Annotated in this window: 52 protein-coding genes, 1 pseudogene and 1 riboswitch (1 of these 54 running past the window's edge); of the genes and pseudogenes, 24 read left to right on the top strand and 29 right to left on the bottom strand. The window is 37.6% G+C overall.

Going from position 1 to position 57,671, the window contains the following annotated elements:
• The 11 genes from gcvP to REI64_RS15465 all read right to left on the bottom strand — a co-directional run.
• On the bottom strand, positions 1-435 hold the beginning of the coding sequence (gcvP, locus tag REI64_RS15515; protein WP_308851054.1) for an aminomethyl-transferring glycine dehydrogenase. The gene continues 2,445 nt to the left of window position 1, outside the view; 435 of the gene's 2,880 nt are visible here — the first part of the coding sequence; its start codon is at positions 433-435; its stop codon lies beyond the left edge, outside the window.
• Positions 436-2,450: 2,015 nt separating this feature from the next.
• Positions 2,451-3,008, bottom strand: a complete 558-nt coding sequence (locus REI64_RS15510; RefSeq protein WP_308851053.1) for a hypothetical protein — start codon at positions 3,006-3,008, stop codon at positions 2,451-2,453.
• A gap of 134 nt (positions 3,009-3,142) precedes the next feature.
• Positions 3,143-4,048, bottom strand: a complete 906-nt coding sequence (locus tag REI64_RS15505; protein WP_308851052.1) for a DMT family transporter — start codon at positions 4,046-4,048, stop codon at positions 3,143-3,145.
• 32 nt (positions 4,049-4,080) lie between these two features.
• The gene (locus REI64_RS15500; RefSeq protein WP_308851051.1) at positions 4,081-4,797 is read right to left on the bottom strand and encodes a pyridoxine 5'-phosphate synthase; all 717 of its coding nucleotides are present in this window, start codon (positions 4,795-4,797) and stop codon (positions 4,081-4,083) included.
• 291 nt (positions 4,798-5,088) lie between these two features.
• On the bottom strand, positions 5,089-5,442 hold the full coding sequence (locus REI64_RS15495; RefSeq protein WP_308851050.1) for a DUF6370 family protein: 354 nt from the start codon (positions 5,440-5,442) through the stop codon (positions 5,089-5,091).
• A gap of 391 nt (positions 5,443-5,833) precedes the next feature.
• A complete protein-coding gene (locus REI64_RS15490; protein WP_308851049.1) occupies positions 5,834-8,962 on the bottom strand; it encodes a CusA/CzcA family heavy metal efflux RND transporter in 3,129 nt (1,042 codons plus the stop codon).
• A gap of 131 nt (positions 8,963-9,093) precedes the next feature.
• Entirely contained in the window at positions 9,094-10,188 is a 1,095-nt protein-coding gene (locus tag REI64_RS15485) for an efflux RND transporter periplasmic adaptor subunit (RefSeq protein WP_308851048.1), read from the bottom strand.
• A 3-nt stretch (positions 10,189-10,191) separates the two neighbouring features.
• Positions 10,192-11,451, bottom strand: a complete 1,260-nt coding sequence (locus REI64_RS15480) for a TolC family protein (protein ID WP_308851047.1) — start codon at positions 11,449-11,451, stop codon at positions 10,192-10,194.
• 249 nt (positions 11,452-11,700) lie between these two features.
• Positions 11,701-12,015, bottom strand: coding sequence for an HPF/RaiA family ribosome-associated protein (locus tag REI64_RS15475; RefSeq protein ID WP_308851046.1), 315 nt, complete (start codon positions 12,013-12,015; stop codon positions 11,701-11,703).
• Positions 12,016-12,258: 243 nt separating this feature from the next.
• Positions 12,259-13,623: an ATP-binding protein gene (locus REI64_RS15470; RefSeq protein WP_308851045.1), complete on the bottom strand. Its 1,365-nt coding sequence runs from the start codon at positions 13,621-13,623 to the stop codon at positions 12,259-12,261.
• 5 nt (positions 13,624-13,628) lie between these two features.
• On the bottom strand, positions 13,629-14,306 hold the full coding sequence (locus REI64_RS15465) for a response regulator transcription factor (RefSeq protein WP_308851044.1): 678 nt from the start codon (positions 14,304-14,306) through the stop codon (positions 13,629-13,631).
• A gap of 103 nt (positions 14,307-14,409) precedes the next feature.
• Between REI64_RS15465 and REI64_RS15460 the strand changes: the two genes are divergently transcribed.
• Both REI64_RS15460 and REI64_RS15455 read left to right on the top strand, forming a co-directional pair.
• Positions 14,410-14,712: a metalloregulator ArsR/SmtB family transcription factor gene (locus REI64_RS15460; protein WP_308851043.1), complete on the top strand. Its 303-nt coding sequence runs from the start codon at positions 14,410-14,412 to the stop codon at positions 14,710-14,712.
• A 10-nt stretch (positions 14,713-14,722) separates the two neighbouring features.
• Entirely contained in the window at positions 14,723-15,775 is a 1,053-nt protein-coding gene (locus REI64_RS15455; RefSeq protein WP_308851042.1) for an LLM class flavin-dependent oxidoreductase, read from the top strand.
• Between the two features lie 61 nt (positions 15,776-15,836).
• Here the strand turns inward: REI64_RS15455 and REI64_RS15450 are convergent, their stop codons facing one another.
• Positions 15,837-16,634, bottom strand: a complete 798-nt coding sequence (locus REI64_RS15450) for a DUF3667 domain-containing protein (protein WP_308851041.1) — start codon at positions 16,632-16,634, stop codon at positions 15,837-15,839.
• Between the two features lie 83 nt (positions 16,635-16,717).
• A complete protein-coding gene (locus tag REI64_RS15445; protein WP_308851040.1) occupies positions 16,718-16,897 on the bottom strand; it encodes a hypothetical protein in 180 nt (59 codons plus the stop codon).
• A 178-nt stretch (positions 16,898-17,075) separates the two neighbouring features.
• Here REI64_RS15445 and REI64_RS15440 point away from each other — a divergent pair, with 178 nt between their 5' ends.
• The gene (locus REI64_RS15440) at positions 17,076-17,705 is read left to right on the top strand and encodes a peptidoglycan recognition family protein (RefSeq protein ID WP_308851039.1); all 630 of its coding nucleotides are present in this window, start codon (positions 17,076-17,078) and stop codon (positions 17,703-17,705) included.
• Between the two features lie 85 nt (positions 17,706-17,790).
• Here REI64_RS15440 and REI64_RS15435 read toward each other — a convergent pair whose 3' ends face one another.
• The gene (locus REI64_RS15435) at positions 17,791-18,873 is read right to left on the bottom strand and encodes a helix-turn-helix domain-containing protein (protein WP_308851038.1); all 1,083 of its coding nucleotides are present in this window, start codon (positions 18,871-18,873) and stop codon (positions 17,791-17,793) included.
• 108 nt (positions 18,874-18,981) lie between these two features.
• Between REI64_RS15435 and REI64_RS15430 the strand changes: the two genes are divergently transcribed.
• The 5 genes from REI64_RS15430 to REI64_RS15410 all read left to right on the top strand — a co-directional run bounded on the left by REI64_RS15430 (position 18,982) and on the right by REI64_RS15410 (position 27,050).
• On the top strand, positions 18,982-20,028 hold the full coding sequence (locus tag REI64_RS15430) for a hypothetical protein (protein ID WP_308851037.1): 1,047 nt from the start codon (positions 18,982-18,984) through the stop codon (positions 20,026-20,028).
• 241 nt (positions 20,029-20,269) lie between these two features.
• Complete coding sequence (locus REI64_RS15425) at positions 20,270-20,938, top strand: YceI family protein (RefSeq protein ID WP_308851036.1); 669 nt, start codon at positions 20,270-20,272, stop codon at positions 20,936-20,938.
• A gap of 143 nt (positions 20,939-21,081) precedes the next feature.
• On the top strand, positions 21,082-21,474 hold the full coding sequence (locus tag REI64_RS15420) for a hypothetical protein (RefSeq protein WP_308851035.1): 393 nt from the start codon (positions 21,082-21,084) through the stop codon (positions 21,472-21,474).
• 112 nt (positions 21,475-21,586) lie between these two features.
• On the top strand, positions 21,587-25,921 hold the full coding sequence (locus REI64_RS15415) for a CusA/CzcA family heavy metal efflux RND transporter (RefSeq protein WP_308851034.1): 4,335 nt from the start codon (positions 21,587-21,589) through the stop codon (positions 25,919-25,921).
• A 4-nt stretch (positions 25,922-25,925) separates the two neighbouring features.
• Positions 25,926-27,050: an efflux RND transporter periplasmic adaptor subunit gene (locus tag REI64_RS15410; RefSeq protein ID WP_308851033.1), complete on the top strand. Its 1,125-nt coding sequence runs from the start codon at positions 25,926-25,928 to the stop codon at positions 27,048-27,050.
• Between the two features lie 565 nt (positions 27,051-27,615).
• Here REI64_RS15410 and REI64_RS15405 read toward each other — a convergent pair.
• Both REI64_RS15405 and REI64_RS15400 read right to left on the bottom strand, forming a co-directional pair.
• Complete coding sequence (locus tag REI64_RS15405) at positions 27,616-28,482, bottom strand: anti-sigma factor (protein ID WP_308851032.1); 867 nt, start codon at positions 28,480-28,482, stop codon at positions 27,616-27,618.
• Between the two features lies 1 nt (position 28,483).
• A complete protein-coding gene (locus tag REI64_RS15400; protein WP_308851031.1) occupies positions 28,484-29,035 on the bottom strand; it encodes a sigma-70 family RNA polymerase sigma factor in 552 nt (183 codons plus the stop codon).
• A 249-nt stretch (positions 29,036-29,284) separates the two neighbouring features.
• Here REI64_RS15400 and REI64_RS15395 point away from each other — a divergent pair.
• The 5 genes and pseudogenes from REI64_RS15395 to REI64_RS15375 all read left to right on the top strand — a co-directional run bounded on the left by REI64_RS15395 (position 29,285) and on the right by REI64_RS15375 (position 32,796).
• Positions 29,285-29,808: pseudogene (locus REI64_RS15395) on the top strand (fasciclin domain-containing protein).
• Positions 29,809-30,048: 240 nt separating this feature from the next.
• Complete coding sequence (locus tag REI64_RS15390) at positions 30,049-30,768, top strand: ferritin-like domain-containing protein (RefSeq protein WP_308851029.1); 720 nt, start codon at positions 30,049-30,051, stop codon at positions 30,766-30,768.
• A gap of 18 nt (positions 30,769-30,786) precedes the next feature.
• A complete protein-coding gene (locus REI64_RS15385; RefSeq protein WP_308851028.1) occupies positions 30,787-31,641 on the top strand; it encodes a ferritin-like domain-containing protein in 855 nt (284 codons plus the stop codon).
• 152 nt (positions 31,642-31,793) lie between these two features.
• Positions 31,794-32,261: a DUF1572 domain-containing protein gene (locus REI64_RS15380; RefSeq protein ID WP_308851027.1), complete on the top strand. Its 468-nt coding sequence runs from the start codon at positions 31,794-31,796 to the stop codon at positions 32,259-32,261.
• 133 nt (positions 32,262-32,394) lie between these two features.
• Positions 32,395-32,796: a hypothetical protein gene (locus REI64_RS15375; RefSeq protein WP_308851026.1), complete on the top strand. Its 402-nt coding sequence runs from the start codon at positions 32,395-32,397 to the stop codon at positions 32,794-32,796.
• A gap of 387 nt (positions 32,797-33,183) precedes the next feature.
• Here the strand turns inward: REI64_RS15375 and REI64_RS15370 are convergent, their stop codons facing one another.
• Positions 33,184-34,431 (bottom strand): serine hydrolase, encoded by a 1,248-nt coding sequence (locus tag REI64_RS15370; RefSeq protein ID WP_308851025.1) that lies wholly within the window; start codon positions 34,429-34,431, stop codon positions 33,184-33,186.
• Between the two features lie 386 nt (positions 34,432-34,817).
• Positions 34,818-35,007: riboswitch (cobalamin riboswitch) on the top strand.
• 143 nt (positions 35,008-35,150) lie between these two features.
• Here REI64_RS15370 and REI64_RS15365 point away from each other — a divergent pair.
• From REI64_RS15365 to REI64_RS15340, 6 genes are all read left to right on the top strand, one after another.
• Complete coding sequence (locus REI64_RS15365) at positions 35,151-37,118, top strand: TonB-dependent receptor domain-containing protein (RefSeq protein ID WP_308851024.1); 1,968 nt, start codon at positions 35,151-35,153, stop codon at positions 37,116-37,118.
• A gap of 12 nt (positions 37,119-37,130) precedes the next feature.
• Positions 37,131-38,213, top strand: a complete 1,083-nt coding sequence (locus REI64_RS15360) for a DUF5074 domain-containing protein (protein WP_308851023.1) — start codon at positions 37,131-37,133, stop codon at positions 38,211-38,213.
• Between the two features lie 22 nt (positions 38,214-38,235).
• Positions 38,236-39,366, top strand: coding sequence for a DUF5074 domain-containing protein (locus tag REI64_RS15355; protein ID WP_308851022.1), 1,131 nt, complete (start codon positions 38,236-38,238; stop codon positions 39,364-39,366).
• A 71-nt stretch (positions 39,367-39,437) separates the two neighbouring features.
• The gene (locus REI64_RS15350) at positions 39,438-40,562 is read left to right on the top strand and encodes a PKD-like domain-containing protein (RefSeq protein WP_308851021.1); all 1,125 of its coding nucleotides are present in this window, start codon (positions 39,438-39,440) and stop codon (positions 40,560-40,562) included.
• An 88-nt stretch (positions 40,563-40,650) separates the two neighbouring features.
• Positions 40,651-41,229, top strand: a complete 579-nt coding sequence (locus REI64_RS15345; protein WP_308851020.1) for a DUF6580 family putative transport protein — start codon at positions 40,651-40,653, stop codon at positions 41,227-41,229.
• 131 nt (positions 41,230-41,360) lie between these two features.
• A complete protein-coding gene (locus REI64_RS15340) occupies positions 41,361-42,044 on the top strand; it encodes an NAD-dependent deacylase (protein ID WP_308851019.1) in 684 nt (227 codons plus the stop codon).
• A 398-nt stretch (positions 42,045-42,442) separates the two neighbouring features.
• Here the strand turns inward: REI64_RS15340 and REI64_RS15335 are convergent, their stop codons facing one another.
• From REI64_RS15335 to REI64_RS15320, 4 genes are all read right to left on the bottom strand, one after another.
• Positions 42,443-43,063 carry a hypothetical protein gene (locus REI64_RS15335; protein ID WP_308851018.1) on the bottom strand — a complete coding sequence of 207 codons (621 nt, stop codon included), beginning with the start codon at positions 43,061-43,063 and terminating at the stop codon, positions 42,443-42,445.
• Between the two features lie 36 nt (positions 43,064-43,099).
• Positions 43,100-43,762, bottom strand: a complete 663-nt coding sequence (locus REI64_RS15330; protein ID WP_308851017.1) for a YdeI/OmpD-associated family protein — start codon at positions 43,760-43,762, stop codon at positions 43,100-43,102.
• An 87-nt stretch (positions 43,763-43,849) separates the two neighbouring features.
• Positions 43,850-44,380, bottom strand: a complete 531-nt coding sequence (locus REI64_RS15325) for an RNA methyltransferase (RefSeq protein WP_308851016.1) — start codon at positions 44,378-44,380, stop codon at positions 43,850-43,852.
• Positions 44,381-44,457: 77 nt separating this feature from the next.
• A complete protein-coding gene (locus REI64_RS15320; protein WP_308851015.1) occupies positions 44,458-45,609 on the bottom strand; it encodes a galactokinase in 1,152 nt (383 codons plus the stop codon).
• Between the two features lie 65 nt (positions 45,610-45,674).
• Between REI64_RS15320 and REI64_RS15315 the strand changes: the two genes are divergently transcribed.
• Complete coding sequence (locus tag REI64_RS15315; protein ID WP_308851014.1) at positions 45,675-46,721, top strand: aldose epimerase family protein; 1,047 nt, start codon at positions 45,675-45,677, stop codon at positions 46,719-46,721.
• A gap of 198 nt (positions 46,722-46,919) precedes the next feature.
• Here REI64_RS15315 and REI64_RS15310 read toward each other — a convergent pair whose 3' ends face one another.
• The 4 genes from REI64_RS15310 to ribD form a co-directional block, all read right to left on the bottom strand.
• Positions 46,920-47,792: a nucleoside phosphorylase gene (locus tag REI64_RS15310; protein ID WP_308851013.1), complete on the bottom strand. Its 873-nt coding sequence runs from the start codon at positions 47,790-47,792 to the stop codon at positions 46,920-46,922.
• A gap of 77 nt (positions 47,793-47,869) precedes the next feature.
• Positions 47,870-48,484, bottom strand: a complete 615-nt coding sequence (locus tag REI64_RS15305; RefSeq protein WP_308851012.1) for a YigZ family protein — start codon at positions 48,482-48,484, stop codon at positions 47,870-47,872.
• The gene (locus REI64_RS15300; protein WP_308851011.1) at positions 48,474-49,340 is read right to left on the bottom strand and encodes an EamA/RhaT family transporter; all 867 of its coding nucleotides are present in this window, start codon (positions 49,338-49,340) and stop codon (positions 48,474-48,476) included. Before REI64_RS15300 ends, REI64_RS15305 begins: the two co-directional genes overlap by 11 nt.
• Positions 49,337-50,389 carry a bifunctional diaminohydroxyphosphoribosylaminopyrimidine deaminase/5-amino-6-(5-phosphoribosylamino)uracil reductase RibD gene (ribD, locus tag REI64_RS15295; protein ID WP_308851010.1) on the bottom strand — a complete coding sequence of 351 codons (1,053 nt, stop codon included), beginning with the start codon at positions 50,387-50,389 and terminating at the stop codon, positions 49,337-49,339. Before ribD ends, REI64_RS15300 begins: the two co-directional genes overlap by 4 nt.
• 205 nt (positions 50,390-50,594) lie before the next feature.
• Here ribD and prmC point away from each other — a divergent pair, with 205 nt between their 5' ends.
• Together prmC and REI64_RS15285 are read left to right on the top strand one after the other, a co-directional pair.
• The gene (gene prmC / locus REI64_RS15290) at positions 50,595-51,467 is read left to right on the top strand and encodes a peptide chain release factor N(5)-glutamine methyltransferase (protein WP_308851009.1); all 873 of its coding nucleotides are present in this window, start codon (positions 50,595-50,597) and stop codon (positions 51,465-51,467) included.
• Between the two features lie 83 nt (positions 51,468-51,550).
• Positions 51,551-52,414, top strand: coding sequence for an OmpA family protein (locus tag REI64_RS15285; RefSeq protein ID WP_308851008.1), 864 nt, complete (start codon positions 51,551-51,553; stop codon positions 52,412-52,414).
• A gap of 52 nt (positions 52,415-52,466) precedes the next feature.
• On the opposite strand, the gene xerD is transcribed toward REI64_RS15285, so the two are convergent.
• Positions 52,467-53,366, bottom strand: coding sequence for a site-specific tyrosine recombinase XerD (gene xerD, locus REI64_RS15280; protein ID WP_308851007.1), 900 nt, complete (start codon positions 53,364-53,366; stop codon positions 52,467-52,469).
• 143 nt (positions 53,367-53,509) lie between these two features.
• Between xerD and aroQ the strand changes: the two genes are divergently transcribed.
• Both aroQ and REI64_RS15270 read left to right on the top strand, forming a co-directional pair.
• Positions 53,510-53,926, top strand: a complete 417-nt coding sequence (aroQ, locus tag REI64_RS15275; RefSeq protein ID WP_308851006.1) for a type II 3-dehydroquinate dehydratase — start codon at positions 53,510-53,512, stop codon at positions 53,924-53,926.
• Positions 53,927-53,984: 58 nt separating this feature from the next.
• Positions 53,985-54,713: a TlpA disulfide reductase family protein gene (locus REI64_RS15270; protein WP_308851005.1), complete on the top strand. Its 729-nt coding sequence runs from the start codon at positions 53,985-53,987 to the stop codon at positions 54,711-54,713.
• A gap of 2 nt (positions 54,714-54,715) precedes the next feature.
• On the opposite strand, the gene REI64_RS15265 is transcribed toward REI64_RS15270, so the two are convergent.
• From REI64_RS15265 to REI64_RS15255, 3 genes are all read right to left on the bottom strand, one after another.
• A complete protein-coding gene (locus tag REI64_RS15265; RefSeq protein ID WP_308851004.1) occupies positions 54,716-55,744 on the bottom strand; it encodes a hypothetical protein in 1,029 nt (342 codons plus the stop codon).
• The gene (locus REI64_RS15260; RefSeq protein ID WP_308851003.1) at positions 55,741-56,751 is read right to left on the bottom strand and encodes a glycosyltransferase family 2 protein; all 1,011 of its coding nucleotides are present in this window, start codon (positions 56,749-56,751) and stop codon (positions 55,741-55,743) included. Before REI64_RS15260 ends, REI64_RS15265 begins: the two co-directional genes overlap by 4 nt.
• A 147-nt stretch (positions 56,752-56,898) precedes the next feature.
• Positions 56,899-57,671 (bottom strand): lysophospholipid acyltransferase family protein (locus REI64_RS15255; protein ID WP_308851002.1); only part of this gene is annotated, 773 nt, incomplete at its 5' end.

The raw sequence follows: 57,671 nt of genomic DNA, 5'->3' as shown, positions 1-57,671 counted from the left end.
TAATAGAGAAGCGTTTGCAATCTCCATTCCCGTTAGGTCAATAACCATGGTTTGGAAATTTAACAAAGCCTGTAAACGACCTTGTGCAATTTCTGCTTGGTAAGGCGTATATTGTGTGTACCATCCTGGGTTTTCGAATACGTTACGTAAAATTACACCAGGGGTGATGTTGTCATAATATCCTTGTCCGATATAAGATTTGAAAACCTTATTTAAAGACGCAGTTTGCTTTAAGGTTGTTAAATAATCAACCTCAGATTTTGCTTCTGGCAAATTTAAACCTTGCTTTAACCTGATAGTTGCCGGAACTGTTTGTTCAATTAATTCGTCGATAGAATTAACACCTACAGTTTCTAACATTGCCTTAGTATCGGCCTCGTTTGGCGCAATATGGCGGTCTTTAAAATTCTCTTGGTAATGGATGTTTAAGCTCATTGAATGCTAGCATTTTTAATGCCGCAAAGGTAAGAATTTTAAAGGAGATATTATCGTAACAAATCCTTAATAAAAGTGATTTTAGAGCTGATAAAATCTATGGTTTTTGTAGGTAAAAGGAGGGATGTAGGTTAGTGGTTAATATCAAACGTTTGAATTTCAACTTTGGTGATTTTAAACTGGGCGCAGTGTAGTTGAGAAATCTTTGGATTATAATAAATGTTTTTTGAAAAGCAGGTTTTGTTTTCCATAGCTCCCGATAGCCCTGCTATACACTTCTCCCGATGAAACCTATGCAAAGGGAAAGCATATCATTACAAACGTCATTAGAAGATTAAAATCGGGATCCGTTACTATCAGGTTTAGTTTACAAAATGCTGTGCTAAAATGTTAAGATAGCCACATCAAGCTCCTGTGTCGCCAATTTGAATTAGAAATTGCTACTCTCCTACGAGGATGCTTAGACCTATCAAAGAAGAGTTCGTAAACACATGCAATAGTAAAGGATATTGAAATCCAAATCTAACCCTCGTATAACCAGCCACACTTGCACTAAACAGCTGAGGCAAGGTCAAAACTGGAAGTAGTAACAGATTGGTTAAATTAAGTTCGAAATTGAATATATGCAACCAAGCGAACAAGACGCATGAAGTGTAATATATCATCTTAAAATTTCGTATCCAAAACTTGGTTAGATATGATTTAATAGTGTTTTTCCTAACTAGAAAATATATCAAGCCACCCATTAACAATGCAATACCTAATCTAACGAAAAATGTGTCGTCATATTCACTAAGTTTAACATGGAACACCAATTTTGTAATCAAATAATAAGTAGCGGCGGCAGAACTAAAGCTTAGGTATATGGGGTTAAATATCAAGGAAAGTCTGAATAACACTTCTTCAAATAGAGGAAGTAGTAGTCCGCCTACTAGTAGATATATTAACGGAGTAAAACGAGACGACATCGAAGCATCAGTAAGATTTTTAGGTTCATAAAAAGCACCAATGATACTTGCTATGGCAACGGAAAAGCTTATTTTTAAAATAAAAAGTATAACCGAAATTAGGATTTTCTGTGTTACACTTTTTTCGATTTTTGATAAATTTAAAGATGGATGAAATAGGAATTGAAAGAAATCGTTAAATGCTGATTTATAGAATTTAATATCAAATAGTAGTAATTTATCCATGTAGTTTGTTTGTCTAATTGAGATACAAACAAGCTTGAAATGTTACAGTATTTAGGTTTAATGTTGTAATATGCTGTTCGAAATCTATAATATCAAACTACTTATTGAGGAATTTTTAATTCCATTTTATTCAGAAATAAAAAACTTATTATATGCTTTGGAAGTTGCAAACTCTGAAGAGCAGGGTTTAATATATGTTTTAAGAATTAACGTTTTTTAAAATAAACGAAAAATGGTCATCACCAAGATAATGATTGACAAACCTGTATAAATTGTTTTTGTATGTTTAGCTAACCAATTTGGTAAATAGATGTCAAAATTGTCTTTTTCAGAGGAACTGTATTTACGAGCAAGTAAAGTTAATGGGCAGGTCCATTTAAAAATTACTAAAATCAATCCCTCTAATAAGATAAATCCCCAAGCTGCCCAGAACCAAAAATCTAAATGGTTAGTAATAACGGCATAGAATATATAAACAATTAGGATGTTATAAAATATCCATATTGCCGTATGTAGAATTTTAATATTTCTAAGATGTTGAGAGCTCAAATCAGTTGTTGTTTTTTTATTTATTTATTAGTGATAACGTCAAAAACCATCAGACAGGTTTGAATAAAGTTTCTTAGTGCTCACATCAATTGAAGTTCATAGATAACAATAATTTATGAGAAAGATTTCTCTATTTCGCTGCGCTTCAAATCGAAATGACGACTAACGTTTTAATTTTTTGGTTTTTAGTCTTTTATATTTAGTCTTAAGCCTTAATCTTTAGTCTTTAACCTTTAGTCCTTCGCCTTTAATCTTCAGTCTTTGGTCTTCAATCTATTTCCTCACTTTCCAACCTTCTTCCTTATCATATTTTAAGCGATAAGTTTTGGTTAAGAATTCGCTGTTCTCTTCTGGTTTGCTTTGAAAAGGAGCAAAAGGAGTATTTACTTTTTTAAGCGATACCGTTACTTTAGCAGTTGCATCATTTACTTTGGAGAAATCTACAGGTTTTTCCTCAGTTAGCTCATAGGTGACAGCTTTTACTGTGGCTTTATCTGCATCTTGTTTGAGTACAAATTCGCTGGCTTTCTGGGTAAGTTTAGCACTATAAACGTAACTGCTGTCTTTAGAAAGGAATTTCTTTTTTGAACTCAATAAGGTTAAAGTTATATAGCCTTCATTAGCCAATTTGCGATAATTTTCCAACTCTGCATATTCTTTTTCGGTATTGAATTTCAGCTCTCCAAAATCAAATCTGGTGGTTTTGTATTCGGGGTTTCCTTTTAGGTAAGTGATAATTACCTTGCCAGCTTCGTCTGTATTGATGGTGGAGTTGTTTTTGCAGGCAAAAAGGATAGTGGTTATTAGGACGATTAATATTATTTTTTTCATGATGTCGATTTCAATTTAATTTTCCTCCCTCTTCAATTTACTTCGTAGAGCTTCGGTTCTCCCTCCAAAGGGAGACACTTGATGCCTATGCGATATGCTCATTCCTCTCCTTTGGAGGGGTTAGGGGAGGCCGTTTATTTTCTAAAGCTATTCGCTTTCTTTAAATTTTCCAAATTTGGAAGGATCATTGATGATAAAATAATCACCACGCCAATCCATCTAATTAGGCTAACTTCTTCATGCAAAACCAATGCCGACATGCTCACAGCAACAGGTAGTTCTGCAGAACTTAGAATAGAACTTAGCGTTAAACCGATTTTAGGAATACCAGAAGCAAAACACAAAGGTGGAATTACCGTTCCGAAAACTGCTAAAATTAACCCCCATTTTAACAAGCTACCACCTAAGGCTCCATTAAACAAGAAAGTAGGAGGAAGTACCAAAAAAATCAATATACAAGCTCCGGTTATCATTAAGGCGCTTTTTTGTAAGGGTGGATATTCGTTGCCCAAATTGCCGTTCAGCATTAGGAAAATAGCGTAGCACAAGGCCGCTACCAAACCATAGCCAATGCCAACGATGTTTAGCTTGGCGGCAGATTGTTCAAAATAACCGCTAGCAGCAATGGTTCCCAATAATATCATGATAATAGCAAAGACCTGCAGGGAGTTAGGTTTTTTCTTGAAAAAAATAAACTCCAGTAGTACACTGATCCATACAAACTGCATTAAAAGAATAATTGCCACCGAGGCAGGAATTAACTTTACGCATTGATAATAGGTTAAACTCACCAAACCCGTGAAAGTACCTGCCAAAATGAGTTTAACCCAATGTGTTTTGATGATTGGTTTAGGTTTATCTTTGGCTTGTGTTTGGCGCTGAATGAGATAAACGCTCCACAATAATATAGCACCAAATAAAGCCTGTGTTCCTGTAACATCGCCTAAACTATATCCTTCGGCATAAGCCAGTTTTACGAAAGTAGATAGAATGCCAAAGCTACAGGCACCAAATAGAACGAGAATAATGCCTTTGAGCATAGTTGTGGTTAACTGTTTATTTGGTTAATCGGTTAACTGAGTTGTGCTAAATAACGTTTAATAGTTTCCTCTAAGCCCAAATAAAGGGCATCGCTAATTAGGGCATGACCGATAGAAACTTCTAATAATCCGGGAATGGTTTGTGCGAAATATTTGAGGTTGTGCAAATCTAAATCGTGACCTGCATTGATGCCGATACCCAGCTCATTTGCTTTATGTGCTGCTGCCAAGTAAGGCGCAATTGCTTTTTCTCTGTTGTTGTAATATTGTTGAGCGTAAGCTTCGGTATAAAGTTCTATTCTGTCCGTTCCTGTTGTTAAGGCTGCTTCTACCATCTCAACCACAGGGTCAACGAAAATAGAAACACGAATGCCCGCATTTTGGAAAACAGTCACCATTTCTTTTAAGTAATCTTGATGTTTAACGGTATCCCAACCGTGGTTAGAAGTAATCTGACCTTCGGCATCTGGTACCAAGGTAACTTGAGCAGGTTTGTTGGCCAATACTAAATCCACGAATTTTTGTTCACGGCAATTGCCCTCTATGTTAAATTCGGTAGCAATTACAGCTTTTAAATCAAAAGTATCTTGGTAACGGATATGGCGTTCATCTGGACGCGGATGCACCGTAATGCCTTCTGCGCCAAATTTCTCGCAATCTAACGCTACTTTAACCAAATCAGGATTATTGCCGCCTCTGCTGTTGCGTAGGGTTGCAATCTTGTTGATGTTAACCGATAACTTTGTCATGGGGCAAAGATAGGGTTTAGCCACGGATGCACAGATAAAAATAAATTGATTTGAGATTTATATTATATTTTGAGTACCTGTTGTGCATTTAGCCACAGATGCACAGATTTTTTTTTAAAATAAAATTGAAGCAAAAATATTGTCGCTCAATAAAGGTTTTTAGTTCAAAAGTTCAGTTTTTGTATGTTTTAAATCTGTATTTCATTTGTGTATCTGTGGCTAAATCTAATAAATGCACAAGAGACTTTGAGTATATAATTTTAAATAAATCTGTGCATCTGTGGCTTTAAATTATTTAGACTTCGGTTTTTTGGTTTTCTTGGTGTCTGCAAGCTGGATTGATTTCGCTTTAAACCTTCCTTCAACTATCTCACCAGTTACGGTTGCCTTTCTAATAGCGTTGCAAAAACCATCGTCTGCATGGGCATCGCCAAAATCATTGATACCTCTGCCATCTACGAAATAAGGCTTTCCGTCAATTTTAACAGCTAAATCGCAGCCTTTACCATCCATTTTAAACATACATTCGCCACAAGCAATTTCTACCTGCTTTTTCTCGATTTTAGTTGCTTTGGTTGGAGTTTCTTGTGCGTTGGTTATAAATACAAATGTTGCAAATAATAGGAATATGCTTAATTTTTTCATGATTGTTGATTTGGTATTACAAATATGGTAATTATAAGCTTTTTCTTTTAATGATTTATATCAAGTCTTTGCGTCACTTTGCGAAGTCCTTTTTCTCTTTGCATTAAATTAACCGCAAAGGATTTTGAAGTTTCGCAAAGAACGTGAAGATGTGGCGGTTAACTTTGTTAATCTTTTAGGCTTAGGATAGTAGATTGACAAAGTTAGTTTTTAGTACAGGCGTTGCGTTTTAAACCTGATTGTAGCGGATGCCGATTTTATCGGCAGAAGCGGAAAGCAGGGCTACCATTTGCGATGGAATGATAGCCCTGCTTTTCAGTCATAATTTTTAAAATTATATTTTTAGATTTCTCACGTGCGTTCGAAATGACGACCGAGTTGTCTAGTTTTTCTACGCAATCACTTGCTGTAAATGTTTCACTTTTTTCTTATAACTCCAATAGAATACAATTGGATACACAAACAAATTAAACAGTGTGTTTGTAATTAAACCACCAATAACCACCACGGCCAAAGGTTTGGAAGCTTCGGAACCTATTCCTGTAGATAATGCTGCTGGTAACAATCCAATAGCTGCCATTAGTGCTGTCATAATTACGGGACGCATTCTGGTAGCAATACCATCTTTAATAGAGTCTGCAAAAGTCCAAGTTGGGTGGTGCTTTAGCTCTGCAATGTTGCTTTTGAACTTTGTGATGAGGATTACACCATTCTGCACGCAAATACCGAACAGTGCGATGAAACCAATACCCGCAGAAATATTGAAGTTAATACCCGTAGCGAGCAGTGCTAAAATACCACCAATCATTGCAAACGGAACATTATTGAGCACTAGCAAAGCATCTTTCACGTTTCCGAATAAAATGAACAGGATAAAGAAAATCAATAATAAACTAATAGGAACTGCTTGAGAAAGCTGCTTGCTCGCTCGCTGCTGATTTTCAAAATCTCCTGCCCATTCTAAACGGTATGGCTTTGGTAACTTAATTTCTGCATTTACTTTTTGCTGCGCTTCGGCAATTACACTTCCCATATCGCGACCACGGATAGAGAATTTAATAGCACCGTAACGGGTATGTTTGTCGCGGTAAATCATACTTGGACCAGTAATTTTCTTAATTCTGGCAATTTCGCCCAATGGCACTTTTGAACCCGAAATGGTAGGCACCCGCAAATTAGCAATAGCCGTTTCGTCATTTCTAAAATCTTCTGGGTAACGGATAATGAGATCGAATTTCTTCTCGCCTTCGTAGATTTGCGTAGCAGCTTTACCACCAATGGCCATTTCTACTACAGCGTTGGCATCGGCTGTGCTTACGCCGTACAAGCCCATTTTACGCTGACTTAAATCTATCTGCAACTCTGGCTGACCTAAGTTTCTTAAAATTCCTAAGTCTTCGATACCATCTACTGTTTTTAAGATATTGAAGATTTTCTCTTCTTCTTGCTCGATGAACTCGAAGTTATCTCCAAAGAGTTTTACAACGATAGAACCTTTCACGCCAGAAACGGCTTCCTCTACATTGTCAGAAATAGGTTGCGAGAAGTTTAAGCTAATGCCTGGAAATCCTTTCAGTTTCTCCTGCATGCGTTCAATCAGCTGCTCTTTGGTCTGTTTTCGCTTCCATTCTTTCTTTGGGTAGATGTCGACATGGAACTCCATATTGTAAAAACCAGTTGCATCTGTTCCATCGTTAGGTCTACCTGTTTGCGATAAAACCTGCTTTACTTCCTCGAAACTTAGGAAGATTTTACGCATCTCGTTCGACAGCTTTTTGGTTTCATCTAAGGAAATACTCAGTGGTCCAGTAGCACGGACATAGATAGAACCTTCATCAAGATTCGGTAAAAATTCACTACCTAAGAACTTGAAACTAAAAATTCCGACAATTAAAACAACAATAGAAGTGTAAAATGCAATCTTTTTGAATTTGAAGCACTTATCGTAAGCTTTTAAAGTGTATTTGGTGATGAATTCTAGAAAGATATTGTGCTTTTCTTTCACATTCTTCTTTAATAAAATACTAGCCATGGCCGGCACCAAGGTAAAGGTGAGCAATAACGCACCTAATAAGGCAAAACTCAGTGTCCATGCCAATGGCGAAAACATTTTACCTTCTACTTTTTCGAAGGTGAAAATAGGCATCAAACCTGTAATGATAATTAGCTTTGCGAAGAAAATTCCTTTACCATTCTCTAAACAAGCTTTTTTGATTAAGCCCAACTTGCTGATTTTGTTGAACTTTTCCATACCCACTTTTCGGGCTTTTTGGTCGAGCACAACGAAAATCCCTTCTACCATGACCACTGCACCATCTATAATAATCCCAAAATCGATGGCACCCATAGATAATAAATTGGCCGACATGCCTTTCATTTTCAAACAAATGAATGCAAACAACAATGCCAAAGGAATAACGATGGACACGATGAGGGTAGTTCGCCAATCGGCCATGAAAAGGAATACGATAACGGTTACGAACAAGATACCTTCGAACATATTGCCCATTACGGTGTGTGTAGCGAAGTTTACCAAATCTTCACGATCGTAAAACGATTTGATTTTTACATCGTCTGGCAGGATGTTTTCGTTGATATCTTCAATCTTGATTTTCAAGTTTTTGATGACTTCACTTGGATTTTCGCCCTTGCGCATCACAACAATGCCTTGCACCACATCGGGGTCGTTATCTCTACCTACCTGACCTAAACGTGGTAGGGCAGCTTCGGTAACTTCGGCGATGGTTTTTACATAGATGGGGATGCCGTTGTAATTGTCTACGACAACATTGTTAATTTCTTCGATGTTGTTTAGTACACCGATACCTCGCACTACGTAGGCTTGTCCGCCTTGCACAATCACATCGCCACCTACGTTAATGTTACTTTTAGAAACTGCTTCGAACAGTTCGGTAGCAGTAACATTGTATTGTATCGCTTTTTGTGGGTCAACCGTAATTTGATAAGTCTTTACTTCGCCACCAAAACTAACGACATCAGCAATGCCAGGAACTGATAATAGTTCCCTTTGGATCGTCCAATCTTGAATGGTTTTCAGTTCTTTAACTGATTTTTGGTCGCTGCTTAATGTATAACGGAAAATCTCGCCAGTTGGACCATAAGGTGGCTGTACTTCGGGCTGAATGCCTTCTGGCAAATCTGCTTCTTCGATGTGATTGTTCACTTGCACTCGGGCAAAAGCGTAGTCTACCTCGTCATCAAAAGTTATTTTTACAATAGACAACCCGAATAGGGAAGAAGAACGGATACTCGTTCTTTTTTCTGTAGGGTTCATTGCTATTTCTAGCGGACGGGTTACAAACTTTTCTACCTCTTCGGCACTTCTGCCTGGCCATTGCGTAATGATGGTAACGTTGGTATTGGTTACATCTGGGAAGGCTTCTATAGTAGTTTTCTTAAAACTCAAGTAGCCCGCCAATACCAATAGAAAGGTGGTAAAAAAGATGAAATATTTATTCTTTAAAGAAAACCCGATAATGGTTTTGATGAATTTATTCATGTTGTTTTTTACTTGTTCGTCATCTCGAACGCAGGTGAGAGATCTCTAAGCTAAGGACTACTAACTAACAGATTTAGCGTTGCTTTCTTTCAGTTCTCCTCATACTTCGTCGAAATGACGGCATATGGAAATTACTTCAAACTCTCGAAAAGAAACACCTGTTTAGATGCCACGACCTTATCTCCAGCGTTTAAACCTTTACTCACATACGTGCGATTGCTGGTTTTACGACCAATCTCTATCTCTTGTACTCGTATTTTTTCCTTTGGATCTAACACCAGCACATAGTTCTTATTCTCATCGAATATCACCGCTTTAGGATTGATTGAAGGTAAATTGATATCTGATTTTGCAGCTACTTTCACGGTCGCCATCATGCCTGGTTTTAAGCTTAAATCTTTGTTGGAAATGCTTACCCTTGCATTAATTACCCTACTTTCATTATCAATTGTATTGTAAATGCGTTCAATTTTGCCTTTGTATGGTTTTTCAGGATAAGACAATACAGATACTTCTACTTCATCGCCTTCTTTCAGCATTGCAAACTCCGATTCGTAAATGTTGATGACTGCCCAAACATTTGATAAATCTGCCACTTTAAATAAGGCATCTTCGTTGTCGGGACGTAATTGCATATAGCTATTTACATTCTTTTCAATAATAAAGCCAGCAATGGGTGAAATGAGGTTGTAATTCCCTTTGGCGTTGCCGCCATTCAGCCTCAAAGTAGTTTTTGCACGTTGTAGTTCAGCCTTTTTAATGACCAAATCGTTTCTAACTTCTTCAAGTTCCTTTGCAGAACTTAATCCGCTATTATATAGTTCTTCTGTTTGTTTCAGTGCTCGTTCTGCAATTTTCAACTCTGCTTCGGCGCTAATTACTTCTTTATCGAAACCAGCCATTTCGGCACTGCTTACAGTAGCTAGTAATTGTCCTTTATTTACTTTATCGCCAATTTTTACATTTACTGCGCCTACAATACCACTTACCATTGGGTAAATGGAAGCTTGTAGGTCGTCATTTGCGGTAATCTTTGCCGAAAAATTTAGATCCATGCGGTTATTTGGCGACTGCACCGTATCGATCAATAGATTACTGATGAGCGAATCTGTGACTTCAAATTTATCATCCTTAACAGTTGTGTTAGTTGTTGTGCAACTTTGGGAAATGATAGCCAATAAGACAAGAGTGAAAATTGAATTTTTTAATGATGAAAAATAAGACATGCTTTATTTGAATATGCTGGTTCCGGTAACAAAATTGATTTCTTCTTTAGCGTTGATACGCTCGTATTGCAGCTGATTGAACTGCAGAACACTTTCCTTGTACGATTCGTAAAAATCAAGGAACTCTAACAGACTAATGTTTCGTTTAGCAAAGTTATTGGTCACTTCGTCTATCAGTTTCTGATAATCTTGGTTAAATTCTTGATCTCTACCTGCGAATAGGCTTTCGATACGCTGAATATTTTGAAGAGCTTTAAAAACTTCGTTTGATAGCGTATTTTCTACCTGATTGTAAACAGTCTGTTGAGCTTCTATCGCTATCTTCGCCTTTTTAATCTCTCCTTGGTTTCTGTTAAAAAGTGGAATAGGAATGCTAATTCCAATTCCTGTATATTTTTCTGGATAACTTCCTTTCAAATCGTAAACCAGTGAAAGCTGCACATCTGGAATGGCGTTTGCCTTTTGTAATTTAAGGTTCTGCTGTGCATAGGTGATTGCAGTTTGTGCCGATTTTAAATCTATCCGGTTAGTTTTTGCAGAATCTAACAATAAAGTATAAGCTAATGGTGATGGTTTTGCTTGTTGTTCATCAATAACTACAGTTTCAATTATCGTATTTGAATTTACTTGTGTAAGTAGTTTAAGCTCGGCAGAAAGTTCGTCTATTTCTGTATTGATTTGATGATATTCTGCCTGCAAACTATATAGCAACGATTTGATACGAATGATATCCTTATTGGCGATATTGCCTAAACTTAACTGCTTATCAGATGCTTTAAGCAATTGTTCTAAAGCTTTACCCTGACTGCCGTAAATTTTTGCCGATTGCTGTGCTGTATGTAACTTGAAGAAGGTACTACGTAATTGGTACCGCAGTGTGCGCATCAAATCGAAATACTCAAATTCTTCTAGCTTTACTGCAGTATTTGCCAACTGTATGCTTTTGTTACGCTTACCAGCCAACTTAAAAAGCTGTGACACTTGCGTATTAAACTGCCCAGTTGCGTAAGAAGTTTCTAGAAATCGCTTGGTTTCATGATTGTACAATAGATTTTCGTGAGTAATTTCTGGATTGTCGAACAATTTCGCCGTAATCACATCGGCCTTTGCCTGTTCAATTTCATATTTTGCTAACAAAAGTTGATAATTGTTGATTACAAAAAGCTTTTCGGCTTCCGTTATACTTAATTTTAGGGTGTCTTGAGCTATAGAGGCTTGTGCAAGCCCAAAAGTGCAACAGATGAATAATAACTTGATTTTCATTGTTGCCAAAGCTATTTTGACGGAATTAAACGCAAATTAAATCGAAATTAAAAAGCGATTAAAATGGTTTAGCAGTGTAAAATTCCCTCTCATTTTCAAGAAGAGGGTTAGGGTGAGGTTTGTTGCCCCTCTCTGTCTTCGGCATCTCTCCCCAAGGGAGAGATTAGTATTTTTGAAATGTTTAGTGCTAAACAAAAAATCCGACTGTTGATTTACAATCGGATTTCTTTTTCAATATTTAAGATATGCTTATTTAGCCTGCATTTTACTAACAGTAGTATTCAATGCATTTTTGATTTTCTCTGTGGCACTTTTTAAAGCAAGATCATAAGTGTTGCCTAAGTCGCTGGCTACGATTGAAGGTTTACCCTCTATTTTTGCTTCTATTAAACATCTTTTGTCGTTTAAACCGTCTTTACTGCCATTTTCATCAGATAAATGTACGTCTATCCGAGAAATATGACTGCTATATCTGTCTAAATCTCTTGTTAGTTGCGCTTTAATTTGCGTTTCGTAAGGTTGGTGAATAGTTAAATTCTTATCGGCATTTAATTGAATATTCATATTTAGGTATTTTAAGTGTATTAAATTAACAAATAATGAATAGCCTTGTTTTTACATAGCGAAGGATTTCTTAAATTCGTTATGGTTAAGTTAATTATGTTATCCATCATCTCGGTTGGCGTGTCATGTCGAGTTTCGAGACATCTACTTATAAGATTTTAAATAGATCCTTCGCTGCGCTCTAAATGACAAATTGTCTAAACTTAACGCCATAGTTACGCATTGTTTAACGTATTAAGTTTCTCAAAAGCTATGTAAAAACCTAACGTAAAAGGTAGTTCCTTGATCTCTAGATGTAAAACTCAACTCGCCTTTGGCCAAAGTGATAATCTTGTGTGCCATGTACAAGCCCATGCCATTTCCTTTAAGGTTATTATCTTTGGCAGCACTATAGAATGGTTCGTAAATACGATTTCCAGTTTCTGCTGAAATGCCAGGCCCTTGATCTTGAATGGTGATTTCAACATACTGGCTATCTGTACTTAAAGCACAATAAACATCCTTTTGGTTCGAAAACTTAAAAGCATTGCCGATAATATTGTTCAATGCAATTTCTAATAAAGATTTGTTGAATACTAGGGTTAATTGTTCGCCATCGGTAGGGAGGTTTTGTAAATCTATGTTCAGTTGCGCTCTACCATTATTCTTTTTGTTCCAATGTGTTTGTATATTCCAAAGTAGTTCATCTATCCTGAACCGTTCTGTTTGTAGATTGCCCAATTCCAGATCTGCCTGTGCCAAGCTCATTAAGCTGTTAATAGTTGCGTTCATTTTATCTGCATCTTCAATTACAGAAAGCAGTGCTTTTTGGTAATCCTCAGCGTTTCTTGGCTGGCTGAGCGCAATCTCGGCTTCCATCAGTAAACTGGTAATTGGTGTTCTCAATTCGTGAGAAGCATTGGCTACAAACGTCTTTTGTAAAATGAAAGCTTGTTCCAAGTGGTCCATTAACTGGTTAAAGTTTTGAGCCAAGAGGTTAATCTCGTCCTTGTTTTTGGTTTCTTGAACTCTAAAATCTAAGTTGCTCGATTTAATCTTTTTTACTTCCCCAATAAACACATCTAATGGTTTTAAGATACGTTTGGCAATCCATCTCGAAGAAAGTAGCAAACCAGCGGTGATGATAATGAAAGTCAAAATCATGCTGTTTCTCAATTTATCGATACGAGAATAGCTACTTTGGTCTATGGCAGAGGCGAGGATCACAAAATCACCTTGATTATCTTTGTAGAAAATACCAACGGTTTGCCGCAGACCTTCCTTGATACGTATTTTCTTCGCCTTACGTACTCGATTAATTAAATCGTTGGTCCAAAACTGCTGGTTGTCCTTAATGAAACTCGCCTTGTTCTTTTCATCGTAAATACGAACAACCTCGCCATTTAAAGTTTCCAAATATTCTGTTTTTACTCTTCGGAGCGAATCTGCCGAGATCTCATCTGCTTCTAGATAAAGTTTAGCGTTAATAAAAGCTCTATCATTTAAACGATCGTAGAAATCGCTTTCCAAGAATTTAACGAAAATGAAATAAACCGCAAATAGCACAGCCAAAAGTACCGTGGTACTCACTAACGTAAAATATAAGGCTAATCGGTCTTTAATTTTCATCAGTTTTATTTAAAAATGTAACCCATCCCAATTTTAGTATGGATCAACTTTCTGTCGAAGCCTTTTTCCAATTTATTACGTAGGAAATTGATATAAACATCAACCACGTTAGTTCCTGTATCAAAATTCACGTCCCAAACTTGTTCTGCAATGTATTGTCTAGAAAGCAAACGGTTGGGGTTGCGCATAAAAAGCTCTAGCAGGTGAAATTCCTTGGCAGTTAACTCAATAATCTGGCCAGCACGTTTTACTTCCTTGCTTTGGATATCCAATATCACATCCTCAAATTGTAGTTGTTTATTTACGCTTGTAGTATTGAGGTTTTGCCGGCGTAACATCGCTTCTATACGTGCCAGTAATTCTCTAAAGTGAAAGGGTTTGATCAAATAATCATCAGCACCTGCTTCTAGGCCATTCACCTTATCATCTATGGTACCTAGGGCTGTTAACATTAAAATAGGGGTGTGGTCGTTGTTTTTACGTAGCGTTCTGCAAACTTCAATTCCCGTAATTTCGGGCATCATTACATCTAAAATGTACATTTGATAGTTGCCTTTGCCAAATACTTGCAGAGCCTGTGCACCATCACTTACCATCTCCACTTCATAACCGTTTTCTTCTAAGCCATTTTTGATAAGGCTGGCTATTTTATGATCGTCTTCCGCTAATCCTATTTTATACATGGTTTCAAAAATAGCGTTTTTAATTTATGACGGTAAAACACGTTTATGTCATCTCTCAATTTATTATAGGTATATCGGGAATTATCGATATATATTTGTGGTAATGAATCAAGTGGAAGTATTTAAAGCACTAGGAAATAAGAATAGGTTACAGATTTTAACATGGTTGAAAGATCCTGAGCAACATTTTATAGACTACACACCCGCTTGTAAAGATGTGGATGTTGGCGTTTGTGTAGGTCATATCCACAAAAAATCGGGACTAACGCAATCTACCATTTCCGAATATCTGGCGGTATTGCATCGTGTTGGCTTAGTTTCGGCAACCAGAATAGGGCAGTGGACTTACTACAAGCGCAACGAAGAAACCATTTCAGCATTAGGCAACTTGATTGATACTATATAGAAATTAGAAAATGAGCGAAAAGAAATCTACAGCTGCCGATGACTTGTCCCGAACTAAATTCGGGAAATCGGCACAAGTTGTACCTTACTCGGTACTTGATTTAGCTGGCGTTAGAGATGGACATGACATAGCAGATACGTTCAGGAACAGTGTTTCCTTAGCACAACATGCAGAAAAATTAGGTTACAACCGCTATTGGTTGGCCGAACATCATAACATGATCAGCGTGGCTAGTTCGGCTACCTCGGTGTTGATAGGTCATATTGCTGGTCATACCAATACTATTCGTGTAGGTTCTGGAGGTGTGATGCTACCCAACCATACGCCACTAATTATTGCAGAACAGTTTGGTACACTAGCAACTTTGTATCCCAATAGAATTGATTTAGGTTTAGGGAGAGCGCCAGGTACCGACCAATTGACCGCTTTCGAGATTAGGGGAGAGCGTTTTCACTCACCGCAGCAGTTTCCGCAAGATGTTCGTAAATTACAGCAATACTTGGGAGATGATAACTACGACAGCAAAGTACGGGCAATTCCTGGTGAAGGAACCAATGTGCCTATTTGGATTTTAGGTTCGAGCACAGAAAGTGCACACTTGGCAGCATCTTATGGTTTGCCTTATGCTTTCGCAAGTCACTTTGCACCCACTTATTTTTTCGAAGCGATTGAGATTTATAGGAAGAATTTCCGTCCATCAGCTGTGCTAAAGGAACCTTATGTGCTTTCTTGCGTAAATGTGGTAGCTGCAGATACTGATGCCGAAGCAGAGCGATTAGCTACTTCGTTAAAGATCTTATTCTCCGGAATTGTAACTAACAAACGCCGACTTTTACAGCCACCTGTAGATAGCATGGAAGGCTTATGGAGCGACATGGAGGAAGCTGCCGTAGAGCAAATGCTAGATTTTAGTTTTATTGCCGGGCCTGATAAGTTGAAGGAACAGTTGCATTCGTTTATCAATCACACCAAAGTGAACGAACTGATGGTGACGTCGCATATTTATGACCATGCCGCAAGATTGAGGTCTTATGAGTTGGTGGCCGAAGCGTTGAAGGGATAGATTATAAGGATACAAAAAGCGCTTGCTGAATTATTTCGGCAAGCGCTTCTTATATATTAACCTAAGTGCCCCTTGGTTTAATGTATTCTAACGCTTCGGGTCCCTTTGTAATAGCGTAAATAAATACTACGATCATTACAATGATTGTAAGTACAAATAAAAAAGCAACAACTAAACCGAGGCTTGCTAAAACTCTCCATATAATCTGTTTTAGTGGTTTGTCAGGATAAAAGCCTCTAAAAAACCATAAAAGTATAAATGGTACTGTTATGCTTGACAGATTGATGGCATATAAAATATAATTGGAGTGCCTTAAAATATACAGTATGGGATAAAGAAACACAATATTAATCAATGTGTAAGTAGATAGAATATAGGCGTTCATCACCACATGCTCATAATAATTATTTTTCCACTTTAGAAAAGCTAACCATGTTACACATGCAAAAACAGGAATGAGGCACAACATAAAAATTGAGCTATAGCTGGATGTGATAGTAGTGTAATCATTCATAAACTTTGAGTTCAAATGATTACTGGAAAGAACTTCCCTCAATATTTTTTCCAAGCCGATAATCTTGAAAGTAATAAAAGCTGATATACCACTAAGAACAAATGTTAGTAATATAGGCTTGTAATGATTAACCCTATTGCCATTTATAAATTCTCTAGCTGTTTTGCCAGGATTTTTAACCAATTTTTTAATAGTGTAAAGAAAACCTTTGTTGGTATGGATCAGTAGGTATTGAAGTTCATCAGTTACGTACTTTTTATCAATTCGTTTAAATCTCTTCTGACCACAATTACTGCAGAAATTTTCATTGATAGAATAGTCGCAGTTAAGACAGGTATTTGCCATAATTTAAGTAATGCAATATTATTGTTGACGGGTTTTAAGCTCTTTATTTAGTAAAGTTAACTGTATGAACGAGGGCAATAAAGTCATTGGTAAAATTGCCATCGGTATAATAGTTTTAAAGTATACTTGGTGATGTAAAAGTAGATAGCAACGCCTAAAAGCACTACCCACATCATACCGAATGCAATAAGTACACCCTTTAATAGATCTCGTTTCTTAACTAGGCTTTCGGTGCTCAGGTCAGCAAAGGGATTTTTCTTCATTGTTTACTTATAAATTCGTTCGTTTGATGTGCAAATATAACCTATTTTGAAGCTATATGGAATAGTTTTCAATTGAGATAACAAAAGAGATTTCATTATGTGCCTAGCCTCATTAATTTCAATTTGTTAACAACCATACTGTAGATTAACGTAACTTAGATTTCCTTAAAAATAGATCATGTTGAAATTAAACACTATCGTACTAGCCTTCGTTACCATTTGTATATTTTCTTTAAATAGTTTTGCCCAATCTAAGAAATCCAAGAAAGTAAATAATAGAGATACAGTTAAAATTGTACCGAAAAGCGAATGGAAAGGGGTAGAGGGTAGACCCTACAAACAGCATGTTCCAGTTAAAATTACCGTTCATCATGAAGGTGGTAAATTGCTTACCGTAAACGATGATGCCAAGCAACGATTGAAAAATATTCAAACTTGGGGAATGGGACCTGATAGAAAATGGGCTGATGTTCCATATCATTTACTAATTACACCAGACGGTACTGTTTTGGAAGGTAGAAATCCTTTAACGGTTGGCGAAACAAACACAGAATATGACCCCACTGGGCATTTATTGATCTGCTTTTTGGGAAATTACAACGAGCAGAAATTAGATGAAAAGTTGCTGAAAGTGTTGACTGATTTGTTAGTGGATCAGTGCATCAAATATAATATTCCAGCAACTGAAATCTCTACACACCGCGACCACAGCAAGCAAACCACTTGTCCGGGAGATGATATCTACAGTTATTTCTCTAACGGTTTTATTGTGAAGGAAGTAGAGAAGGGGTTGAAGGAAAGAAATTAAAATTAATGCTTTAGAATGCTACGTCGCCTTTTGAAGTATCAGAGCTTGCTATCTGAGAGTTTACAAAAGATAATGTAAAATCTTCCTAGTCTATCTTGAGGATACTTGCTGGTGATGTCCCTTTTATTTTCTTTATGGAAGAGTAGAAAGTTGTACGAGAATTAAAACCCGACTTAATTGCTATCTCACTCATATCACCGTGTGCGTATTGGCCTGATTTCAGTAGTTTTATAGCCTCTTCTGTGCGTAACTCATTAATGTAGGCATAGAAATTTTTTCCAAACCCTCGGTTTAATATCAAAGACAACTCATGTGTGTTGATACCTACTTTGTCGGCCATGAGTTTTAAGTTTAGCAAAGGGTCTAAATGTATCTTATCTTTAGCTATAATTTTAGTAACCTTATCTTTTAAAATAGTAATCTGTTCATTGGTAAGTCTTTGGTTATCATTGGTACTTATCGTATCTAATTTATTTATGATATCTGAGGTTTCAAGTTCTGAGGGATATACAGCTCTTTGCCTCAATGCTGCTGCTGTAAAGTATAAGCAAAAAAGCAAGCAGATTAATTGCGATAACACCTGTCCTAAATTCCAATGTTTAATGAAGAGCCAAATAATTGCTACTACAAATGGTGCAACTATGAAATGACGTAACCAATTTAGGTCAGATCCTCTATCTGCCAGTAATTGTCTCATTTTAATTTTATGCTGCTGTAAAATTTTAATATTCAGAATAGCATAAAATATTCCTTGTATAAAAAAGAAATACTTTACAAGCCAAGCTATTTTAATATGAACTTCAATATTTGTTAACAAACCTACATGATGTAAAATAGAAAAGAACATAAATAGCACTGCTGGTAGCAAATGCAAATAAATAAATTTAGGCATACGGTTTGGATGCACGAATGCATATACCGAAAAATGAATAAATGGAAAAATCAACCATCTGGGAAATTCTGCTATTCTAATTAATATTGGCTCTGGTTTGGCTGTTAATTCTAATAAAAACTGTACAAATACAAGGCTAAGTAAAAAGAAAAATGCACCTAGCCATCTGTTAGCCAAATTATTTGATGTAGGTAAGCCTAGTATCAATAAAAAAGCGGCTAAGAAAAGGCTTCCAGCACTTAGTGATGTCAAAAGAAGAGTTAGTGAAGCTTCCATATCATTAAAATCTGCTTCAAATATAACATCTGGATACAAACAGACAGTCCGTGTGCATCCATCCGTACAGCTTACTTAGCTTATAGCTGTTAATTTACAAATAAAAAGATGAAACAGACTTCCTTTAGCCAGAAATTAACCTTGTGCCTAATCGCTGGGTTAGTAACCGGGGCCACCTTTAGGCGCTTAGGCTCCAAGTATTTGATCAATTATTTACCATTAGATGTCGTTTATATCCTCGCTTACATTGTCTTGTTGCTGGGTATCTTATTGGCTTTTGTATGGCATCATCAAGATAAGGCCAAACGAATTAACTTAGACTATTACAACGGTCTAAGACAGCTCATTGCTGTTGTTGTCGCAACAGACTTAATCATGTTTGGTATACAAAAGTTTTTAGGTTTGCAAATGATCGTGCCACTAGGTTTGCTAGATACACCGTTTTCATCATTCTCGGGAGAAAATCTTGTGTGGGCTTTCTTTAGGTATTCATATGCCTTTATTAGTGTAATTGCGCTCATGCAAATTATATCGGCATTGTTGCTATTTTATCCAAAAACAAGGTTGCTTGGATGTATGTTAGCTTTACCCATGTTTGTATTTATCTTGCTGATAGATTTCTTTTATGAGATGCCGATGGGTGTAATGCTTCATGGAGCTATCCTCTTAACTGCTATATTTTATTTTCTATTGCCACATTCCAAGCGCTTGCTATTTGCTCTTTGGGTAGATAAACCATTGATAAAACCGTCACAATTTTGGTTATGGACAGTGCCTTTAATTGTTGTACCTATCTTTTGTATGTTTCAGCTTCAACATCCAGATAAGCACCCCGGAATTACCGCCAAATATGCAGTTTCAGATTTGAAGATTGATAAAAAACAAGTTACGGTAAAGAGTTCGGCAGATAGTGTGCTAACTCATATCTATTTTGATTTAGATGATGACGTAGTATTTAGATGGAATGATTACCGACGTCAGCGGATTGGTAGGTATAAGTTGGGCAACGAAGGGAAAATTAGTATAGTATGGCGGTACCCTAATAGTAAATCTCCTGCTTTTGTAGGTAAGCTTGAGGTGGTTAAGGAAGGGTTGAAGCTAAATGGAATGATGGATGGCCAGTATTATGATATGTTGTTAATTAGAAGTAAGTGATTGCCCCTTTCTTGATCATTAATCACATAGCTAAGAAACGCAGTGTACTTAATGCAATTCATCTTAAACGTATAACATGAGTATTTATCAAATAACCATACTACACTAAATCTAACATACAATCGTTTGGAAGATGACGAAGCTGAAATTATTAACATAGATCAATGGATTTTAAAAGTATGTAGGTTAATTTTGCTGCATAAATTGATAATGAAATTAATCATCACTTAATTAAAGGAAAATGAGAAAATTACTTTTTGCGCTTCCAGCGCTTTTTTTACTAGCCTCTTGCGGAGGTTCATCTAACAATGCTAATACCACAACTGAGCAAGCCGCTGCTGAACAAAAAGGTGAGAGCTTCCTGGTAGATACTACCACTACTTCTGTAGATTGGAAAGGTGTGCACAAAGGCGGGTTAGCACCTCGTTGGGGTAAAATCAGTGTTTCTGCAGGTACAATCTCAGTACAAAACGATTCAATTAGCGGTGGCGACTTTATCATCAACATGAATTCACTTACAGTAGATCCTGCATCGGTAACTGAAGAAGGTAAAAAAGCAACAGATTTGGAAGGTCACTTGAAAAGTGCTGATTTCTTCGACGTAGCTAAAGCACCTACTGCTAAATTTGTAATCACCAAAGTTGAGCCTTATACTGCGGCAGCTGGCGAAAGCTTAGTAGCTGATCCAAATTACGTTATCAGTGGAAACTTGACCCTTAAAGACAAAACGTTAAATGTTACTTTCCCTGCTAAAGTTGAGGTAAGTGCTACTGATGTAAAAGCTACTGCCAAATTTGTAATCGACAGAAGTGCTTGGGGTATCAACTACAAAACTGAAGGCAGCCCAGAAAACTGGATGATCTCTAAAGATGTAGAGGTTGGTTTTACGCTTAACGCGAAAAAAAGCTAGTTTCATTTTAAACACACCTATATAATTAAGCAGCCTAGCGATATTTCGTTGGGCTGTTTTTAGTTAACGTCATCTCACCAACGCTAAACTACTTCTTTACCCATTACTTTGCATTTTAGCTTTGTTTCACTAATTTTGAAGCATTGAAAAAAGCACTACACATATTTTTACTTAGCTTCTATTTACTTTCGTGTACCGAATTACACGAACTGGCAAAGGTACCTGTGCTTGTTCAACATTATTTCGAACATAAAAATCTCGATAGCAAAATTACCTTCTTCGGTTATTTAGAGGAACATTATAACGATATCCCCCACACAGATAACGATGAGGATAGAGATAATCAACTGCCGTTTAAAACCCACGAACTTTTTGCCAGCAATACAGCCAGTCAGGCTTTGCCACCTTCTTTTGGGGTGATGCCTAAAAAGGCTTATCAAATTCTACCCAAACAAAAAATCTTAATCAATAACGATTATATTCCTAATTCGGCATTTGCCGGAAAAATTTGGCAACCGCCAAAGCTTGTTTCTTAACTACACATAGTTAAACTATTTGTTGGCTTAGTATGTAATTGCTAGTTGTCCGATTTTTATCGCGATAGCATGACATATACGAGCTATTTAGAAACGATTATCCCCATTTTTCATGCTGAATAGAATTATTGAGTTTGCCATCAAGAACAAACTCATTATTGGGCTATTTACCATTGCCCTTATCATATATGGCAGCTTCGAGTTGACCAAACTACCCATTGATGCCGTGCCTGACATCACTAACAATCAGGTACAAATTATTACCACTGCTCCATCGTATGGTGCTACAGATATTGAGCGATTGGTGACCTTCCCCGTGGAACAGGCCAATAGCAATATCGCTGGGATTAAAGAAATTAGAAGTTACAGTCGCTTCGGACTTTCCTTAGTAACCCTAGTTTTTAACGACGATGTAGACGTATATTGGGCACGACAACAAGTGGCTGAACGCTTGCTGGTAGTGCAAGAGCAAATCCCGAAGGGTATAGGCAAGCCAGAAATGGGACCTATTTCTACCGGATTGGGAGAAATTTACCAATATGCGGTAAAAGCCAAAAAAGGCTACGAAAAACGCTACGATATTACCGAGCTGCGCACCATTCAAGATTGGATAGTAAGAAGGCAGTTGTTGGGCGTTAAGGGCGTAGCCGAAGTAAGCAGTTTTGGTGGTAAACTGAAACAATATCAGGTTACGATAGACCCAAATAAACTTGTAGCGCACAACGTAACCATCAGCGAAATTTTTGATGCGCTAGAAAACAACAATCAAAATACAGGCGGTGCTTATATAGAGAAACAAGCTACAGTTCAATACATTAGAACAGAGGGTTTGATTGGAAGCAAAGAGGACATCGAGAATGTAGTAGTAAGAACAAATGAAGCTACCACACCGCTATTGGTTAGAGATATTGCCAATGTAGAAATCGGCTTTGCCACCAGATATGGTGCCTTAACTTTCAATGATGAAGGCGAAGTTTCTGGAGCTATTGTGATGATGTTAAAAGGCGCCAATAGCAATGTGGTGATTGATAACATCAAAGCTAAAATTGAGCAGATTTCTGAAACCTTGCCCGAAGGTGTAGAGATTGTGCCGTTTCTAGACCGCACCAGTATGGTAAACAATGCCATTAAAACGGTAGAAACCAATTTACTTGAAGGTGCGCTAATTGTTGTTTTTGTATTGGTGATTTTCTTGGGTAACCTAAGAGCCGGTTTCATTGTAGCTTCGGTTATTCCGCTTTCTATGTTGTTTGCCATTATCATGATGAACATTTTTGGTGTAAGTGGCAACCTCATGAGCTTAGGTGCGTTAGATTTCGGTTTAATTGTAGATGGTGCGGTAATTATTGTAGAAGCGGTAATGCACCAACTTGGTCATAGCAAAAAGTTTGCAGGAGTAACTTTTCTTAAACAAGACCAAATGGATTTGGAAGTGAAAAGTGCTTCTTCCAAAATGATGAACAGTGCCGTGTTTGGTCAAATCATTATCCTCATTGTTTATCTGCCAATTTTCAGCTTACAGGGTATTGAAGGAAAGATGTTTAAGCCCATGGCGCAAACTGTTGCTTTTGCCTTATTGGGTGCATTCATTTTATCGCTCACTTATATTCCCATGATGTCGAGCTTATTCTTGAGCAAGAAAATCAAGACTGAACCGAACATTTCTGACAAGGCAATGGCTAAAGTAGAAAATCGCTACGAGAAGCTGCTTCAAAAAGTGTTGGGTTTCCCTAAAACTGTGATCGCAATAGTGTTGGGTTTGTTTGTAACTGCTGTTGTAATTTTAGCCAATTTGGGTGGCGAGTTTATTCCATCAATAGAAGAGGGCGATTATGCGGTAGAAACGAGGGTGCTCTCTGGCAGTAACCTAAACACTTCTATCGAGAATATCCAAAAGGTTGCAGGTATCCTTAAAGCAAGATTTCCAGAAGTGAAAAATATTGTAACCAAAATAGGTAGTAGCGAAGTGCCTACAGAACCGCTACCAATGGATATGGGCGATATGATCATCAACCTTAAGCCTAAAAACGAATGGACTTCGGCGAAAACTTTCGACGAATTGTCTGAAAAGATGGGTGAGGCAGCAAGTGAAGTGCCCGGAGTAACTACCAGTTTTCAATTTCCAGTGCAAATGCGTTTTAACGAGCTGATGACCGGAGCCAGACAGGATGTAGTTTGTAAGATTTTTGGGGAAGATTTCGACACGTTGGCATTGTACTCTAAAAAGTTGGGCAACTTAGTAAAAACGGTAAGAGGCGCTACAGAACTTTATGTAGAGCAGATTTCGGGCACACCGCAAATTGTGATCCAGTACAATAGAGCTACTATTGCACAATATGGGCTTAACATTGCCGATATCAACAGAAATGTAAATACGGCATTTGCCGGACAAAGTACAGGTTTGGTATTTGAAGGCGAAAAACGTTTTGACTTAGTAGTTCGTTTGCAGAACGATAAACGAAGAGATATCAAGGATGTGCAAAACCTCTTGATACCAACTCCAAATGGCAATCAAATTCCTTTATCGCAAGTGGCTGATGTTGCCTTAGTAAATAGCCCAAGCCAAATCCAAAGAGAAGATACCAAGCGTAGAATTTTGGTAGGTTTTAATGTAAGCGGCAGAGATGTAGAAAGTATTGTTAACGAACTACAGGAGGAAGTTAAAACAGAAATTAAACTGCCAACGGGTTACAGCGTTACCTACGGTGGCTCTTTTGAAAACTTAAACGAAGCCAAATCTAGGTTGATGGTGGCCGTTCCCGTTTCCTTAATTCTCATTTTCTTATTGCTTTATTTCGCCTTTGGATCCATCAAATACGGCTTACTGATTTACACGGCTATTCCCTTATCTGCAATTGGCGGTATTTTCTTGTTGGCGCTTCGCGGATTACCCTTTAGTATCAGTGCCGGCGTGGGGTTTATCGCATTATTTGGTATTGCCGTACTCAACGGAATTGTATTGGTGGCCGAATTCAATAATATTAAAAAAACAGGAGAACAGGATATGAAGAAAGTAGTATTAAAAGGTACTAAAACCCGCTTAAGACCGGTGCTTATGACCGCCTTTGTGGCATCTTTGGGTTTCTTGCCAATGGCGATAAGTAACGGTGCCGGAGCTTCGGTACAGCGCCCTTTAGCTACTGTGGTTATTGGCGGATTAATGATTGCCACCTTGCTCACTTTATTTGTATTGCCAATATTATATGTGAGCTTTGAAAAGGGCTTGTTGCGCAAAAGGAAACTGCCACAAGTTGCCACATTGCTATTGCTGTTCGTTGGTTTTTCTATAACTGCCAGCGCTCAACAAAACATCACGCTAGATGCGGCTTTAGACAGTTTGTACAAGAACAACATTAGCTTAAAAAGCAGTAAGCTAAAAGCCGATTACAGCCAACAATTGAGCAAAACAGCAACCACCATTGCGCCGCTGAACGTAAACGGCGAATATGGAAAATTCAATAGTAATTTGGTTGATAATAGGTTGAGTGTTAACCAAAGCTTCAGTTTGCCAAATGTGTATGCAAGGCAGAAAGATAAGTTGGTAGAAGATTGGAAAACTGCTTTACTGCAAAGAGATTTAAGCAAAGCTGAATTGACTAAAATAACGACGCAGGTATTCTATGAGCTGCTGCTGCTAGAGCAACTGCAAAAGCTCTACTTACAGGCCGATAGTTCGTATAAAAAACTAAAGCAGTTGGCAGAACTTAGATTGAAAAGCGGAGAAAGCAACCTGCTTGAAAAGGCCAGCGCCGAAAATCAGTTGTTACAGGTAAATACAAAATTGAGAAGCCTCAAAATACAGGAATTGGTGTTGCAACAACAACTGGCATTCTTGCTCAATACCAATCAAATCTTAAAACCGAAAGCAGCCGCTTTAAAAATGAGAGCTAGCTTTGCCGATACCTTGGTATGGGCCAATCATCCTTTAATTAAACTGCAACAGCAGGAAGAAAAAGCAGCTTTGGCAACTACAAAAGTGGAACAGTCTAAATTATTGCCAGAGTTTAATGTAGGTTACAACAACACAACACTTAGAGATGATATCAACTTTGATCAAAGCGATCGTTTTCAGTCGTTCCAATTAGGTTTAAGTATTCCATTGTTTGGAGGTTCGCAGCGAAACAAAGTGAAATCGGCAAAGACTTACCAAGAGTTTAGAAAATCGGAAACAGCGAATGCGAGCAGGCAAATTAGTACGGCTTTGAAAGCCGCTTATACCCAATATCAAGAGCAACTATTATTGGTGCAAAGCTTAGAAAAGGATGGTTTAAAAACAGCGCTTGAAATTACTTCGACTTTAAATAAACAGTTGAAAAATGGTGAGATTAACTATTTAGAATGGACCATGCTCAACAACGAAGCCATCAATATGCACGAGAGCTATTTTAACGCTATCCAACAGCTCAACAGAAACATTACAGAATTGAATTACCTTTTAGCGCAATAACACAATGAAGCAATATTTATATCTAGGAGCCTTGGCCATTTCTTTTACTTTAGCTTGCGGTAGCAACGAACCTAAAGAGGAAAAAGCAGTTTCCATTAATGAAAATGAAGTAAGCGTAACAGCCGAGCAGGCCAAAAATATTGACCTGCAAGTTGGCGAAGTAGGCTTTGGGGAAATTAACGAAACCTTAAAACTGCAAGGCCGTATCGATGTGCCACCTCAAAATTTGGTTTCGGTAAGCATCCCTCTGGGTGGTTATTTAAAAGCTACCCAATTGCTGCCGGGTACGCAGGTGCGTAAAGGGCAAATTATTGCCGTAATGGAAGACCCACAATACATTCAATTGCAGCAAGATTACTTAAGCGTTCACAATAAGTTGAACTATGCCAGTAAAGAACTAGCTCGTCAAAAGGAACTGAATTTAAGTAAGGCCAATAGCGATAAAACCCTGCAGCAAACAGAAACGGAATATCAGAACCTTAAAATAGAGCATACAGCTTTAATAGAAAAACTAAAGTTGATCAACATCAATACCACTCAATTGAATGCTGGTAAAATTTCCAAATCGGTGAATGTGTACTCGCCAATTAATGGCTATGTGAGCAAGGTAAACGTAAATATTGGCAAGTATGTAACCCCATCTGACGTTATTTTTGAATTGATTAACCCTAGCGATATCCATTTGAACCTAACGGTGTTCGAAAAGGATCTTCAGCAGATCAGCATCGGGCAGCGAGTGTTGGCTTATGCCAATTCACAACCTAACAAGAAATACGAAACAGAAGTAATTTTAGTTAGCCACAATGTGGATGGCGGTAGGACTGAGGTGCATTGCCATTTTGAGCAGTACGATAAAAGTTTGGTTCCGGGAATGTATATGAATGCCGAACTTCAATCCAAACAACAAAAGGCGCAGTTGTTGCCAGAAGATGCGATTGTAGGTTTCGAGAACAGAGATTATGTTTTTGTGGAGATTGCTCCTCGTAAATTTAGGATGGAGCCTGTACAAACTGGTGAAACATTAGCAGGTAAAACTGCTATCATTACAGATTTGAAAGGTAAGAAGGTGGCGATTAAAGGTGCGTATTCTTTGCTCATGAAGTTAAAAAATACTGGAGAAGAGGAGTGAAAAATGTAAAATCTTGCATCTTCCTATAAGCCCCGTGTTAAAACCGCGGGGCTATGAATAACCTACAATAAGACAAAAGAATTGCCTCTTGGCATAGTGAATTGTAAGCCGATAAAACTTGAGCAGAACCGTATGGTTAGCAAGTAGATAAGCTGGGTGGAGAAGTGGTGTAGTCTCTTTAATAATTTGATATTGAAATTCACACTGTTCAGCCCAGCGCTATTCAAGTTTTATTGAGATGTAATAAGCTAGACAAGGCAGCCTAGATTTTATACTTATTTGGTTGATGTTTTTGTTGGTAAGTATGCCTTCACTTAAGCCCAGATTGCTTCTTTTTATCAATGGAAACTGCGAAGCACTCTTAAATCGAAGTTAGCTCTTGAATACCATTGAAGTTATAAATAGACTGAAAAATATCAAAAAAAAATACTGCTAATAAAAAAAAAAGAAATTGTTCAAAAATGGAATAAATATTGACAGGTTGAGCTTTCTGATAAAATCGGAACAAGTTTATGGACACCAAACTCTAGCGGAATCGCTAATGAGTTGAAAAAGTTTATGAAAATTAAACCTTGCCCATTACATACATATTCTCCATGGTAGGCGTAGGGCTACCACCACGTTTCTCTAAGGTGATGGCAAAGGCTTGTGCGGCATTAACTGTCAACATCTTTTGTACTGCCGTAGTAGAATCCTGATCAAATACGCCCAAGCTAACGGGTTTACCATCTACAATAGCCCAAAGTTGATACTGCTGGTCTTGCGGCGCTTTTGGTAAATTTTCTAGGGTAAGATACACCTCATTAGATTGCTTCTCAAAATATACCATCGCTTTCATATCTGGGTGCTTTTCTACGCCTGCTAGTGGAATTGCTTTGATAGCAGGATTATTCACCATTTCCCATTTTCGTTGCAAGTTGTTAAAGGCAATCTCGTTGGTGTTTTGAGCATTACTTAAGGTAGCAAGTTCTGCTTTGATGTTATTTTGGGTACCGTTCAAATAGAGGTTCAAGCCAATGCTCGCAATTAATAATACACTTGCAGCAATGGCGTACCATTTTAATGGCGATTGATGACTTTCTGTAACAACAGACGGATAGAGCGGCGTGCTACTTGTTGGCGGCTCGGTTTCCACTTGTACATGGCTAAGTGCCTCTTGTTTCGATAACAGCTCGTCATTGGACATATTAGCAGCATAATCTGTACTTTCTTCCTGTAATTTAGCCCATATCGCAGATTTTAGTGCAGGAGGTGGCGCAATAGCTTCCCTAGATGCAAAATCCTCTAGGATACTTTGTGCATCTAAGATAGCCTGCTTTACTTCTGGGCTGTGCGTTTGGATGCATTCCAAAATGCGCACTTCCTCCTCAGAAGCTAGTCCCATTACATAGGCTTCTATAATTCCCGACGATATGTATTCCTTAATATCCAATTTAACTGTAATCTTTTAATAAACTCTTAAGTTCAATTAACGCATTGCGTGTTCTAGTTTTCACCGTCCCAATCGGAATATCAAGCCTTTCGGCAATTTCCTGCTGGGTATAACCTTTAAAATAGGCTAGCTCTATAAGTTCTCGCCACTCTTGCTTTAATTGTAACAACACTTCCTTCATCCCAATATGGTCTACTTTTAAATTAGTAGCATACTTTTCGCTGTCATTTACGAATTCTGGAATACTTTGGTTTTTTTGTTCATTCTGGAAACCTTTAGACCTAATGAAATCAATTGCTGTATTTCTAGCTAAATTAATCATCCAAGTGTACAATCTCCCTTTTTCAGGATCAAATTGTTTGATGTTTTTCCAAATTTTTACGAAGACATCTTGTAACACTTCATCGGCATATTCCCTTTCAGCCACAACTTTACTAATGACACCATAGATTGCTGCTGAATAATTATCGTAGAGATAATTAAATCCATTCTCGTTCTGTTGCAGCAACAGTAGCACGATTTCTTGTTCGGATAGCTTAATCTGGTTGTTCAAGGATGTATTGGCTTTAACAAATATAGAAAATTATATAGCACAACCAACGGGAATATCTTTTTGTTTGGTTTTGGCTGAGAAATAGTTAGAGGTTCTATTAAACTTGATTTAGAAAAAATAATGGGAGTTGAAAACCGAAGAGCCTATACTTTCCGTAAGTGTAGGCATAGAACAAATTTTAAACCCTAAAGATTAAACATCATGAAAAAGTTAACAAAAATTGCCATGCTTGGCTTATGCTCGGTAAGTATGTTATTTGCAAACGGCGTAATGGCGCAAAGCACTAGCAAAACAAAAACGGTAATGGTAGGTGGAGCAGCTATGTACCCAACTAAGAACATTGTAGAGAATGCAGTAAATTCAAAAGACCATACTACTTTGGTGGCTGCGGTAAAGGCAGCTGGTCTGGTAGAAACTTTATCTGGCAAAGGACCATTTACCGTTTTGGCACCAACTAATGCTGCTTTTAATAAATTGCCTAAAGGAACGGTAGACAATTTAGTTAAGCCAGAAAATAAAGCCATGTTGACCAAAATATTAACTTATCATGTGCTGGCGGGAAACTATAGCGCAAAGGCAATTTGGGCTGCAGTGAAAAAAGGAAATGGCAAAGCGACCATGAAAACCGTACAGGGTGAAAATGTAACATTTTGGACTAAAGGTAACGATCTTTATGTGAGAGATGCAAAAGGTAACGATGCTAAAGTAACCATTGCAGATGTGAACCAGTCTAATGGGTAATCCATGTGATAGACACCGTAATAATGCCATAGTTTTCGTTTAATTGTTATAGTCAGAAGCCCCGTTTTCGGGGCTTTTTTGCAGTTTTCAATTTTATTTTGATGTGGATCAATAACTCAAAGACTAAAGACCAATTCCGCTATTAACTAACGAAACAATCCAACAATTAACCATTAACCAGATATTTTTTTCTCTTTTCAAAATCCAAAGTGATAGCAGTTCTCGTAAGTGGTCTTAATCAACCGTTTATTTCAAACCTTAAAACCCGTGTTATGGATAACTTAAATGAGAACCAAACCACATCACCTCAATCTACAGATATGATGGAATCCAAATTACAACGTAGGGCATTTCTACAATACGCTGGTGCTGGCGCAGCTGTAATGGCTTTAGCGGCAGCTGGCTGTAAGAAAGATCGAAGCCCAGAGATGTCATTTGGTGCCACGCTAGATTTTAAAGACGATTTTGGTGTGCTTAATTATGCCTATGCGCTAGAACAACTGGAAGCCGCATTTTATATGAAGGTTGCGTCTGCTCCTCCATCTACCTTTACCCAAGCTCAAGTCAATTATTTTAAAGATGTTCAGTTTCATGAAATTGCCCATCGCGAATTTTTAAAGAAAGTATTGGGTACTGCATCGATAGGAAATTTGGAGGTAGATTTTTCTTCAATCAATTTTAACGACGGTCCTAGCGTTTTGGCAGCTGCTAGAACTTTTGAAGATTTAGGTGTCGCCGCTTACAATGGGGCCGGCATAAGGCTTAAAACAGATGCTTATTTGATAGCAGCTGGGCAGATTGTTTCTGTAGAGGCTCGTCATGCAGCTTGGGTAAGAGACCAAATTAGCAATGGCAGTTTCGCCGATCTATCTACGTTAACCGCTTGGGGCGCTAGTGTATCTGGCGGATTGGACGCTTCATTAAGTCCCGATAAGGTGTTAAACGCAGCTAGCAAGTACATCAAAACCAAAATCAATGTAATCAACCTTTAACCTTAAAACCTAAAAATTATGAACATTTTAAGCATATTAGATGAAATTGAGAAAGTGGATGGTGAAATTTATGAACGTATCAGTCCAAGAAGGAAAGCCATGCAAGACTTTTACAACATCGGTAAGAAGATCTCCTTGGCTGCTATGCCTTTAGCTTTAAGTTCTTTATTTAACAAAGCTTATGGCCAAACCACACCCGATACGGTAAATGGTGTGTTGAATTTTGCTTTAACACTCGAATATTTAGAGTATCATTTTTATAACCACGCTTTGGTAGCTGCACCAGGGTTAATTCCGGCAGGAGCGCCTACAATGGCAATTACCACAATCAGGGATCATGAAAAAGCACATGTAGACTTGTTAAAGACAACATTAGGTTCGGCTGCGAGAACACCACTAGAGTATGCGAATTTTGATTTTACTGCCGGTGGTACTTTCGGAACAGTTTATAGTGATTATACTACATTTTTGAAAGTAGCTACCGCATTTGAGGATACTGGCGTGAGGGCTTACAAAGGACAGGCACCAGTGCTGAAACAGCATCCTTCAATAATAACTGCACTGCAAATTCATTCGGTAGAAGCTCGTCATGCAGCACATATCCGCCAGATGTTGGCCGCTAATGGTGCGCCTTCGTTGAAACCTTGGGTGAGCCTAGGTGCGGGAGGAGTATCTAACGATACTGGCATTGCAGCGGTTGATTTGGTATACGCACGTGAAAATACCACCGTACAGGCTACTCATGAAATTGCTGGTATAAATGGTACGAACGTGAGCCCGGCCAATGCGGCAGAGTCTTTTGATGAATTTTTAACCAAAGCAGAGGTAACTACCATTGCTAACTTATTCCTAAAAACTGGGTTTAAACTCTAGTATTCAATACCAAACTCCTATTGCCCTTATTATTCATTAGTTAAAGTTCAGCAGCTTTTACTTGAGTAGTAGGGGTTTTTTATTTGAGTGCTAGCAATTGCCAATATCCAATTATCAAATCAATCATTCAATAATTCTCCCTACCTTTAAATATGAACCACGCCAAACAGCTTGCCAGCAGATTTAAGGAAGTTATTTTAAACGGCACTTGGATAGCCAATACCAATTACAAAGACCAATTAGACGGTTTGGATTGGCAGATTGCAGTAAAACCTGTGCAGAACCTTAACACTATTGCGGTTTTGGCTCAGCATATTCATTATTACATTAAAGGTGTAAAAGAAGTGTTTAAAGGTGCTGAACTTACAATTAAAGATCATCTTAGTTTTGATTTTGAGCCTATTACATCGCAAGTGCAATGGGATGCGTTTTTAACTAAGTTTTGGGAAGATGCAGAAGAATTTACCAATCTAGTGGCTCAACTTTCGGAAACCCAGTTAAGCGAATATTTTGTAGAAGAAAAGTACAGTACGTATCTACGTAATGTCGATTCGATGATAGAACATAGCTATTATCATTTAGGGCAAATTGTATTGATAAAGAAGATGCTTATCAGTTAGCCGTTTTCAGTTGTAATTGCCATTTTCCAACAATTAAGCAATTCAACAACCGAACAATTATAACTTTTTAGTAATCCAAACAATTTTACTGTTTTTCCTATTGTATAGGTATCTTTTAATAACATACGATATCATGGAAAATCAGGAACAAGATAATAAAGAGAAATCAACGGAGGTAACTCCAAAACCTACAGACGAGGTACAGTTAACTATAGAAACCGTTACGCCAGATACGCATAAATCGGTTCCAGAAACACCTGTAGATAGCGAGAAGGTTGAAGAAAAAGTTGAAGGTGCAAATGATAACGAGGAAATTGAAGTAAAGGCTGATGAGCAACAAGCTAAATCAGGGGAAGAATCGGATACTAAAGATAATGGTGCAGACGAAAAGGACGAGAAAGATGAGAAAGTTGCCGCCGAAGATGCAACGGATGACGAAGAAGAGGAACGAGATACGCAAGGCGATGAGCACAAAGGCAGTGATGATGATGGAGAAGGGGATATTAGGGATAGTATTGAAACTGTTGCTCCATAATGGAGAAGAATATCGTCAATCTCGACCGAAGCGCAGTGAGCGGAGAAATCTAACAACTTACTACCCGTAGTGCATTATACTTTTTCAATTTAAAAAAAAACATAACATTCTTATTTATAGGTATTTAAGTAGTTTAACCGCTTTTATTGAACACCCTGTCTTCGACCACCCCTCTGAAAGAGGGGAATGAAAAACGAAATTCCCCTCCTTTGGAGGGGTGCCTAAAAGGCGGGGTGGTTATTTTGATGTTGATTTCATTTTATGATAATGCACTACGGGTAACTTACTATATTAAAGTGAGAGGAATTGTGCTACATTCTTCGCAGCATTTGCTCTAAAACAATTAAACAGTTAACCGGTTAACCAATTCAAACAATTAACCGATAACTACTTATAATCCATCACATACTTACTCAAATCTGGCTGTTGGGCTTTTTTACGTTGCAGTTCGTATTCGTAAATGCTACGACCTAGGTTTTTCATAAAGGGATAACAAACGGTTTCGTACTCGTATTTACCATCGTTGTAGATACCATCTTCATTGCTTTGCACCACAGCGGTAAGGAAAAACTCAACTTTGTTTTTAATATCTACGATATAGGCATTGTCGATAATAAAGCCGTAGCTATCGCCGTACTTATTGAAAGAACGAATGGTAGGCTCAATTACTGCATTTTTATCTCTGCCATAGAATAGCATTTTAGCATAGGTTGGCCAAAATTCTTTAGCATCGTATTTGGGATAATCGCTTTCTGTTGGCAGTTTGCTCATAAAGGTGTAAATGAGCTTATAGTCTTCGGGTGTAAGGTTAAAACGATCTTTCGCACCGTAGGCTTCAGGCATCATTAAACGTTTCATTAAAGACTGTTGGTCTTTGATGGTAAATACATTCTTGTTCTCGAAGCTATATGGCTTGTTCACCAATTGGTCTTTGCTATCCATGTAACCTACACCTACAATCAAATTAGTTAATACTAGCGGATAATTGTTGGCATCGTATTGTGCGGGTTTGGTATAAACTAATTTCTCGCTATTGTAAAAACGGATAGGGTTGGTGTTCTTTTCGCGTTCACCGCTATCGCCTATGGCCAATCGGTTAAGGATACGACTTTCGGTCATACCATATTTTTTCAATTTAGCATTGATTTCGGCTCTGCCAATAAACTCAAACAGGCGGTTGTAGGCATCGTTATCGCTGGTTAGTAATACTTTTTTAATATAGTGGGCTAAGGTTGGTTTGCCATCTGCTGAGCTTTCATCTTTGCTTACAGCGGTCTGCCCTTTAAAAGCAGTATCGGTAATCATAGTACTGTAGGCCGTTAAACCTGGCACTTTCAGCTCATTAATTTTCTCTAAAGCAAAAATAACTGCGGCTAATTTTACCGTACTGGCAGGGTAGAAGTAATGCGTAGGGTTAATGCGGTAGCTAAAAGTTTTAAAGCTTGGCTTGTTGTTCTTATCTCGATTTACCTGCGTATACATCACTTGTATTTCGTTTTTATTGGGATGGTTTAGTACGCCAGCAAATAGTTCGGGCTTGCTTTCTAATAATTGCTTGATAAAAGTAGTATCGGTTTGTTGAGCCATTGTTTTTGCGCTAATCAGTAAGAATAAACAAAGTATTGCTTTTTGCATGATTGTTGGGTTGATGAGTAAAGATACTTATCGGTTTTATAGTTGGCAAATGGTAAGTTTTGAAAGTTTGTCTTCTTTTCCATTGATGAAAAGAAGCAAAAATCTAGGCTGCCTATTTTTTCTACAAAGATGGTGCTTGTGCAAATTTCTGCAAACCGAAAAAATAGGAGGCCGATTAGACTGTAACGGTTGTTTGTGCTATTACCATAGCGCAACATCAAATTAGCCTATGAACAATCAAAAACTTCCTGACTATAAACTATCGGCCATCAACAATTAGCCAGTGAACAATCAAAACTTCCCGACTTTACGGACTTCCTTACCATTATCTATCCAACCATCAACAATTAAACAATTAAACAGTTCAACAATTAACTAGAAAACACTACCTTTGCAGCGCTTTTGGTTCCTGTTGGTCACGCTTCAGGATTAAAAGGGAATACAGTGTAAATCTGTAACTGTCCCGCAGCTGTAAGCTCTATAACTGTTTGCCATTCTAAGCCACTTTCTAATGTAGAAGGGAAGGCAGCAAACAGGGAGTAAGTCAGAAGACCTGCCTTTAGCCTATTAAAATTCATAGCTTTCGGGGATTGAAGCTAGGAGTGATGCCAGTATTTTACTTGCTCCTTAATTTCTGCTTGCTGTGGGTACGAACTCACAAAATGGTAAAAGACAAAATAGCCGAGAGGCGCCTTGTTTATGTTTGTTGCTTTATAGCGATGTTTGCCTGCTTTTGTCCTTTTTGGACGTCTGCACAGGTAGATACCAGCAAAGTGCAACGATTAGACGAAGTGCAAATCAATGCTAAAAAGAACAACTTCATTTTAAATTCACCTACGCCAGTGCAACTTATTGCCGGCGAGGAGCTAAAACGCATCAATAGTTTGTCTGTTGCCGATGCTGTTCGCTATTTTTCTGGTGTACAATTAAAAGATTATGGTGGTGTTGGCGGGTTAAAAACCATCAATGTACGCGGCATGGGAAGTAACCATACCGCGGTATTTTATAACGGTGTACAATTAGCAAATGCACAAAACGGACAGGTAGATTTAGGTAAGTTTTCCTTAGAAAATATGGAAGAAATTTCGCTTTATAGCGGACAAAATAGTAATTTACTACAGCCTGCTAAAGCTTATGCTTCGGCAAGTATGCTTTACCTGAAAACCGTTACGCCAAAATTTGAACATGGCGAAAAACATCAATTTAAAGTAGGGTTAAAGGGTGGTTCTTTTGCACTCATCAACCCTGTTGTAAACTATAATTATCGCTTTGCAGAACGAACTTTTTTTAATATCAATGGCGAGTTACTTAACGCTAATGGTAAATATAAGTACCGATATAGAGATTTGGCTTATGACACCACTGTAGTTAGGCACGATGCCGATATCTTTGCAAAAAGAGCAGAGGTGGGCTTGCATCATTTGTTTAGAGATAGTGCCAAACTACAGCTCAACTTGTATCAGTACAATAGCGAACGTGGTATTCCAGGTGCAATTGTCGCTGATAAATTTAGGTTCAGTCAGCGACAATGGGATGATAATTTCTTTGTGCAAACCAGTTATGAAACCGTTAGTAACAAAAGATATCAGCTTTTGCTGAATGCCAAATATGCTTACGATTATACAAGGTATATTGACCCTGATATTAAATTAATTGACGGTTTTCTAGATAACCGCTATGTACAACAAGAAATCTATTTTTCGGTAGCTAACCAGTATTATATCACTAATTTTTGGAAAGCGTCTTTATCAACCGATTATGCTAAGCAAGATTTGGATGCTAACCTAGAAAATTTTGCTCATCCAACCAGAGATACTTGGTTGTTGGCATTGGCAAGCGAGTGGCATTGGCAACGTTTTAAACTTCAGGCAAATGTGCTGCGTACTTATGTAAACGATAAGGTGCAAACCAACATTCCGGCAGGAAAAAAAACAAAGTATACACCAACAGTGCTAGTTTCTTGGCAACCTTTGGCCGCATCAGAACTACGTTTAAGGGCGTTTTATAAAACAATTTTCAGGATGCCAACATTCAACGATTTGTATTATACCTTAATTGGTAACACATTTTTACGTCCAGAATATGCTCACCAATACGATGTTGGGCTTACCTATAGTAAAAACTTTAGTGGCACCTACTTAAAGGGAATTGCTTTGCAGAGCGATGTCTATTATAACCAAGTAACAGATAAGATTGTTGCCGTACCTGGTGCAAGTTTGTTTAGATGGAGCATGTCTAATTTAGATAAGGTAGAAATTAAGGGCGCAGAACTAAACCTGCAAAGCTTCTGGCAATTTAACCAAGTTACAGCCGCCTTAAAAGTGAACTACACATACGAGGAGGCATTAGATGTAACGCCAAATGGAACAGCTTACAGAAATCAAATTCCTTACATTCCGGTGCATAGTGGCTCGGCAACTGCCAATGCCAATTATAAAAGTTGGGGTGCAAATTACAGCTTCATTTACACGGGCGAACGTTACGACCAAAAAGCGAACATCAGTGCTAATTACGTAGAACCCTGGTATACGCATGATATTGCTTTTCATAAAACTTTCGGCGGTAAAAAGGTGAATTATCGTGCATCGGCAGAGATAAATAACCTGCTTAACCAGTATTACGATGTAGTGTTAAATTACCCCATGCCAGGCAGGAACTACAGGTTTTCGATATATGCAAATTTTTAAAATACACATACAATGAATATAATTTTGCGCAGAACAGGTTTTCTCATCTTATTAACAGCTTTGCTTTTTTCTTGTAGAAAAGATAAGGTTATACCAGAACCTGAAAACATTACCGCAGTGAGTGGCCTTTATGTACTTAACGAAGGCAATTGGGGGTCTAACAAATGCGATTTAGATTTCTATGATTTTAAAAATAGCACTTATAAAAGGGATGTTTATAAGGCTGCAAATCCGGAGGTAACTTTAGGTTTAGGCGATACTGGAAATGATGTAAAAGCTTACGGTTCCCGTTTGTACATTGTGGTAAACGGTTCAAATAAGTTAGAAGTAATAAATGTAAAAACCGCAAAACGAATAGGTAAGGTAGACATTCCCAATTGCAGAAATATTGCTTTCTATAAAAATAAAGCTTACGTAACCTCATATAATGGTTATGTAGCGGTAATTGACACCGCTGCTCTAACTATAGCAGCGCAGATTAATGTAGGCAGACAGCCAGAAGAATTGGTAGTTGTTGGAGATAAACTGTATGTGGCCAACTCTGGCGGTTATACCTCAACAAATTATGATAGAACGGTATCGGTAATTGATTTAACCACCGGCACTAAAATCAAAGATATAGACGTAGCTATTAACCTACATCGCTTAAAAGCAGATAGCTATGGAGATTTGTATGTGAGTTCTCGTGGAGATTATGATAAAATTGGTTCTAATTTATATGTGATAGATACCAAAACTGATGCTGTTAAAAAGAAGTTTGATATACCTGCTGGCAACTTGGCAATACATAAAGACATTGCTTACGTATATAGCGCCGAGTGGAGCAATAGCGCAGGTGCGTATATCATTACCTACAACAAAATTAATGTAAAAGATGAGGTTGTTTTGTCGGGAAGTTTCATTACCGACGGTACGCAAGCCAACATCATGATGCCTTATGGTATTGCGGTAGACCCAGCTTCTGAAGATATTTTCGTGACCGATGCAAAGGACTACGTTACGCCAGGAAAGTTGCATTGCTACACATCTTCTGGAAAGTTAAAATGGTCGGTAACTACAGGTGATATACCCGCCCAAATGGTTTTTGTAAAATAATTAGAATTAAAAATAGATGAATATGAATAAGATGAATTACTTGAAAATTAACTTCTTTGCATTAATTGCTTTTGCTGTAACGCTGAGTGCTTGTAAGAAAGATAGGGCCGAGAGGGATTACGAAAGACAACTTGTTGGTACCAATGGAATTTATGTGTTAAGTGAGGGAGATTGGAACCAAGCTAATCCTACAATTAGTTATTACGATATAGAAAAGAAAACCACGGTTAAAGATTACTATAGACAAGTTAATGGTACTGGCTTGGGCGAAACAGCGAACGACTTACAGGCTTACGGCAATAAAATGTATTGCGTAGTTACTGGTGTAGAAGGTAAAGCTCAATCTTTTGTAGATGTGATGGATGTAAAAACAGGAAAATCTATTAAACGTATTCCTTTTAATACTACTAATAATGGTTTCTTACCACGTTATATTACGTTTTATAAGAACAAAGCCTATGTATCGAGATATGATGGCGCAATTAGCCGCATTGATACAGCTAGTTTAAATGTTGATGGAGAACTTCAATTAAAAAATGGTGCTAATAATGCTGGTGGTTTAGAAGGTTTAGCAGTGGCAAATGGAAAATTATACGTTACTAATTCGGCGCATCCTAGCTACCCAACAAGCTTAAAATCTAAGGTTACGATTGTAGACCTAGCTACCTTCACAAAAAGCAAGGATATCGAAGTTGGAAATAATCCAGTTAGAATTTCAGCTGCAAGTAATGGAGACCTTTACGTAATCACCTGGAATGATTGGGTAACTTTTAACGACCCTACATTGGTTAGAATTAGCAGTACCACTGATGCTGTGACACAAACCGAAGCCAACACAGATTTAGGTGCTATCAACATTGTAGGTACTCAAGCTTGGGTAACAAAAGATGTGTATAGCTCGCCTAGTATTAAAGCATTAAATTTAGCTACGGGTAAATTAGGTAGTAATCTCATCACTGATGCAACTGCGATTGCAACTCCTTATGGCATTACCATCAATCCATTTGATGACAGCGTGGTAGTAGGCGATAGCGGAAGCAGCAAAGCATTTGTATTTGGTAAAGATGGAAAATTAAAATACAGCTTTGAGACTGGTTCTAATCCTCAAGCCGCTGTGTTTAACCACAGATATGCGTTCGTTTCAAAAGATTAATTAGTAGCCATCGACTATTAACTATAAATCATCAACAATTAATTTATATCAACAGTCCAAAATTTATAAAAATGAAAAAATACCTTTTCCTTCCGTTATTACTTGTAACCCTATTATTTTCTTGCAGTAAAAAAGAGCAAGAGCTGTTTCCCGATTTGACGATGGAAGTGACCGATAAAGCATTGACCGTTGCTGTAAACACTGAAAAGAAATTTGCAGTAAATATCGCCAATGGCAAAACTTTAAACAACGAGTGGACTTTAAACAACGTATCGGTAAGCAAAGAAACAAGCTACACTTTTAAACCTACGCTTGCAGGCGATTACACTTTAGTTTACAAAGGCAGTAACGATTTAGGCAGTTTCTCATATACTTATCAAATCAATGTGCCTGTGCCTGTAAATGAACCAGGTGCAAATAGTAGCAAGTATATCAGCAGGGTTTTCGAATACCTACCAGCGCCAGGACAGCACATCAATCAGGCTGCAGTTGGTTCGCCAGAGCAAGCTCAAAAATTAATTGGAGGAACATCAAACTCGGTTTCTTTAGGTGGTTTTGGTGGTTATATTATTTTCGGTTTCGACCATTCGGTTAAAAACCAAGAGGGTTACGATTTAGGTATTTACGGTAATCCTTTTACACCTTCATTCCATTTTTCGGAACCAGGTATTGTAATGGTTAGCCAAGATAAAAACGGTAACGGTTTGCCAGATGATGAATGGTATGAATTAGCAGGTAGCGAATATAGCAAAGCAACTACCATTAAGAATTACGAAATTACCTACACCAACCCTAAAGCCGCTACCAATGTAACTTGGACAGATAACCAAGGGAAGTCTGGCGAAGTAATCAATATTTCGAGAGGTGCTAGAAACTATTACCCATTATTTGCTGCTAATCAAGACAAAATTACTTTTAAAGGAACTTTATTGCCTTCTACTTTAAGTACCAGCGGCTTGGTAACTAATGCGCCATTCGAATGGGGTTATACAGACAGCTATTCTACCGGAGATGATTACGCCACTAAACAATACAATAGTTTTGATATTTCTTGGGCGGTAGATAAAGACGGCAAGAAAGTAACCTTAAAAACGGTTGACTTTGTTAAGGTTTATACCGCACAAAATGTTAATGCTGGTATTTTGGGCGAAATATCAACAGATATTAAAGGTGCTATAGATTTGAATATCAAATAAGAAATGAAGGTAGTGAGTTAATCATTAGCTTCGCTACCTTCTTTTTCCTAAATAGTTTTTTAACTTTGTATTTCAATTACACAATTACATGGAAAGAAAATCAAACGCCAGACTTTTAGTATTACTAACTTTTATTGCGGTAGTGATAGGATTAAGAATGGTAGCGCCACTTTCGTCGGATTTTAGCATGCTTGCAAATTTTACAGGAATTGGTGCAGTAGCTATTTTTAGCGGTAGTTATTTCAGAAACAAATTTGCAGCTTACCTTTTGCCAATGTTGGTATTGCTCCTGAGCGATTTAGGTTTAGCAGTAGTAATGGGCAAAAATTGGGCTTTTTATACAGGTTGGTACTATACTTACATCGCATTTGCGTTAATGGTATTAGTTGGACAGCTTTTGGTTAAGAAAGTAACCATTGGTAATGTATTTGCAGCTAGTTTAGTGGGCGTTTTCATCCACTGGATTATCTCTGATTTTGGTGTATGGTTTGGCTCAACATTCTATCCTCAAACCCTTGCAGGTTTCTGGGCTTGTTTAGTCGCTGCAATTCCATTCGAGCTTAAATTCCTTTATGGTACATTAATTTACGGTGTTATCATGTTTGTAGGTTTCGAAGCATTAAAAGCTAAATTCCCATCGTTAAAATATAGTTCAGCGATAGCGTAATTCTCAGCGCCGTCATGCTGAATTTATTTTACTGCGTAGCTTTCCGTTTTACTACAGGTCAGCATCAGTTTAACAATATAAAAAAGTCCCTTTTGTTTAATGCAAAGGGGCTTTTTTGTTAGCTTTAATTAATGAAGAAGAAAATTGTTGTTTTAACGGGAGCAGGTATTAGCGCCGAAAGCGGTTTAAAAACTTTTAGAGATGCCGATGGCTTATGGGAAGGCTATAACGTATTAGATGTTGCCACACCTGAAGCTTGGCAACGAGACCCTGAATTAGTGCAAAGGTTTTACAACGAACGTAGGGTGCAGGTAAATGCGGCGGAACCTAATGCAGCGCACATTGCGTTAGCCGAATTGGAGAAACAGTTTGATGTGGCTATTGTGACGCAAAACATTGATGATTTGCACGAACGAGCAGGTTCTACCAATGTAACACACTTGCACGGCGTAATCACTTATGCACAATCCTCAAAGCGTGCCTCGTTAATTTACCCCATCAAGGGGGATGAAATTAAAATGGGAGAGTTGTGTGATTTGGGTTCGCAATTGCGTCCACATGTGGTATGGTTTGGCGAGGCGGTACCGATGATTGAAAAAGCAGCGGAAATTTGTAGTCAGGCAGATATTTTTGTACTGATTGGAACTTCGTTGGCAGTGTATCCAGCAGCTGGGTTAATAGATTATGTACCTTATCAAGTACCTAAATATATTATAGACCCAAAAATACCACCCGTTTCTGGATTAAGTAATGTAATTAAGATTGAGAAAAGCGCAACAGCAGGGGTAGAGGAATTAAATTTACTTTTGGCTTGAACCAAAAGTAACAAAAGTTCAAGGCTGCCTATTTTTTCTACTTAATTTAGTGCCGTGGCTAGTTAGTGCATACCGAAAAAATAGAAGGCCATTTAGCGCTAACGGTTGGTTACTCCGATAGGGCAGACAAACATCTATTTAGCGTGAGTTTCGAGATAAGAAATATTTGTTTCGTTGCTAGCGATAGCGTTCTTAAATCTCCGTTCAGCTCATTTTCGGTCTCCTATTTTTCGGGTTGCATCGATTTGCCAAAGCAATTCCTTTGAAAGAAAAATAGGCAACCGAGAGTTTTTGCTACTTTTTGCGGTCAAAAAGTAGGAGCCAAGCGGCGGTGAGCTTAAAAAATAGATAAGTGCTATTTTCAAACTATCTCAAAAACATATACGGACGCAAATACTTTACTTATTAAACAACTTACTCAAATTTGGCTTAATACCAAAAGTTAGCGGCATCGTCGTAAAATTTCTATCTTGTATTTTTTGGAAACCGTTCATGTAACTTGCTTCTGTGAAAATCGACAGTCCGCCGAGACTATATTCTACACCTGCACCGCCTTCTAACATGGGCATAAAATGACTTTGGTTGCTAAGTGTTACTTCTGATAACGCATTGTTTACCTGAGCTCTTGGTGTTAAAATGTAGCCGCCACCACCGCCAGCAAAACCATAAAATGCAAATTTTCCTACCATTTTGCGATATCCCAACGCCACATTAAGCAAGTAAGTAGTAGCTCGCCCATTTTGAGCAGTGTAAGTAAAATCTTCATCTGGTCTTGCGGCATTATAGGTAAATGCATGCAAGCTAAATTTGGGATATAAAAACAATCCTCCATTGCCTAAACCTAAGTTTAATCCTAAAGTGGTAGATATTTTTGGACCAAATATATCTGCAGCATCGCCTATAGGTATTGAGGTGCCGACACCACTTACAGTATATAATTTATCGGTACGAGTTTGTGCTTTAGTGGTAAAACTTCCAATAAGAAGCACGGGGATGATTAACGCTAAGTATCTGCTCATGCAATACTAACAGCGGCTCTTTGCTTTTGTTTGGGCTTATTTCTCTGATGGATTTTTCTTCTTCGCTAATAATTTTTCAACCATTTTGATAATTCTATCTGTTCTGGTTTTTTCCTGTTTAGCAGTTACAATCCATAACACGTACTCCTTACGATGCGAATAGGCTAACTGTTCATAAAAGGCTAAAGCACTGGGTTTTGCTTCTAAAGCTTCCTTTAAATCATCGGGGAGGTTTACGATTTTATTGGCCACATCAATGTATTTGCCATATTCGTTGTTGGCTATTTCGGCATTGCCTACACCAGATTTCTTCAGACTACTGGCCGTCTTAATTCGTAAGCCTGTCCAAATTTCATTTACAGCAGCAGAGCCACAAGGAGCGAGGCTGTATTTAGATAAATCGCTCCAAGATTGCATTAAGTTTAAATCGGCAGCCAAAGCGGTCTTTGCTTTCGGATAGAAAATCCAAACGATGGTTTTATCGGTAATAGATTTGTGAATAGCTTCCAAGGCAGCAAACATATCAGCTTTGGTAATGGCGAAAACTAAGTAAGCATCGCTATCTTTTTCAAGCTGATATCCAAAACTCACATCCGAAGGAATATCTCCAAATATAGCTGCCGCATTTTCTGGCGCATTGACCACACTAGCTTTAAAGCCAAGTTTAATTTGCAGTTTCTTTAAAAATTGATTTTCCATTTCCTTTTTTTGTTTGCCACAGATGCACAGATAATTTAATAGATATGCTATTTGGATATTTTCTATCTGTGCATCTGTGGCTAAAGTCTACAATTTCATTTTAGCGAAGAAATCCCACAATACAATACCGGCAGAAATCACAATGTTAAATGAATGTTTGGTGCCAAACTGCGGAATTTCGATGCATTTATCAATCTGTTGCATAGCTTCGTCACTTACACCATTTACTTCGTTACCAAATATCAATACGTACTTTTCATCTAGAGTAGGTTGGTTTACGTTTAACATCACACTGTTTTGTGCCTGTTCTATTGCAATAATTTGATAACCCAGCTGACGATATTTTTCAATAGCCACCAAAGTATCGTCAATATGTTCCCATTCTACAGATTGCGTAGCGCCTAAAGCTGTCTTTTCAATTTCACGGTGCGGTGGCTGTGCAGTAATACCACAAAGCACTACTTTTTCTACAGCGAAACCATCAGCAGTTCTAAAAACAGAACCCACGTTGTGCATACTCCTCACGTTATCCAGCATAATCACCACAGGAAGTTTCTCCTGCGCCTTAAAGCCTTCTATATCAACTCTGTTTAAGTCGTCTAATTTTAGTTTAATCATTTTTTATTAATGGTTAATAGATTATATTTAATAGACGATAGTTTTAGAAACCATCAACTATTGACCATGAGCTAATGCTACAATTTTCTAGGTCCATCGCCAATATCTTGCACATAAATCGTCGCATGATATCCAATTTTATTGAAGTAATCTTCTGATAGGTGCTTGGCAAAATCTTCTTCGTATCCTTTTTTAAGCAAAGCGATGGCACAGCCGCCGAACCCAGCACCAGTCATGCGAGCACCAATTACATTTGGATAAGTTGCACAGAAATCTACAATAGCATCCAATTCCTTTCCGCTTACTTCGTATAATTCTCTTAACGATTGGTGCGATGCATACATCAACCTACCAAATTCTTCTAAATTTCCATCATTTAAAACCTTTGCAGCAGCGTGTACACGGTCGTTTTCTTTAACTACGTGGGTTGCACGTTTCAACACAGTTTCATCGGTTATCAAATGGCTGTGCAAAGCAAATTTCTCCGCATTTAAATCGCACAAATAATTAATGTTGATTTCTTGGCGTAAGGCATTTAAGGCCTGCTGACATTCTTCTACACGTTCGTTATACTTAGAGTCTGCAAGCTCCCTATGTTTGTTGGTATTGATGATAGCCAAAGAATAATCGCCCAAATTGCAATCAACCATTTTATGTTTTAAGGTATCGCAGTTTAAAATAATTGCTTTGCGAGCTTCGCCAAAGGCGATGGCAAATTGGTCCATAATACCCGAATTCACCCCAATGAAGTCGTTTTCTACACGTTTAGATAATTTAACGAGCGAAAGTTTGTCAACTCCCAATTGAAAGAACTCATTTAAAGCAAATGCTGTTAAAACTTCAATAGATGCTGAGGATGATAGACCAGAACCAATGGGGATGTTACCATAATAAAATAAATCGATACCCGAACATTTCCAATCTTCCTTTTGTAATTCGTTAATTACACCTAAAGGATAGTTGTACCATTCTTTTCCAGTTTTTTGATATTGATTTTGAACAGGAATTTCTGTGTAATCCTCAAAATTTGCACTAGCAAACCTGATAAGGCCATTATTATTTGTAGCTAAGTACAGCCAAGTACCCGACGTGATGGCGCATGGCATTACCAAACCACCGTTGTAATCGATGTGTTCGCCAATGAGGTTTACGCGACCAGGTGCAAAGTAACTGGCTTCGTGTGGTTTACCGTATTTTTGTTGAAATAGTTCGGGTATTTGGTTTTTCATGTCAGATGAAATGATGATATTTAGCTAATAATAAATCCTTAAAAAGAAGGCCTAAGATAAGAATAATGAAAGCAAACCAAATACCTACTGGCATATTTGTAGATGAAAAAGAAGTAATTGCAGTTGAGTTAAGCAACAGCAAAGGAACCTATGTTAAATTGTTTAATTATGGTACCATCATCAACAAATTCATCGTAAAAAATGCAAAGGGAGAGGCTCAAGATATTGTTTTAGGTTTTGATGATTTTGAAGGCTATATCAGCGAAGATTATTTAGCGAGTTATGCTTATTTCGGTTCAATTGTAGGAAGATATGCCAATAGGATTAAGAATGGCGAGTTTGAGGTAGACGGTATCAGTTATCAATTACCTCAAAATAACGGTAATGATTGCTTACATGGTGGCAAGGAAGGTTTCGATAAAAAGGTTTGGGACATTATCGAAGTTACTCAAGAACCAAATCCTTCTGTTACTTTTCATTATTACAGTGAAGATGGGGAAGAGGGCTTTCCTGGAGATTTAGCAGTGCAGTTGAGGTTTACTTTAACCGAAAATAACGAACTGATTTTGACTTATCAGGCAGATACGGATGAAGCTACACCAATTAACTTAACGCATCACAGTTATTTCAATCTTTCTGCCAACGAAGACAATGTGAAGTCGCATCATCATCAAATGAATGCCTCTAACTGGTTAGAGCAGGATGATAATTTTGTGGTTACTGGTAAATTAATTCCAGTTGAAGGTTCGCACCACGATTTTAGGAAAGGAAAAATAATATCGGAAGGCTGGGATGAAGTGAATGGTTACGACCAAACTTATGCTTTAGATAAAAACTATGGCGATTTAACTTTAGCCAGCAAAACTTCAGATGAGGAAAGCGGTTTAACTTTGTCTGTTTACACCACAGAACCTGTAGCGCACCTTTATACTGCAAAATATACTAATGTGAAAAATGGCAAAGGAGGGAAGTCGTACGGAGAGTTTAGTGCTTTCTGTGTAGAAACGCAGCATGCTCCTAATTCTATTAACATTCCCGAGTTTCCAACTACAGTTTTACAGCCAGAAGAAATCTATCATCAAACTACAATTTATAAGGTGGATGTTAGATAATTGAAAAAATATCTTATGTTCCCGATGAGGAGATATCTAACAAGCGATTAGAACAAGGCTGTTAGATTTCTCTTCGTCGTACCTCCTCATCGAAATGACGGTAGGGGGCAAATCTTGGCAATTTCGTCATATCGAACGAGGAACGAGGAGATATCTAACTATTTGCTATACGAGCGGAATATTTCTCAATAAACTCGATTAAATCCTTTCTAATATTGTAGTAATCGCTTTTTCTACAATCGCATTTGGGTTACTGCTAAATTCAAACTTTACACGACTAGCCAAGATAGCATTGATAGATAACGCTTTATGACCTAATGTTTTTGCTAGTGCGTAAATGCCGGCAGTTTCCATTTCTAGATTGGTAATTCTATGTGCATTGCCCTTAAAGCTATTTAGCTGACCAATAAAATTTGCTACAACATTTTTAGCTCTCACTTGTCGGCCTTGTGGTGCATAAAAACCTGGTGCTGTAGCCGTAATGCCAGTAGGCATGTCGTGTGCAAATTGCTTTAGTAAATTTTCATCTGCCTGCGTTAGGTAAGGTTTAATTCCTTCTAATCCAGAGAAATGTTGGTTGATATCATCTAATAACGACTGTTCGTCTGCCGAAAGATTTTGCTCATAGTAGTGCATCAAGGCATCAAAACCTAGACCATGAGAAGAAGCTAAAATTGTTCCCATCGGGATATCTGGCTGCACTGCACCAGAAGTTCCAATTCTGATGATATTTAAAGATTTAAGCTCTTTGTTTATCGTTCTAGTGCCGAAATCGATGTTAACCAAAGCATCCAACTCATTAAAAACAATATCAATATTATCGGTACCAATACCTGTAGAAATAACGGTAATGCGCTTTTTACCTAGGTAACCTGTGTGCGTAATGAACTCACGTTTACCTTTTTTCAGCTCAATGCTATCGAAATGCTTGCTCACTTCGGGCACACGGTCTAAATCGCCTACAGTAATTACGGTATCTGCAATATCTTCAGGAAGTAGGTTCAAGTGGTAAATGCTGCCATCTGGGTTGATGATTAAATCAGCTTCTGATAATTTGGTTGATTGGTTCATTAGTTCATTTGGTTAAGTGGTGCTGGTTTGGCGATAAGCGTTTGGTGATTTACTTTCAAAACGCCAAGCGCATATCGCTATACTGTCCCTAAATATACGGTTTTCAGTCCTTCAATCTTCTCTAATTTGCCCATTACTTGGTTCAGGTTTGCTTTACGCACCTCGAAACTAAGCTTACAATAAGTGTCAAAATTTTGGCTGAGGATGTTTAACTGTTCGTCTTTAATTACCCGCATCACATCATTCATCAACAAATAATCAAACTCCAACTCGTAAACATCATTTACTGTGTTGGTAACAATTTCTGCTGCATTTAAAGCTTCTATCGTCGCTGTCTTGTAAGCATTTATTAATCCCGGAACACCTAACAAAGTACCACCAAAATACCTCACTACCACCACTAGAATATTGGTAACATCCGCAGAAAGTAGTGCATTCAAGATTGGCCTGCCTGCAGTTCCAGAAGGCTCTCCATCATCGTTAAATTTATGAACGTTTCTGTCTGGCGTTAAACGTATGGCCCAACAAAAATGTCTGGCTTTGCTGTGTTCTGCCCTCAGTTTTGCGGTAATTTCCTTAACCTCCGTTTCACTTTTAATAGGGTAGGCATAAGCTATAAATTTACTGCCCTTGTCCCTGAAAATGCCTTCACTTGCCTGTGTTATGGTCTGATAGGTGTCACTAAACAGCATAAATTTTCGATAAAGTAATCAATACAATTGCAACCAGCGCCAAAACCAAACCCAAATAATTCCACTTGCTCAGTTTCTCTCTAAAAATGAATACGCCAATTAAAGTGCCAGCTATAATAACTCCCATATTCATCGCCGCAAATACCGTAGATGGATTTTCTGACATTTCTCGGTGCGCCCTAAGGTAAAACAGGATATTCCCGAAATTGAATATGCCTAAAATACAGCCACAGAAGAAATTGATGAGCTGTAGCTTAGTTTTCTTCGTAATTACCAGATACATTAAATAAGCAAAAGACAGTACAAATGCAATGCAATAGATGATAAAAAGCGAAGTGGTATATGGTATCTCCGTAATTTGACTTACCATTTTAAAAAGCACGTCGACAGCGCCAAAACCTAAGAAAACAAGCAATAAATAAAGCCAACTTCTCTTGCTCGATGTACGGTCGCTTTTACGGTACATGGTAAAAATAATCGCAGCAAAGCCAAAAACAACGCCTACTTCTTTATAACGGTCAAAATTTTCTTTGAAAAGGAAGTACGCTGCACTTAAGGAAATAAACAGAGATAAACGTTGAGCAATATCTGTTCTTGCCAAACCTGCATTTCGCACTGCAAAAGCTAAGAAAACAAAAATGCTAGGTAATAAAATACCTAAAGTCCAATAAATGGGAGAGATATTTTCGATGCTGATACTGCCTAAATCTGGCTTAAAGCACATTAAACTTAAGCAAATAGCAAATAAATAATTCCAAGTGATGGCCTGCGTAATGTTAATTTGATAGCGTTTGGCCAACTTTAACATTACACCGACTGTTACACTACAAATGATACTGAGTATCAGGTATATCATGGTTTTATCCGTTTAATTATTTTTAGTTCATCGTCGCCAATCGCGATTTGCTCAATGGTTTCTCCAATTATTTCTGGCGCTTTTATACCATCTTCCCATTGGGTTTTGCTCGTAAATATACGTGCTTCGTCCCACAAATTAGCCGCTATAAATTGGTTGAGGATATTCGCTCCGCCTTCTATAATAACCGACTGAATATCCATTAAATACAACTGATAAGCTATCTTTTGCGGCAGGTAAAAATTCATGTCTTCCATCTGCACAAAGTGGATATTGTTGACCACATCCGTTTTAATCTCGTTAAGAATAACCGTTTTTGCAGCATCGTTATAAATATGATAATCCAAAGGGATGCTTAGGTTTTTATCGATAATGATACGGGTTGGATTTTTGCCTTCGATTTCCCTGGTGTTCAGTTGCGGGTTATCGGCTAAAACAGTATTCTTTCCCACCAAAATAGCGTCTTCTTCGCTGCGCCATTGATGGGTAAGTGTTTTTGCTTCTGTTCCAGAAATCCATTTTTGCGATTGGTCTGTTGGGGCAAAGAAACCATTTACGGTTTGTGCCCACTTTAAAATGAAATATGGCCTATGTTCTTTAATTCTGGTAAAAAACCTCCGATTAACAGTTTCACATTCATCATTCAAAATACCTGAAATTACTTCAATTCCTGCATTTTTTAGCTTTTCAATTCCTTTTCCGTTTACACTTTCAAAGGGGTCGGTGTTGCCAATAACTACACGTTTTAGCTGGTGTTTCACTAATAAATCTGCACAGGGTGGAGTTTTTCCGAAGTGTGAGCAAGGTTCTAAAGTGACGTAAGCGGTAGCATTTTTGAGAAGGCTAGGGGCATCATCTCCATATCGCTCAAACACATCTTTTACCGCATTTACTTCTGCATGGGCTTCGCCAATTTTTTGATGGTAACCTTCGCCAATGATTTTATCCTCATGAACAATCACACAACCAACCATAGGGTTTGGACTTACGTTTCCAACACCCAATTGGGCCAATTCTAGGCAGCGTTGCATGTAAAATTCATGTTCCATCCTCACAAAAATAGTTTTATTTCAGCATTTAAATTGGTAAAGTTATCATTCTGTAAATTAGCCGCAGATACACAGATTTTTAAATGAAAATATTATCATTCAATAATTAAGTTCATAATGATTAATACTAATTCTATCTGTGTATCTGTGCTATCTTTTTAAAGATGCAAGCAGAAATATAAATATCAAAAATGACTACTTTTGTATGATGAAGTTAGCGGAATTAGCTGTTTTATATCAGGAAAAATTAAGCGTTTTGTACGATGAAGATGAAGTGCATTCGCTTTTTTTAATTGCTTTGGAAGAAGTTTTAGGTTACACAAAAACCGATTACATTCTTAAAAAACAAGAGCTGGTTTCTGATACTTGTTTGCTAAAGTTAAACAGTATATTGATTGAACTAACTACAGGAAAACCAATTCAATATATTATTGGTCATGCACAATTTTACGGCTTAAATTTTAAGGTTAGTCCATCAGTTTTGATACCCAGACCAGAAACGGAAGAATTGGTGGAATGGATCTTATCAGTCTGCAGTTCTCAGTTTGCAGATAGCAGCTCAAACTTAAATATACTTGATATTGGTACTGGCAGTGGTTGTATCGCAATTTCAATAAAAAAAAATCTGCCTAAAGCCAATGTAACCGCGGTTGATGTTTCGCCTGAAGCATTAGCAACTGCTAAAGAAAATGCACTGTTAAACGATGTTGGCGTGACTTTTATCGAAGACGATATCCTTACTTCAAAATTAGAGTTTCCGCACATCAAATTGGATGTTATCGTCAGTAATCCACCGTATATAAAGGAAGACGAAAAAGCAGAAATGCATGAAAATGTATTAGCTAATGAGCCGCACACTGCGCTTTTTGTAAGCAATGATAGACCGTTAATCTTTTATGAAGCTATTGCTGATTTTGCATTGAAACATTTGAGTGATGAAGGGCGTTTGTTTTTCGAAATCAATGCTAATTTAAGTAGAGAAACTATTCAGATGCTTGCCAGTAAAGGGTTTTCGGATATCAAATTGAAATTGGATATGCAGGGCAAGGAAAGAATGGTGAGTGTTAAAAAGTCTTGATTTTGAGCTAGATAAGGCGGTTTTAAAACTTTTTGGTGTAGTTGTTGTTGATAAGTTGTTTTAATAAATTTAACACAATTGTTATGAATCAACTAAAATCAATATCAGCAATTTTAGGAGTTGTGCTTCTAGCAAGTTGCGGAGTAAGTAAAAAGAAGTATGCCGAACTGCAAGGTAATTTTAACGAAGTTCAGCAGAGATATAATGATCTTAATGGAAAGCTAGTTAGAACAGAATCTGAGCTTTCAAATGCCAAAACCAGAATTACAAGCTTAGACGAGGCCATTGCCAGAGAAAGAGCAAATGCAGCAGAACTGCAAGCAGCGTTAAATAAATGTTTAAGTGCAAGTAGTCAGGGTAACGTGAATATTTCTAAATTGGTAGACGAAATTAATAGCTCTAATAAATACATTAAAGAATTAATTGCAGCGAAGAACAAAAGCGACTCGCTTAACATGGTGTTGACAAACAATTTAACACGTTCGTTGAGTAGGGAAGAAATGAGCGATGTAGATGTGCAAGTACTTAAAGGTGTTGTGTATATTTCTTTGTCGGACAATATGTTATATAAATCTGGTAGTTACGAAATATCTGATAAAGCAGGTGCAACTTTAGGAAAAATTGCAAAAATTATTACCGATTACAAAGATTATGAAGTTTTGGTAGAAGGTAATACCGATAACGTGCCAATTAAAATGGCTAACATTAGAAATAACTGGGATTTAAGTGCTCTGAGAGCGTCATCGGTTGTTCAAAGTTTGCAAAACAATTATGGTGTAGACCCTAAGCGTTTAACTGCTGGCGGTAGAGGAGAGTATAATCCAATTGCAGGCAATGATACTGCTGCCGGTAAAGCTAAAAACAGACGTACCCAAATTATTATTACGCCGAAATTAGATCAGTTTATGGATTTGATTGGTAAGTCAGCTGAGAAGCCTCAAAATTAGGTTTCAAAATAGCTAACTATTTAAGGCTTCCTGTTCAGTTGGGAGGCTTTTTTTATGCCCTCGGATGAAACTCGGTGATCACTGTCTTTAGGTAATCTCTATCTAAATGAGTATAAATTTCAGTAGTGGTAATACTGGCATGTCCCAACATATCTTGAACGGCTCGCAAATCGGCCCCGCCTTCAATTAAATGCGTAGCAAATGAATGTCGCAACGTATGCGGACTTATCGACTTATTTATTCCGGCAGCTATAGCACAAGATTTGATGAGATTAAAGATAGAAACCCGGGAAAGCTTTGCTCCAAATCTGTTTAGGAATATAAAATCTTCATTTCCCTTTTTAATTTTTAAATGCACCCTTACTTCGTCAATATAAATCTTTATCAACTTTAACGCCGTTGCACCAATAGGTACCAAACGTTCCTTATTTCCCTTTCCAACTACTCGCACAAATTCCGAATCCTCAAAAATGTTGGATATTTTGAGTTCTGTTAACTCGCTAACCCTTAAGCCACAGCCGTAAAGTGTTTCTAAAATTGCCTTGTTGCGCATACCTTCGGGTTTAGAGGCATCAATAGCAACTATCAGTAAGTCAATTTCATGAATGTTTAACGTATCTGGAAGTTTGCGGGCAATTTTAGGTGTTTCTAACAACTCCGAAGGATCATTTGTAATCAAATCTTCCTGCAAAAGATAGCTAAAAAACGATTTAATGCCGGATATTACTCTAGCTTGCGTGCTGGCTTCTGCTCTAAGTTCGTGCAGCCAAATCAAAAAATCCCTTAAATCTTTCAGCGTAATTTTTGTGATTGAAACGCTTTGATCGAGGCTTTCGAGGTATTGAAAAAGCTTTTCGACATCTTTAGTGTAAGCCTCTATGCTATTTTCTGCTAATGAACGCTCTAGTTTAAGATAAGCGGCAAATCCCTTTATATACGATTGAGTGTTCATTATTTGAGTTCTTTTTTATAACATTGCGTAAGGCAATTTAGCTACAAAAATAATAGTAAGTTGTTTTCGTAGCCACAGATGCACTGATATTTATTTGTCGTCAATATTTGATGAGTAGTAGATATCGCTAACTAATAAAATAAATGAAGATACAAATCATCAACGGACCTAATTTAAACCTCCTTGGCTTAAGAGAACCGTCTATTTACGGTGCAGAACCTATTGAAGGTTACATCGAAACACTTAGAGAAAAATACAGCATTATCGGAATCGATTACTATCAAAGCAATGTGGAAGGCGAACTAATTAACAAGCTGCATGAAGTTGGTTTTTCTTACGATGGAATTATCATTAATGCTGGTGGTTATACACATACCTCGGTAGCCATTGCAGATGCCATTGCCGCAATAAAAACCCCAGTAGTTGAAGTGCATATCTCTAACATTTACGCCAGAGAGGAGTATCGTCATGTTTCGTTAACTGGGAAAAATTGTAAAGGTGTATTGACTGGTTTCGGTTTGGATGGCTACCGCTTAGCACTAGAAAGTTTTTTAAAATAGTATTTTAGTTAATGGTTGATAGTTTATAGCTATGAACTATCAACCATCAATAGAAAAAATGAAAAAAATAACACTCTGGTTTGCGTTGATTTTGTGCGTAAACATTGTTAACGCACAAACCTCTAATAAAACAACAAAATTAGATGCCAATTCTATCGTAAAAGATGCCGACGGCAGTGTGTATCCTTATGCAATATGGCAAAAATTGATGCAGACTGGCGAATATTCAGTTAAACTAAAAAGTGCGCCAGGAGCAGAACCAGTTGAATTTTTACTCTATCGTTTAACCGAAGAACAAAAAGCTGCCAATAAGAAAAGGAGAGAAGAAACTGTGGCCAAAATGCCAAGGCCACGTCAAAGTGATGTTTTTAAAGACGGGGAAAAGTTTCGTTTTGATAAAATGAAAGATTTGAATGGCCTTAAGTACGATTTCAAGAAAGATACAGGAAAAGTTGTGGTATTTAATTTTTGGTTTATCAACTGTCCGCCTTGCAAGCAAGAAATACCCGAATTAAACGATTTGGTGGAAAAATACAAAGAGAATAAAGATGTAGTTTTTATAGCTATTGCACTCGACGACGCTTATACATTAAAAACCTTTTTGAAATTGTCGCCGTTTAATTATAACGTTATTCCTGATGGTAGGTTTTACGCGGACAAACACGGTGTTAAATCTTATCCAACCCATGTTGTGGTAGGTAAAGATGGTGTAATTAAATTTAGCACCATTGGATTAGCCAGTAATACGGTTTATTGGGTAGAAAAGACGATTAAAGAAGCTATCTAGGACTATTCTACACTTAATATCCTTCTGTATAATCGCCCATTTTTTTGTGCTATTGTAAAAACCAGCTTGTTCGTTTGAGGAATTGAGGTGAGATTAATTACATTGCTTTTATCGTAAAAGTCATATTTGATTAGCGCAGGAGATACCTCTTCGTTTAAATCTAAGGCAGACTTATTTTGAGATTTGCTAAAGAATGCTTCGTCAATTTTGAATTTACTTATCCCACTGTTTTTTGTTGCGATAACCAAATTGTCGTCTACAATGGCGAAATCATTAATTGGCGAAGTTTTTTTATCTTTTAGGGATATGCTAAATACAAAACTTCTTTGCATGTCATTGAGATCATAAACGCTGATATGTTGATGTGTACCAGCATAGCCGCTTGATGTTTCGGATAGTAAAGCCAAGTACTTTGAATTTATTCTTCCGTTGGAAATGTGCTCATAAGCACCATTTGCTTTGAGTTTTCTAATATGAGATAATGCCAACTTTGAGCTAGTGTTTAACTGATAAAATAGAAGATATTTTGGAGTTACTATATTATCGATCGCTATCAGATGATTTTCCGTTATCACGATATCGTCAATTGCCTTGCCTGGCTTTATTACTTCTGTAGGTATTTCTAATGAAAACCATTTTCTTGTTTGAATATGGTATTGAATTAACATCTCCTTGCCCGCTTCGCCACCAATAAAAATATGATCCTTGGTTAGAAAAATATTTTTAGGAGTAATTTGAAAAGGAATTTTTATGGTTTCGAGGGATTTAATGATGAAATTATGTAAGTAGATTGTATTTGTAGTATCTACAATGGCAATCCTAGAAATCTGGTCTGTAGCATAAATCGACTTTTCATTAACAGAGTATATTGCCTTTTCTACAAGTGCCTTTGGTCTATAAGCACTAATGAATATTGAATTTTTGCTTTTCTGCAGTATGAAATTTTCGCCAACTTTCAGTCCTTTTTGGCTAAATGAGAATTTTGTGGTACAAGTTAATATTAAAATAATGAAGTAAATTAGTCTTTTCATAAGTCAATAAATTTCTTTTTTCCCGCTGCAAAATACTTCCAAACTATACTTCCATTTAGCACACCTGTATGTTTACGTAATGGCAATTGCTTGTTTGTACGTTTTGCAGCAGTTTTAAAGAATGCTCCAAAAAAATGAGCATGAGCCTTATTAATAGAAAAAGCGAATTTAAACTGTCCCTTAAACGCAAATTGAAACCAAGCTGCTAAATCAATCCACAAACGTGCAAAAACCTTAATTACAGCCTCTCCAAAAGGAAGGTTTTTTTGCATGATGATGAGATTGTTGCGAAAATTGAGATAGCTTTTGAACGAATTGCTGGCATCTAGAGTGCCTCCGCCAACGTGATAAACTTCGGCTGCAGTACAGCACATCACTTTGTAACCTTTGTTCTTCAAACGCCAACACAAATCAATTTCTTCCATGTGGGCAAAAAGGTCGCCATCTAATCCGCCAATTTCTGCCCAAGCTTTGCTTTTAATGAAGAAAGCTGCACCACTGGCCCAAAAAACAGGAATATCATTGTTGTACTGATTTTGATCTTCTTCTACTTGATCAAAAATTCTGCCCCTGCAGAAAGGAAATCCAAAACTATCTATAAAACCACCTGCAGCGCCAGCATACTCAAACATTGTTTTATCTTGCTGCCACTTAATTTTTGGCTGTGCTGCAGCGATGCTTTCATCGCCCTGCATTAAATCAATTACTGGCTTAATCCAATTTTCAGGCACTTCTACATCTGAGTTAAGTAGCACGAAATAATCCGCTTGTACCTTAGCCAAAGCTTGGTTGTAACCTTCGGCAAAACCGTAATTTTTATCGTTAACAATAATTTGAACTTGAGGGAACTTTTGCTGCGTAAACAAAACTGAATTATCGGTAGAAGCATTATCTGCTACAACAATCTGCAGATTTGCATAGTCAGTTTTTACCACACTAGGTAGAAAACGCTCCAAAAATGTTTGCCCATTCCAGTTTAAAATTACTACAGCTACACTAGGCTCCATGAGGGGGGGGTAAGGTTGAGGTTAAGGTTAAGGTTAAGGTTAAGGTTGAGGTTGAGGTTGAGGTTGATGGCTGGAAGGCGAAAGGTTCATGATCTTTGGTCTTTAGTCTTTAGTCTTCATCCTTTTAACCGTCGAGCTTTCTACCCTCTAATCATTCGCTTTCCATCGCTTATGGCTCCATAACCAATAAGCAGGTTCTTGTAAAATAGTGTTGGTTAGGTAACTGAAAAACGTATCTGTAATTTCATGTTCATTCGTATCTTTTGGATTAAGGCACATTGGCACGCAATCTATTTCGTAATAACCACGCTTTGGTCTTTTAACATTGAAATAAAAGATAGGTCTGTTAGTTTGCAATGCGATTTTTTCTAAACCCAAAAATGCAGGGGTAGATTGGTTCATAAAATTAAGCCTGTATTGCACATCAGATTTCCTTGGTGTTTGGTCACTTGCAAAACAGAACATAGTCACATCATTTTTAGTGGCAATAACCTGTCTCAACGTTTGCTTCATCGGTATAAAAACATTTCCAAATTTCGTTCTTAACCCATCAAACCAATTTCCAAACACTTCGTTGTTAATTGGCTTGTAAATTACATTACAGGTTCCTGATAAATTCAGACCAGTAGCCAGCATACAAAGTTCCCAATTGCCATAATGCCCAGTACAAGCTAGTACACTTTCACCACGTTTAAAGTAAGCTTCTGCCAGGTCAAAATTAGTAACCTTTACTCTCTTCATTACCTCAGTTCTGCTAATAGAACTCATTTTAACAATTTCTACCATTAAATCGCCCAGATAGCGATAGAATTTTTTCTCTGTGGCAATAATTTCTGATGCAGATTTTTCCGGAAATGATTTGCTAAGATTATTACGTACTACATTTCGTCTGTATTTAGCTACGTAGTAAAGAATGTAGT

Source organism: Pedobacter sp. (assembly GCF_031119335.1).
GTDB lineage: Bacteria > Bacteroidota > Bacteroidia > Sphingobacteriales > Sphingobacteriaceae > Pedobacter.
This window is presented reverse-complemented; position numbering and strand designations above follow the sequence as displayed.

Coding starts and splice junctions, on each gene's coding strand:
- REI64_RS15510 (WP_308851053.1), bottom strand. CDS start 3,008: ATGAAAAAAATAATATTAATCGTCCTAATAACCACTATCCTTTTTGCC.
- REI64_RS15505 (WP_308851052.1), bottom strand. CDS start 4,048: ATGCTCAAAGGCATTATTCTCGTTCTATTTGGTGCCTGTAGCTTTGGC.
- REI64_RS15500 (WP_308851051.1), bottom strand. CDS start 4,797: ATGACAAAGTTATCGGTTAACATCAACAAGATTGCAACCCTACGCAAC.
- REI64_RS15495 (WP_308851050.1), bottom strand. CDS start 5,442: ATGAAAAAATTAAGCATATTCCTATTATTTGCAACATTTGTATTTATA.
- REI64_RS15490 (WP_308851049.1), bottom strand. CDS start 8,962: ATGAATAAATTCATCAAAACCATTATCGGGTTTTCTTTAAAGAATAAA.
- REI64_RS15485 (WP_308851048.1), bottom strand. CDS start 10,188: ATGTCTTATTTTTCATCATTAAAAAATTCAATTTTCACTCTTGTCTTA.
- REI64_RS15480 (WP_308851047.1), bottom strand. CDS start 11,451: ATGAAAATCAAGTTATTATTCATCTGTTGCACTTTTGGGCTTGCACAA.
- REI64_RS15475 (WP_308851046.1), bottom strand. CDS start 12,015: ATGAATATTCAATTAAATGCCGATAAGAATTTAACTATTCACCAACCT.
- REI64_RS15470 (WP_308851045.1), bottom strand. CDS start 13,623: ATGAAAATTAAAGACCGATTAGCCTTATATTTTACGTTAGTGAGTACC.
- REI64_RS15465 (WP_308851044.1), bottom strand. CDS start 14,306: ATGTATAAAATAGGATTAGCGGAAGACGATCATAAAATAGCCAGCCTT.
- REI64_RS15460 (WP_308851043.1), top strand. CDS start 14,410: ATGAATCAAGTGGAAGTATTTAAAGCACTAGGAAATAAGAATAGGTTA.
- REI64_RS15455 (WP_308851042.1), top strand. CDS start 14,723: ATGAGCGAAAAGAAATCTACAGCTGCCGATGACTTGTCCCGAACTAAA.
- REI64_RS15450 (WP_308851041.1), bottom strand. CDS start 16,634: ATGGCAAATACCTGTCTTAACTGCGACTATTCTATCAATGAAAATTTC.
- REI64_RS15445 (WP_308851040.1), bottom strand. CDS start 16,897: ATGAAGAAAAATCCCTTTGCTGACCTGAGCACCGAAAGCCTAGTTAAG.
- REI64_RS15440 (WP_308851039.1), top strand. CDS start 17,076: ATGTTGAAATTAAACACTATCGTACTAGCCTTCGTTACCATTTGTATA.
- REI64_RS15435 (WP_308851038.1), bottom strand. CDS start 18,873: ATGGAAGCTTCACTAACTCTTCTTTTGACATCACTAAGTGCTGGAAGC.
- REI64_RS15430 (WP_308851037.1), top strand. CDS start 18,982: ATGAAACAGACTTCCTTTAGCCAGAAATTAACCTTGTGCCTAATCGCT.
- REI64_RS15425 (WP_308851036.1), top strand. CDS start 20,270: ATGAGAAAATTACTTTTTGCGCTTCCAGCGCTTTTTTTACTAGCCTCT.
- REI64_RS15415 (WP_308851034.1), top strand. CDS start 21,587: ATGCTGAATAGAATTATTGAGTTTGCCATCAAGAACAAACTCATTATT.
- REI64_RS15410 (WP_308851033.1), top strand. CDS start 25,926: ATGAAGCAATATTTATATCTAGGAGCCTTGGCCATTTCTTTTACTTTA.
- REI64_RS15390 (WP_308851029.1), top strand. CDS start 30,049: ATGGATAACTTAAATGAGAACCAAACCACATCACCTCAATCTACAGAT.
- REI64_RS15385 (WP_308851028.1), top strand. CDS start 30,787: ATGAACATTTTAAGCATATTAGATGAAATTGAGAAAGTGGATGGTGAA.
- REI64_RS15380 (WP_308851027.1), top strand. CDS start 31,794: ATGAACCACGCCAAACAGCTTGCCAGCAGATTTAAGGAAGTTATTTTA.
- REI64_RS15375 (WP_308851026.1), top strand. CDS start 32,395: ATGGAAAATCAGGAACAAGATAATAAAGAGAAATCAACGGAGGTAACT.
- REI64_RS15370 (WP_308851025.1), bottom strand. CDS start 34,431: ATGCAAAAAGCAATACTTTGTTTATTCTTACTGATTAGCGCAAAAACA.
- REI64_RS15365 (WP_308851024.1), top strand. CDS start 35,151: ATGTTTGCCTGCTTTTGTCCTTTTTGGACGTCTGCACAGGTAGATACC.
- REI64_RS15360 (WP_308851023.1), top strand. CDS start 37,131: ATGAATATAATTTTGCGCAGAACAGGTTTTCTCATCTTATTAACAGCT.
- REI64_RS15355 (WP_308851022.1), top strand. CDS start 38,236: ATGAATAAGATGAATTACTTGAAAATTAACTTCTTTGCATTAATTGCT.
- REI64_RS15350 (WP_308851021.1), top strand. CDS start 39,438: ATGAAAAAATACCTTTTCCTTCCGTTATTACTTGTAACCCTATTATTT.
- REI64_RS15345 (WP_308851020.1), top strand. CDS start 40,651: ATGGAAAGAAAATCAAACGCCAGACTTTTAGTATTACTAACTTTTATT.
- REI64_RS15340 (WP_308851019.1), top strand. CDS start 41,361: ATGAAGAAGAAAATTGTTGTTTTAACGGGAGCAGGTATTAGCGCCGAA.
- REI64_RS15335 (WP_308851018.1), bottom strand. CDS start 43,063: ATGAGCAGATACTTAGCGTTAATCATCCCCGTGCTTCTTATTGGAAGT.
- REI64_RS15330 (WP_308851017.1), bottom strand. CDS start 43,762: ATGGAAAATCAATTTTTAAAGAAACTGCAAATTAAACTTGGCTTTAAA.
- REI64_RS15325 (WP_308851016.1), bottom strand. CDS start 44,380: ATGATTAAACTAAAATTAGACGACTTAAACAGAGTTGATATAGAAGGC.
- REI64_RS15320 (WP_308851015.1), bottom strand. CDS start 45,609: ATGAAAAACCAAATACCCGAACTATTTCAACAAAAATACGGTAAACCA.
- REI64_RS15315 (WP_308851014.1), top strand. CDS start 45,675: ATGAAAGCAAACCAAATACCTACTGGCATATTTGTAGATGAAAAAGAA.
- REI64_RS15310 (WP_308851013.1), bottom strand. CDS start 47,792: ATGAACCAATCAACCAAATTATCAGAAGCTGATTTAATCATCAACCCA.
- REI64_RS15305 (WP_308851012.1), bottom strand. CDS start 48,484: ATGCTGTTTAGTGACACCTATCAGACCATAACACAGGCAAGTGAAGGC.
- REI64_RS15300 (WP_308851011.1), bottom strand. CDS start 49,340: ATGATATACCTGATACTCAGTATCATTTGTAGTGTAACAGTCGGTGTA.
- ribD (WP_308851010.1), bottom strand. CDS start 50,389: ATGGAACATGAATTTTACATGCAACGCTGCCTAGAATTGGCCCAATTG.
- prmC (WP_308851009.1), top strand. CDS start 50,595: ATGATGAAGTTAGCGGAATTAGCTGTTTTATATCAGGAAAAATTAAGC.
- REI64_RS15285 (WP_308851008.1), top strand. CDS start 51,551: ATGAATCAACTAAAATCAATATCAGCAATTTTAGGAGTTGTGCTTCTA.
- xerD (WP_308851007.1), bottom strand. CDS start 53,366: ATGAACACTCAATCGTATATAAAGGGATTTGCCGCTTATCTTAAACTA.
- aroQ (WP_308851006.1), top strand. CDS start 53,510: ATGAAGATACAAATCATCAACGGACCTAATTTAAACCTCCTTGGCTTA.
- REI64_RS15270 (WP_308851005.1), top strand. CDS start 53,985: ATGAAAAAAATAACACTCTGGTTTGCGTTGATTTTGTGCGTAAACATT.
- REI64_RS15265 (WP_308851004.1), bottom strand. CDS start 55,744: ATGAAAAGACTAATTTACTTCATTATTTTAATATTAACTTGTACCACA.
- REI64_RS15260 (WP_308851003.1), bottom strand. CDS start 56,751: ATGGAGCCTAGTGTAGCTGTAGTAATTTTAAACTGGAATGGGCAAACA.